Annotated in this window: 67 protein-coding genes and 1 tRNA gene (1 of these 68 only partly in view); 49 read left to right on the top strand and 19 right to left on the bottom strand. The window is 63.3% G+C overall.

Features of this window, described 5'->3' with window-relative positions; genetic code table 11:
- The 4 genes from DPQ64_RS05725 to DPQ64_RS18620 form a co-directional block, all read right to left on the bottom strand.
- Positions 1–330, bottom strand: partial view of a TIGR03557 family F420-dependent LLM class oxidoreductase gene (locus tag DPQ64_RS05725; protein ID WP_115863402.1) — the beginning only. 636 nt of this gene lie to the left of the window's left edge; 330 of the gene's 966 nt are visible here — the first part of the coding sequence; it begins with the start codon at positions 328–330; the stop codon falls past the left edge of the window.
- A gap of 49 nt (positions 331–379) precedes the next feature.
- Entirely contained in the window at positions 380–940 is a 561-nt protein-coding gene (locus DPQ64_RS18625; protein ID WP_157971604.1) for a hypothetical protein, read from the bottom strand.
- 150 nt (positions 941–1,090) lie between these two features.
- Entirely contained in the window at positions 1,091–2,800 is a 1,710-nt protein-coding gene (locus DPQ64_RS05720) for an NADH-quinone oxidoreductase subunit D (RefSeq protein ID WP_115863401.1), read from the bottom strand.
- A 225-nt stretch (positions 2,801–3,025) separates the two neighbouring features.
- Positions 3,026–3,985: a hypothetical protein gene (locus DPQ64_RS18620; protein WP_157971603.1), complete on the bottom strand. Its 960-nt coding sequence runs from the start codon at positions 3,983–3,985 to the stop codon at positions 3,026–3,028.
- Positions 3,986–4,126: 141 nt separating this feature from the next.
- On the opposite strand from DPQ64_RS18620, the gene hisC reads away from it, so the two are divergent.
- The 11 genes from hisC (at position 4,127) to DPQ64_RS05660 (ending at position 13,290) form a co-directional block, all read left to right on the top strand.
- Positions 4,127–5,242, top strand: a complete 1,116-nt coding sequence (gene hisC / locus DPQ64_RS05710; RefSeq protein ID WP_115863399.1) for a histidinol-phosphate transaminase — start codon at positions 4,127–4,129, stop codon at positions 5,240–5,242.
- A complete protein-coding gene (locus tag DPQ64_RS05705) occupies positions 5,239–5,766 on the top strand; it encodes an adenylate kinase family protein (protein WP_115863398.1) in 528 nt (175 codons plus the stop codon). The genes hisC and DPQ64_RS05705 overlap by 4 nt, the downstream gene beginning before the upstream one ends.
- Positions 5,763–6,371: a CDP-alcohol phosphatidyltransferase family protein gene (locus tag DPQ64_RS05700; protein ID WP_115863397.1), complete on the top strand. Its 609-nt coding sequence runs from the start codon at positions 5,763–5,765 to the stop codon at positions 6,369–6,371. The genes DPQ64_RS05705 and DPQ64_RS05700 overlap by 4 nt, the downstream gene beginning before the upstream one ends.
- Before the next feature lie 56 nt (positions 6,372–6,427).
- Positions 6,428–6,691 (top strand): hypothetical protein, encoded by a 264-nt coding sequence (locus DPQ64_RS05695; RefSeq protein WP_115863396.1) that lies wholly within the window; start codon positions 6,428–6,430, stop codon positions 6,689–6,691.
- A gap of 97 nt (positions 6,692–6,788) precedes the next feature.
- Entirely contained in the window at positions 6,789–7,313 is a 525-nt protein-coding gene (locus DPQ64_RS05690; RefSeq protein WP_115863395.1) for a multiprotein bridging factor aMBF1, read from the top strand.
- 323 nt (positions 7,314–7,636) lie between these two features.
- Positions 7,637–8,788: an extracellular solute-binding protein gene (locus tag DPQ64_RS05685; protein ID WP_115863394.1), complete on the top strand. Its 1,152-nt coding sequence runs from the start codon at positions 7,637–7,639 to the stop codon at positions 8,786–8,788.
- Positions 8,789–8,791: 3 nt separating this feature from the next.
- A complete protein-coding gene (locus DPQ64_RS05680) occupies positions 8,792–9,715 on the top strand; it encodes an ABC transporter permease (RefSeq protein WP_115863393.1) in 924 nt (307 codons plus the stop codon).
- Complete coding sequence (locus DPQ64_RS05675; RefSeq protein ID WP_115863392.1) at positions 9,715–10,548, top strand: ABC transporter permease; 834 nt, start codon at positions 9,715–9,717, stop codon at positions 10,546–10,548. The genes DPQ64_RS05680 and DPQ64_RS05675 overlap by 1 nt, the downstream gene beginning before the upstream one ends.
- A gap of 3 nt (positions 10,549–10,551) precedes the next feature.
- Complete coding sequence (locus DPQ64_RS05670; RefSeq protein ID WP_115863391.1) at positions 10,552–11,574, top strand: ABC transporter ATP-binding protein; 1,023 nt, start codon at positions 10,552–10,554, stop codon at positions 11,572–11,574.
- A gap of 22 nt (positions 11,575–11,596) precedes the next feature.
- Positions 11,597–12,424: an HAD-IIA family hydrolase gene (locus tag DPQ64_RS05665; RefSeq protein WP_115863390.1), complete on the top strand. Its 828-nt coding sequence runs from the start codon at positions 11,597–11,599 to the stop codon at positions 12,422–12,424.
- Positions 12,421–13,290, top strand: a complete 870-nt coding sequence (locus DPQ64_RS05660) for a glycerophosphodiester phosphodiesterase (protein ID WP_115863389.1) — start codon at positions 12,421–12,423, stop codon at positions 13,288–13,290. Before DPQ64_RS05665 ends, DPQ64_RS05660 begins: the two co-directional genes overlap by 4 nt.
- Positions 13,291–13,463: 173 nt before the next feature.
- Here DPQ64_RS05660 and guaB read toward each other — a convergent pair whose 3' ends face one another.
- On the bottom strand, positions 13,464–14,957 hold the full coding sequence (gene guaB, locus DPQ64_RS05655; protein WP_115863388.1) for an IMP dehydrogenase: 1,494 nt from the start codon (positions 14,955–14,957) through the stop codon (positions 13,464–13,466).
- A gap of 339 nt (positions 14,958–15,296) precedes the next feature.
- Here guaB and DPQ64_RS05650 point away from each other — a divergent pair, with 339 nt between their 5' ends.
- The 27 genes from DPQ64_RS05650 to DPQ64_RS05535 all read left to right on the top strand — a co-directional run bounded on the left by DPQ64_RS05650 (position 15,297) and on the right by DPQ64_RS05535 (position 29,435).
- Positions 15,297–15,527: a hypothetical protein gene (locus tag DPQ64_RS05650; RefSeq protein WP_115863387.1), complete on the top strand. Its 231-nt coding sequence runs from the start codon at positions 15,297–15,299 to the stop codon at positions 15,525–15,527.
- Positions 15,528–15,532: 5 nt separating this feature from the next.
- On the top strand, positions 15,533–16,378 hold the full coding sequence (locus tag DPQ64_RS05645; RefSeq protein WP_115863386.1) for a DUF5794 domain-containing protein: 846 nt from the start codon (positions 15,533–15,535) through the stop codon (positions 16,376–16,378).
- A 408-nt stretch (positions 16,379–16,786) separates the two neighbouring features.
- Positions 16,787–17,014: a DUF5795 family protein gene (locus DPQ64_RS05640; protein WP_115863385.1), complete on the top strand. Its 228-nt coding sequence runs from the start codon at positions 16,787–16,789 to the stop codon at positions 17,012–17,014.
- Between the two features lie 135 nt (positions 17,015–17,149).
- Positions 17,150–17,329: transfer RNA gene (locus DPQ64_RS18615), tRNA-Trp, on the top strand.
- Positions 17,330–17,652: 323 nt separating this feature from the next.
- Positions 17,653–18,060, top strand: a complete 408-nt coding sequence (locus DPQ64_RS05635) for a hypothetical protein (protein WP_115863384.1) — start codon at positions 17,653–17,655, stop codon at positions 18,058–18,060.
- Between the two features lie 155 nt (positions 18,061–18,215).
- The gene (locus DPQ64_RS05630) at positions 18,216–18,614 is read left to right on the top strand and encodes a hypothetical protein (protein ID WP_157971602.1); all 399 of its coding nucleotides are present in this window, start codon (positions 18,216–18,218) and stop codon (positions 18,612–18,614) included.
- 2 nt (positions 18,615–18,616) lie between these two features.
- A complete protein-coding gene (locus DPQ64_RS19135; RefSeq protein WP_198662021.1) occupies positions 18,617–18,787 on the top strand; it encodes a DUF7563 family protein in 171 nt (56 codons plus the stop codon).
- Positions 18,788–18,881: 94 nt separating this feature from the next.
- On the top strand, positions 18,882–19,076 hold the full coding sequence (locus DPQ64_RS05625; RefSeq protein ID WP_115863382.1) for a hypothetical protein: 195 nt from the start codon (positions 18,882–18,884) through the stop codon (positions 19,074–19,076).
- 84 nt (positions 19,077–19,160) lie between these two features.
- Positions 19,161–20,384, top strand: coding sequence for a prolipoprotein diacylglyceryl transferase (locus DPQ64_RS05620; protein WP_157971601.1), 1,224 nt, complete (start codon positions 19,161–19,163; stop codon positions 20,382–20,384).
- 14 nt (positions 20,385–20,398) lie between these two features.
- Entirely contained in the window at positions 20,399–20,902 is a 504-nt protein-coding gene (locus DPQ64_RS05615; RefSeq protein WP_157971600.1) for a hypothetical protein, read from the top strand.
- Between the two features lie 114 nt (positions 20,903–21,016).
- The gene (locus DPQ64_RS05610) at positions 21,017–21,652 is read left to right on the top strand and encodes a hypothetical protein (RefSeq protein ID WP_115863379.1); all 636 of its coding nucleotides are present in this window, start codon (positions 21,017–21,019) and stop codon (positions 21,650–21,652) included.
- Between the two features lie 92 nt (positions 21,653–21,744).
- On the top strand, positions 21,745–21,894 hold the full coding sequence (locus DPQ64_RS18610; protein ID WP_157971599.1) for a hypothetical protein: 150 nt from the start codon (positions 21,745–21,747) through the stop codon (positions 21,892–21,894).
- Positions 21,894–22,196, top strand: coding sequence for a hypothetical protein (locus DPQ64_RS05605; RefSeq protein WP_115863378.1), 303 nt, complete (start codon positions 21,894–21,896; stop codon positions 22,194–22,196). The genes DPQ64_RS18610 and DPQ64_RS05605 overlap by 1 nt, the downstream gene beginning before the upstream one ends.
- Position 22,197: 1 nt before the next feature.
- Positions 22,198–22,698, top strand: coding sequence for a hypothetical protein (locus DPQ64_RS05600; protein WP_115863377.1), 501 nt, complete (start codon positions 22,198–22,200; stop codon positions 22,696–22,698).
- Between the two features lie 11 nt (positions 22,699–22,709).
- Positions 22,710–23,495, top strand: coding sequence for a hypothetical protein (locus DPQ64_RS05595; protein WP_115863376.1), 786 nt, complete (start codon positions 22,710–22,712; stop codon positions 23,493–23,495).
- 17 nt (positions 23,496–23,512) lie between these two features.
- On the top strand, positions 23,513–23,743 hold the full coding sequence (locus tag DPQ64_RS05590; RefSeq protein WP_115863375.1) for a hypothetical protein: 231 nt from the start codon (positions 23,513–23,515) through the stop codon (positions 23,741–23,743).
- Positions 23,744–24,178 (top strand): hypothetical protein, encoded by a 435-nt coding sequence (locus DPQ64_RS05585; RefSeq protein WP_115863374.1) that lies wholly within the window; start codon positions 23,744–23,746, stop codon positions 24,176–24,178. It begins immediately after the preceding gene.
- The gene (locus DPQ64_RS05580) at positions 24,178–24,540 is read left to right on the top strand and encodes a hypothetical protein (RefSeq protein ID WP_115863373.1); all 363 of its coding nucleotides are present in this window, start codon (positions 24,178–24,180) and stop codon (positions 24,538–24,540) included. The genes DPQ64_RS05585 and DPQ64_RS05580 overlap by 1 nt, the downstream gene beginning before the upstream one ends.
- A 2-nt stretch (positions 24,541–24,542) precedes the next feature.
- Positions 24,543–25,037 (top strand): hypothetical protein, encoded by a 495-nt coding sequence (locus DPQ64_RS05575; protein ID WP_115863372.1) that lies wholly within the window; start codon positions 24,543–24,545, stop codon positions 25,035–25,037.
- Positions 25,037–25,600: a hypothetical protein gene (locus tag DPQ64_RS05570; protein WP_115863371.1), complete on the top strand. Its 564-nt coding sequence runs from the start codon at positions 25,037–25,039 to the stop codon at positions 25,598–25,600. The genes DPQ64_RS05575 and DPQ64_RS05570 overlap by 1 nt, the downstream gene beginning before the upstream one ends.
- Positions 25,597–26,043, top strand: a complete 447-nt coding sequence (locus tag DPQ64_RS05565; protein WP_115863370.1) for a hypothetical protein — start codon at positions 25,597–25,599, stop codon at positions 26,041–26,043. The genes DPQ64_RS05570 and DPQ64_RS05565 overlap by 4 nt, the downstream gene beginning before the upstream one ends.
- A 63-nt stretch (positions 26,044–26,106) precedes the next feature.
- Positions 26,107–26,625 (top strand): hypothetical protein, encoded by a 519-nt coding sequence (locus tag DPQ64_RS05560; protein ID WP_157971598.1) that lies wholly within the window; start codon positions 26,107–26,109, stop codon positions 26,623–26,625.
- A complete protein-coding gene (locus DPQ64_RS05555) occupies positions 26,626–27,801 on the top strand; it encodes a CARDB domain-containing protein (RefSeq protein WP_115863368.1) in 1,176 nt (391 codons plus the stop codon). It abuts the gene before it with no gap.
- A gap of 226 nt (positions 27,802–28,027) precedes the next feature.
- Entirely contained in the window at positions 28,028–28,246 is a 219-nt protein-coding gene (locus tag DPQ64_RS05550) for a hypothetical protein (protein ID WP_115863367.1), read from the top strand.
- Positions 28,247–28,254: 8 nt separating this feature from the next.
- The gene (locus DPQ64_RS05545) at positions 28,255–28,452 is read left to right on the top strand and encodes a hypothetical protein (protein WP_157971597.1); all 198 of its coding nucleotides are present in this window, start codon (positions 28,255–28,257) and stop codon (positions 28,450–28,452) included.
- Positions 28,452–28,841, top strand: a complete 390-nt coding sequence (locus DPQ64_RS05540; protein ID WP_115863365.1) for a hypothetical protein — start codon at positions 28,452–28,454, stop codon at positions 28,839–28,841. Before DPQ64_RS05545 ends, DPQ64_RS05540 begins: the two co-directional genes overlap by 1 nt.
- 78 nt (positions 28,842–28,919) lie before the next feature.
- Positions 28,920–29,435, top strand: coding sequence for a hypothetical protein (locus tag DPQ64_RS05535; RefSeq protein WP_115863364.1), 516 nt, complete (start codon positions 28,920–28,922; stop codon positions 29,433–29,435).
- A gap of 5 nt (positions 29,436–29,440) precedes the next feature.
- Here the strand turns inward: DPQ64_RS05535 and DPQ64_RS05530 are convergent, their stop codons facing one another.
- The 4 genes from DPQ64_RS05530 to DPQ64_RS05520 all read right to left on the bottom strand — a co-directional run bounded on the left by DPQ64_RS05530 (position 29,441) and on the right by DPQ64_RS05520 (position 32,431).
- Positions 29,441–29,716: a hypothetical protein gene (locus DPQ64_RS05530; protein ID WP_232820495.1), complete on the bottom strand. Its 276-nt coding sequence runs from the start codon at positions 29,714–29,716 to the stop codon at positions 29,441–29,443.
- A 262-nt stretch (positions 29,717–29,978) separates the two neighbouring features.
- Positions 29,979–31,478, bottom strand: coding sequence for a hypothetical protein (locus DPQ64_RS18605; RefSeq protein WP_157971596.1), 1,500 nt, complete (start codon positions 31,476–31,478; stop codon positions 29,979–29,981).
- Between the two features lie 243 nt (positions 31,479–31,721).
- Positions 31,722–32,096 carry a hypothetical protein gene (locus DPQ64_RS18600; RefSeq protein WP_157971595.1) on the bottom strand — a complete coding sequence of 125 codons (375 nt, stop codon included), beginning with the start codon at positions 32,094–32,096 and terminating at the stop codon, positions 31,722–31,724.
- A 101-nt stretch (positions 32,097–32,197) separates the two neighbouring features.
- A complete protein-coding gene (locus tag DPQ64_RS05520; RefSeq protein WP_115863361.1) occupies positions 32,198–32,431 on the bottom strand; it encodes a hypothetical protein in 234 nt (77 codons plus the stop codon).
- Between the two features lie 141 nt (positions 32,432–32,572).
- On the opposite strand from DPQ64_RS05520, the gene DPQ64_RS05515 reads away from it, so the two are divergent.
- The 4 genes from DPQ64_RS05515 to DPQ64_RS05500 all read left to right on the top strand — a co-directional run bounded on the left by DPQ64_RS05515 (position 32,573) and on the right by DPQ64_RS05500 (position 34,973).
- Positions 32,573–32,776, top strand: a complete 204-nt coding sequence (locus DPQ64_RS05515) for a ribbon-helix-helix domain-containing protein (protein WP_115863360.1) — start codon at positions 32,573–32,575, stop codon at positions 32,774–32,776.
- Between the two features lie 84 nt (positions 32,777–32,860).
- Positions 32,861–33,757 carry a beta clamp domain-containing protein gene (locus DPQ64_RS05510; RefSeq protein ID WP_115863359.1) on the top strand — a complete coding sequence of 299 codons (897 nt, stop codon included), beginning with the start codon at positions 32,861–32,863 and terminating at the stop codon, positions 33,755–33,757.
- A 2-nt stretch (positions 33,758–33,759) separates the two neighbouring features.
- Positions 33,760–33,963 (top strand): sigma factor-like helix-turn-helix DNA-binding protein, encoded by a 204-nt coding sequence (locus DPQ64_RS05505; RefSeq protein ID WP_115863358.1) that lies wholly within the window; start codon positions 33,760–33,762, stop codon positions 33,961–33,963.
- The gene (locus DPQ64_RS05500) at positions 33,960–34,973 is read left to right on the top strand and encodes a tyrosine-type recombinase/integrase (protein ID WP_115863357.1); all 1,014 of its coding nucleotides are present in this window, start codon (positions 33,960–33,962) and stop codon (positions 34,971–34,973) included. Before DPQ64_RS05505 ends, DPQ64_RS05500 begins: the two co-directional genes overlap by 4 nt.
- Before the next feature lie 344 nt (positions 34,974–35,317).
- Here DPQ64_RS05500 and DPQ64_RS05495 read toward each other — a convergent pair whose 3' ends face one another.
- Positions 35,318–36,007 carry a hypothetical protein gene (locus DPQ64_RS05495; RefSeq protein WP_115863356.1) on the bottom strand — a complete coding sequence of 230 codons (690 nt, stop codon included), beginning with the start codon at positions 36,005–36,007 and terminating at the stop codon, positions 35,318–35,320.
- Positions 36,008–36,204: 197 nt separating this feature from the next.
- On the opposite strand from DPQ64_RS05495, the gene DPQ64_RS05490 reads away from it, so the two are divergent.
- Entirely contained in the window at positions 36,205–36,747 is a 543-nt protein-coding gene (locus DPQ64_RS05490; RefSeq protein ID WP_115863355.1) for a hypothetical protein, read from the top strand.
- Between the two features lie 298 nt (positions 36,748–37,045).
- On the opposite strand, the gene DPQ64_RS05485 is transcribed toward DPQ64_RS05490, so the two are convergent.
- The gene (locus tag DPQ64_RS05485) at positions 37,046–38,173 is read right to left on the bottom strand and encodes a methionine synthase (protein WP_115863354.1); all 1,128 of its coding nucleotides are present in this window, start codon (positions 38,171–38,173) and stop codon (positions 37,046–37,048) included.
- A 173-nt stretch (positions 38,174–38,346) separates the two neighbouring features.
- Between DPQ64_RS05485 and DPQ64_RS05480 the strand changes: the two genes are divergently transcribed.
- The 3 genes from DPQ64_RS05480 (at position 38,347) to DPQ64_RS05470 (ending at position 40,423) form a co-directional block, all read left to right on the top strand.
- On the top strand, positions 38,347–39,435 hold the full coding sequence (locus DPQ64_RS05480) for an amidohydrolase family protein (protein WP_115863353.1): 1,089 nt from the start codon (positions 38,347–38,349) through the stop codon (positions 39,433–39,435).
- A 12-nt stretch (positions 39,436–39,447) separates the two neighbouring features.
- The gene (locus DPQ64_RS05475) at positions 39,448–39,933 is read left to right on the top strand and encodes a Rieske (2Fe-2S) protein (RefSeq protein ID WP_115863352.1); all 486 of its coding nucleotides are present in this window, start codon (positions 39,448–39,450) and stop codon (positions 39,931–39,933) included.
- Between the two features lie 79 nt (positions 39,934–40,012).
- Positions 40,013–40,423, top strand: coding sequence for a hypothetical protein (locus DPQ64_RS05470; RefSeq protein WP_115863351.1), 411 nt, complete (start codon positions 40,013–40,015; stop codon positions 40,421–40,423).
- Positions 40,424–40,808: 385 nt separating this feature from the next.
- Here the strand turns inward: DPQ64_RS05470 and DPQ64_RS18595 are convergent, their stop codons facing one another.
- From DPQ64_RS18595 to DPQ64_RS05450, 4 genes are all read right to left on the bottom strand, one after another.
- Positions 40,809–41,258, bottom strand: a complete 450-nt coding sequence (locus DPQ64_RS18595) for a hypothetical protein (RefSeq protein WP_157971594.1) — start codon at positions 41,256–41,258, stop codon at positions 40,809–40,811.
- Positions 41,259–41,434: 176 nt separating this feature from the next.
- Positions 41,435–42,973 (bottom strand): aldehyde dehydrogenase family protein, encoded by a 1,539-nt coding sequence (locus DPQ64_RS05460; RefSeq protein ID WP_115863349.1) that lies wholly within the window; start codon positions 42,971–42,973, stop codon positions 41,435–41,437.
- 81 nt (positions 42,974–43,054) lie between these two features.
- Positions 43,055–43,864, bottom strand: a complete 810-nt coding sequence (locus tag DPQ64_RS05455) for an RIO1 family regulatory kinase/ATPase domain-containing protein (RefSeq protein ID WP_115863348.1) — start codon at positions 43,862–43,864, stop codon at positions 43,055–43,057.
- A 78-nt stretch (positions 43,865–43,942) separates the two neighbouring features.
- The gene (locus tag DPQ64_RS05450; protein ID WP_157971593.1) at positions 43,943–45,439 is read right to left on the bottom strand and encodes an arylsulfotransferase family protein; all 1,497 of its coding nucleotides are present in this window, start codon (positions 45,437–45,439) and stop codon (positions 43,943–43,945) included.
- 96 nt (positions 45,440–45,535) lie between these two features.
- Here DPQ64_RS05450 and DPQ64_RS05445 point away from each other — a divergent pair, with 96 nt between their 5' ends.
- Positions 45,536–46,678, top strand: a complete 1,143-nt coding sequence (locus DPQ64_RS05445) for an acyl-CoA dehydrogenase family protein (RefSeq protein WP_115863346.1) — start codon at positions 45,536–45,538, stop codon at positions 46,676–46,678.
- Between the two features lie 84 nt (positions 46,679–46,762).
- Here DPQ64_RS05445 and DPQ64_RS05440 read toward each other — a convergent pair whose 3' ends face one another.
- The gene (locus DPQ64_RS05440; RefSeq protein WP_115863345.1) at positions 46,763–47,344 is read right to left on the bottom strand and encodes an archaellin/type IV pilin N-terminal domain-containing protein; all 582 of its coding nucleotides are present in this window, start codon (positions 47,342–47,344) and stop codon (positions 46,763–46,765) included.
- Between the two features lie 276 nt (positions 47,345–47,620).
- On the opposite strand from DPQ64_RS05440, the gene DPQ64_RS05435 reads away from it, so the two are divergent.
- Positions 47,621–48,565 (top strand): ATP-grasp domain-containing protein, encoded by a 945-nt coding sequence (locus DPQ64_RS05435; protein ID WP_115863344.1) that lies wholly within the window; start codon positions 47,621–47,623, stop codon positions 48,563–48,565.
- Positions 48,562–49,551, top strand: coding sequence for a zinc metalloprotease (locus DPQ64_RS05430; protein ID WP_115863343.1), 990 nt, complete (start codon positions 48,562–48,564; stop codon positions 49,549–49,551). The genes DPQ64_RS05435 and DPQ64_RS05430 overlap by 4 nt, the downstream gene beginning before the upstream one ends.
- Before the next feature lie 443 nt (positions 49,552–49,994).
- Here DPQ64_RS05430 and DPQ64_RS05425 read toward each other — a convergent pair whose 3' ends face one another.
- The 3 genes from DPQ64_RS05425 to DPQ64_RS05415 all read right to left on the bottom strand — a co-directional run bounded on the left by DPQ64_RS05425 (position 49,995) and on the right by DPQ64_RS05415 (position 53,426).
- Entirely contained in the window at positions 49,995–51,248 is a 1,254-nt protein-coding gene (locus DPQ64_RS05425) for a Glu/Leu/Phe/Val family dehydrogenase (protein WP_115863342.1), read from the bottom strand.
- Between the two features lie 156 nt (positions 51,249–51,404).
- Entirely contained in the window at positions 51,405–52,301 is an 897-nt protein-coding gene (locus DPQ64_RS05420; protein WP_115863410.1) for an HpcH/HpaI aldolase/citrate lyase family protein, read from the bottom strand.
- Positions 52,302–52,361: 60 nt separating this feature from the next.
- Positions 52,362–53,426: an outer membrane protein assembly factor BamB family protein gene (locus DPQ64_RS05415; protein WP_115863341.1), complete on the bottom strand. Its 1,065-nt coding sequence runs from the start codon at positions 53,424–53,426 to the stop codon at positions 52,362–52,364.
- Positions 53,427–53,506 lie beyond the last annotated feature (80 nt).

The raw sequence follows: 53,506 nt of genomic DNA, 5'->3' as shown, positions 1-53,506 counted from the left end.
CTCGCCGGTGCCCACGCCAAAGTAGAACTGCTGGTCGCTCTCCTCCAGCATCGACGCGACCGTCGCAGTGGCCTGCGCGGCGAGCGCCGGGTGGAATCGCATGATGGGACAGGTCACGCCCACGCCCACGTCCACGTCCTCGGTCGCGCGCGCGACGCCCCCGAGCGTCGACCAGACGAACGGTGCCTCGTCTTGCTCGCTCAACCACGGGTGGAAGTGGTCCGAGATCGAGACGAAGTCGAAGCCGAGCTCCTCGGCGCGGACCGCGTGGTCCACGAGGTCGTTCGGCGGGTGCTCCTCGCTGGAGAGGGTGTATCCGAGTTCGACCATGGAGATGGCACGGTGGTAGTCGGTAAGGGGGTTGTGGCTAGCAAACTGGCTATCCCGATCCGGAACCGACACCAAATATTTTGACGACTGAGAAAACGGATTTCAACACTTGTTCTGCATCCTCTTTGAGTAGTTCCTCTGTAGTTGGAGCCTTCGCCTCCGGTTCTTCACGGATGTTTTCTCTTACCCGGCCTGAGAAAGTGGTTTCGTCTGTTATTGGGCGGAAATGAACAAGTGGATTTCTGAGTTCGTGTAACTCATTCAGCGCTACTCCTTCTACATCGTCAGGAGCAACAATATCGTTCTCCTCAAGGAATTGTACAGCATCGCGATACGATGGCCGGTCACCTTCATCAAATTCGCCAGCACTGTATGCAAGCCCACAGATAGACTGTTCAAGAAATGACTGGCCCATGATTATGGCTCCTGAGAAGACTCCGTCAATATAGCAGAGTTGAGAATCCTCGTAGAGAATCAGAGCTTCCTCACCACCAAACAAAACTGTCCCGCCGGAAAACGTTATTCGATGTTCCGAAATCCATGATGCCCGTTCAATCATCCCTTCTCGGCGTGTTTCAATCAGTCCGTCTACGTACGTTTCCGCATCCATGTCTCTAAAAGATGTCTTTCCACCTATTATAACCGCTCCCAATAAATGTCATATATTTCACTAATTGGGTTCTCCCGATATACAGCAGCAATACAGGCTACAACTGTCTGACTACCATCAGCGTAAGAACGGTAGGACATAACTTAGGAACTACCTATCCACCGACCCGAGCACGATGTCCAGACTCCCGAGCGCCGCGACCAGGTCCGGCACGTACTCGCCCTCCGCCATCGCCTCCAGCGAGTGAAGGTTGTTGAAACACGGGCTCCGGATCTTGAACCGGGCGGGCTGGGAGGTGCCGTCGGCCCGGATGTACACGCCCATCTCCCCTTTGGCGGCCTCGACCGCCCGGTAGATCTCGGTGTCGTCCTCGGGCTTGAGCGTCCGGGGCACGTTGCTCTGAATCGTCCGCTCGTCTTCCGGCCAGTCCTCCAGCAGGTCGAGACACTGCTGGATGATCTTCGCGGACTCCTCGACCTCGCGCAGGCGGACCATCAGGCGCGAGAAGTTGTCACCGTACGGTTCGGTGACCACGTTCCAGTCGAGTTGCTCGTAGTAGCCGTACGGGTCGTCCCGGCGCAGGTCCATGTCGACGCCCGACCCGCGCGCGACCGGGCCGGTGCAGCCGTACGCCTTCGCCTGCTCCTCGGAGATGATGCCCGTGTCGACCGTCCGCATCTGGAAGAGTTCGTTGTCGGTCAGCAGGTCGTGGTACTCCGCGACGTGGCGCGGGATCTGGTCGAGGAACTCCCGGATCTTGTCGAACCAGTCCTCGCGGGGTTCCGGAACGTCCCACACCACCCCGCCGAGCCGGAAGTAGTTGAACATCATGCGCTGGCCCGTCAGATCTTCGAGGATGTTCTGGACGATCTCCCGGTCGCGGATGGAGTACATGAACGTCGCCGTGAAGTCGCCGTAGACGTCGAGCGCGAACGTCCCCACCGCGAGCATGTGGCCCATGATGCGGCCGAACTCCACCGACATCGTCCGGAGGATCTGGGCGTACTCCGGCACGTCGATGTCGTTCAGGTCCTCCGCGGCACGGGCGTACGCCCACTCGTTCGGGAGGTTCGCGGTGTAGTCCCACCGGTCGGGGTACGGCATGATCTGGTAACGGTAGTTCTTCGTCTGGCACATCTGCTCTTCGCAGCGGTGGAGGTAGCCGATGTCGGGCTCGACGTCGGAGACCTGTTCGCCGCTGAGCACCGTCTTGAGATGGAGCACGCCGTGGGTCGCGGGGTGATGGGGCCCGATGTTGAGGAACATCGTGTCCGACCCGGAGTCCGAGTCGGCGTCCTCCCCCGACTGGGACTCGGTCTCGCGCTGGGTCTCGGTGAGCGGATTGACGTGTTCCTTCAGCGCGACCACCTGGGGCTTGTCCTGATCGTAATCGCGGGCCAGCGGGTGGCCCTGCCACGTCTCGGGCAGCAGGATGCGCCGCAGGTCCGGGTGGCCCTCGTACGCGATGCCGACGAGGTCGTACGCCTCGCGCTCGTGCCACTCCGCGGTTTTGTACACCGGCGCGGCGCTCTCGTTCCGGGGGTCGTCCCTGCCGGACGGGACAACCACGCTGACCTCCTGTGACGGGTCGTCGTACTTCTTGAGGTGGTAGATGCTCTCGTAGCGGTCCTCGTACTCCTGTGCGGTAAGCAGCGAGAGGTGGTCGAACCCGGCTTCGCGCTTGAGCCTTCCGAGCACCTCCTGTACGTCGCCGGGCCGTATCACGAACCCCTCGGCGTTGAGATGGCTCTCCCGTCGGATGACGCGGTCGCCGAGCAGGTCCTCCAGCGCGTCGTAGTCGACGACGCCGGGTTGCTCGACGGTTTCGACGCCGGGGTCGCTCTCAGAGGCGTCGCTCATCGGCTATCACCGACCTTCCCTGCCGACGGCCACCAGCCCTGGTCGGTTTCGTTTCTCCGCGGGCTCCCCATTCCCATAGTGGTTCGAATGAGCGTCGAACGACAAAAGGGCTAACGGCTGCTCGGGTCGGCACCGTCGGCGAAAGAAAGCGAGTTCGGACGGCTCAGTACGAAGTCGGCCGACTCCAGTACGAAGTCGGCCGACTCCAGTACGAAGTCGAGCGACTCAGTATCGGCGCTCGGACTGGTGGCCTTGGCCCTGCGACGTCTGACTTCCCCGGCCCCGCTCCTCGTCGCTCTGGCGACCCTGTTGCTGGTCCTCGCCGCGCATCATCGTCTGCTGGAGTGGACTGAACCCGCTCTCGGAGCTTCCGCCGTACTGGTTCTGGCCCTGCTCGCGGTGGCCGTGCTCTCCGCGGCCCTGCTGACTGCGTCCGCCGCGTTGGCTGGACTGCTCGTGCTGGCCCCGTTGGCCGTGCTGGCTGGACCGACCCTGCTGGCCGTGCTGACTCTGTTGGCCGTGCTGGTCGGACTGGCCACCCTGCTCGTGACCGGTGTACTGGCCGCCGCGGCCGCCGTGCTGGCTCAGGCTGTGGACGCCGCTCTCACCGTGGGACTGTTGGCTGCGGCCCTGATTCTGGCCGACGTCGTGGCGCTGGCTCGACTGGTGACCCGACTGGCCCTGCTGGCCGCCCCGGCTGCCTTCTTGCGAGCCGAACCGGCGGCTTCTACCGCGGCTCTGCTGGTCGCGTTGGCTCTGCTGTCTGCCGCCGTGCTGGCTCTGCTGGCCGTGTCGTCCCTGCTGTCCATGTTGGCTCTGCTGGCCCTGCTGGCCACGTGTCAGATGTCGGCCCTGCTCCTGAATGTCGCGGCTGCCCATCTGGTCTCGCCCAGTCTGGTGCTGTCCCGTCTGCTCGTGGCCGCCGGTCTGCTGGGAGCCCTGCCGACCCTGTTGACCGTGCTGACTCTGTCGGCCGCCCCGGCGCTGTTGGCCGTATCGACTCTGCTGGCCGTGCTGACTGCCTCCGCGCTGGGTCTGCTGGCCGTGCTGGCTCTGCCGACCGCGCTGTTCTCCCCTTCGTCGATCGCGGCCGCCTGAGGAGTATCGGCCCTGCGACTCCGCGTCGCTCTGCTGGCCGCGTTCCTGTCGATTCGTCCCCCAATCGCTGCGATTTTCTCGTGCCATAATTAAATCCCCCGTGGAGTTTCAGCACGGGACTGTCCTTATGCGTATCGGGCGGATTCTGACAATCAATTTGCCGACGTGAGCCGGAGAACGCTGGCGCAGGTGGGCACGCTTAAGGCGAGCCGTCCATACCTCTCGAACATGCAACCACGGGACCTCTCCGGACACGCCGTGTATCAGGCCGGACGGGGCGTCGAGGAGGTCGCTCGGGAACTCGGACTCGACCCAGACGACCTCGTCAAGCTCGCGTCGAACGAGAACCCATTCGGCCCGAGCCCCGTCGCGGTCGAGGCCATCCGGGAGGCCGCCGGGTCGGCGAACTCCTACCCGAAGGCCTCCCACGCCGACCTCGCCGAGAAGCTGGCCGACCGCTGGGACGTCGCGTCCGAGCAGGTGTGGCTGGCCAACGGCGGGGACGGCGTGCTCGACTATCTCTCGCGGGCGATGCTCGCGCCCGACGACCGGGTGCTCGTGCCCGACCCCGGCTTCGCCTACTACGGCATGAGCGCCCGGTACCACCACGGCGACGTCCGCGAGTACACCGTCTCGAAGGCCGACGACTTCGCGCTCACCGCCGACGCGGTGCTCGACGACTACGACGGCGAGCGGGTGGTGTACCTCACGAGCCCGCACAACCCCACCGGCGGTCGGTTCGACCTCGACGCGGTCGAGACCATCGCCACCGAGACCGACGAGCAGACCCTCGTCGTGGTCGACGAGGCGTACGGCGAGTTCGCCGACGCGCCGAGCGCGGTGGACCTCCTCGACGAGCGCGACGACGTGGCGGTGGTCCGGACGTTCTCGAAGGTGTACGGGCTGGCGGGCGTGCGCCTCGGCTACGGCGTCGTCCCCGCGGAGTGGGCCGACGCCTACGCCCGGGTCAACACCCCGTTCGCCGCGAGCGAGATCGCCTGCCGGGCCGGGCTCGCCGCGCTGGACGACGACGAGCACGCCGAAAAGACGGTCGAGACCGCCGCGTGGGCGCGAGAGTACATCTCGAAACACCTCGAAGCGCGAACGTGGGAGAGCCACGCCAACTTCGTGCTCGTGGAGGTCGGCGACGCTAGCGCGGTCGCCGAGGAACTCCAGCACCGGGGCGTCATCGTCCGGGACTGCACGAGCTTCGGCCTCCCGGAATGCGTCCGAGTCACCTGCGGAACCGAGGCCGAGACCGAGCGAGCCGTCTCCGAACTCGCCGAAGTGCTCGCGGACCGCGAGGAGGAGCGAACCGACCACGAGGAGGAGGTGTCGGGATGAGGGTCGCGGTCACCGGGACGCCCGGTACGGGCAAGACCAGCGCGGTCGAGGCGCTGGAGACCGAGTCGGCGTCCGCGGAGTTCGACCTCGACGTTGTCCACCTCAACGAGCTCATCCGCGAGGAGGGCCTGTGGGACGAGCGCGACGAGGACCGCGACAGCCTCGTGGCCGATCTCGACGCCGTGGCTGAGCGACTCGCGGACCGCGAGGACCTGCTCGTAGAGTCGCACCTCGCTCACCACCTCGACGTGGACAAGGTGGTCGTTCTGCGGTGTCATCCCGAGGAACTGGAGCGACGGCTCACCGAGCGCGGCGAGTCCGATGCGAAGGCTGAGGAGAACGCCGAGAGCGAGGCCCTCGACGTCATCCTCTCGGAGGCGGTGAGCGAGCACGGCGTCGAGAACGTGTACGAGCTCGAGACGACCGAGCGCGACCCCGACGCGGTCGCCGACGAGATACGGTCCGTCCTCGCGGGCGAGCGCGACCCGAGCGCTGGGGAGGTGGACTACCTCGACTACCTATGACGCTCGATCAGTTCCGCTCGGTCGCCGACCGCGTGCTCGGCCCGTTCGTCTCGCTGTCGACCAGACTCGGGCTGACCCCCGACACGGTGAGCGTGGTCGCCTTCGTGCTGGCTGGCGGCGCGGGCGCGGCGTTCTACCTCGGCGGGAGCGACCCGGTCTGGTACCTCGTGGCGGCCCTGCTTGTGTTCCTCAACGGCTGGCTCGACCTGCTCGACGGCGCGCTGGCCCGGGAGCTCGGCACCGACTCGAAGGCCGGCGACCTGCTCGACCACGTGCTCGACCGGTACGCGGACATCGTCATCATCGTCGGGCTGGCCGCGGGCGTCGGCCGATTCGCACTCGGGCTGGCCGCCGTTACCGGCGTGCTAATGACCTCTTACCTCGGGACGCAGGCCCAAGCAGTCGACCTCGACCGGGTGTACGGCGGACTGCTCGGCCGGGCCGACAGGCTCGCGCTGATGGGCGCGACGGGCGTGCTCGCGGCGTTCGTCTCCGCCGAGGTGGCCGGGCTGTCGCCGGTCGGCTGGCTGCTCGTCGTCTTCGCGGTCGTGGGCCATCTCACGGCGCTCCAGCGGTTCTACTACGCGTGGCTGGAGTTGTCGTAGGTCGATTCAGTTAACTTTTTAAACCTTCTTGCAGTTGAAAACAATTGTGCGGCTGCATGAGTGACGAGCGACCAGGAGAACTCGGAATCAACGTCGACTTAGACGACATTCTGCCGGCGAACAGCCACATAACCATGGAGGAGTTCCTCGAGACCGCCGAAGAGGTCGACTCGCTGTTCGAGCTGACCCGCGAGACGCGGCTCTCCCGCGAGAAATGCCGCCGCATCCTGAAGTACTTCGAGCGCGACGACGAGGTGAAACAGGGCTTCGGATTCCTCAGGGACAGCGAGTCCGACGACGAAGACGACGACCTGCGGTAGCCCGTGATCGTCGCGGTTGCGAACGGGCCGTCTCACGACTCCGGCGGGGACCACCAGCGGCGTGGAATTTAAGAGTGGTCGAGAACTACCTGCGGGTATGGTTCAGTGTGAGATGTGCGGTGCAGAGACGGGGGCCCCGAAGACCGTCAAGGTCGAGGGGGCCGAGTTGGAGGTCTGTGACAACTGCTCGGACTTCGGTACCGAGGTCAAGACCCAGGAGACGAGTTCCACGTCCACCAAGTACTCGACCTCGTCGTCGGGGAGTTCCTCGTCGTCGTCCTCTTCGGGCGGGTCGTCGAGTTCCTCCCAGACCCGGCGCTCGGACATGTTCGACGACATGGACGAGCTCGCGCAGGACTACGACGAGCGCATCCGGAGCGCCCGGGAGAGCGCCGGCTTGAGTCAGGAGGACCTCGCCGGCGACCTGAACGAGAAGGCCAGCCTCATCCGCAAGTTAGAGCGGGGCGACGTGCTCCCGAGCGACGAGGTCCAGACGAAGCTCGAGCGCAAGTTCGACTTCTCGCTGACCGCCGGTAGCTCGGCCGACGAGGACGAGGAGTGGAGCGGCGGCAGTTCCACCGGCGAGTACACCCTCGGCGACGTGGTCAAGCGCAAGGACTGACGGTTGCGACCGGCGGTGCGGTGGTTCGCGAAACGGCCCTCCGCGTGAATCCTCGAAACGCGTTCGCGAGGCCGGCGCACGCGTGCGCCGGCCTCGCGAACGCAGAGTCCCGGACTTCTTCGAATGCTGCTCGGTCGACCCGAACAGCGATTGTCGCGGTTGCTCGACAGTAATTACCCCACCGCCGAGAACCAATCTACATAGTGGTACGTGGGGATCGATACTCACACTGACGGAAACGACGGCAACGGACACGTCAGTCGAGTATATATAACGTGAACGAAGGGTTTATGCCGGGTCTCCCGGATGCACAACCTGTTGCAATGAGAGATACAAAACTCACTCGGCGGAAGCTCCTCGCGGGCTCGGCAACGGCGGTCGGTGCAAGTGCTGCAGGTTGTATCGGCGACCTCACCGGCGGTTCGGGCGACGATGGCGGCGACGGCGAAGAGTACGACGTCGGCTACGGCGAGTTCGAGACCACGGTCAACTCCTCGACGTTCCCGACCGAGGAGAAGCTGTACATCTACTGCGTCCAGTCCGGGTGGATGAACTGGCCGTCGGTGATGGAGGCGTTCGACGAGAACTACGGCGTCCAGCTCAACGACGACGATCGCTCGTCTGGCGAGGCGCTTCAGGACGCCCGCTCGGTCGCCCAGAACCCGACCCACTCCGGGTTCAACGGCGGCTACACCTACAACATCCAGGCCCAGAAGGACGGCCTGACCCAAGCGTACAAGCCGGCCAACTGGGACAAGGTGCCCGACGACGCCAAGACCGAGGACGGTCACGTCACCGGGACCCGAAAGGTGACCACGGCGCTCACCTACCGCAAGGACATCTACGAGGAGCGGGGCCTCGACGAGCCCGAGACGTGGGAGGATCTGCTCCACCCCGACATCATGCAGGACCTCGCGCTCCAGACCCCGCAGGCCGCGGTCGGCCTCGCGGCGGCGCTGTCGGTCAACAACGCCCGGGGCGGCTCGCTCGACGACGTGCAGCCGGTCATCGACTACTACAACGAGATCCAGGAGGGTGGCGCGGAGTACACCGACAACTTCCTCGCGCAGTTCACCCGGGGCGAGTACGCCTCGTTCGTCCGGTACGACTACTCCGGGCTCGACCTGAAGTACAACAACGACGACGTGCCCGAAGAGAACGTCGGCGTCGCGCTGCTCGGCGGCGAGAACGGCAACAAAGGCGCGTTCAACGCACTGTACGGTTACGCCCTGCTCGCGGATGCGCCCAACCCCGAGGCAGCCAAGCTGTTCATGGACTACGTGCTCTCCATCGAGGGCCAGCAGCACTTCCTCGACGCGTACGCCCGGCCGATCCGGGCCTCGGAGATGGACATGCCCGACGAGTTCCCCGACCAGAGCCGGTACGACGAGACCGAGTTCACGGTCGACCAGCAGGAACTCATCGACAAGCAGGAGGACATCATTCAGGAGATCACCCGGGGCGCTGGGCTGTAAACGATGGGCGCAGACGCAGACGTCGCGGGGCGGGGAGTCCTCGCGCGAATCGGTGGGACGCTGTCGTCGCTGGTCTTCCCGGTGTCGGAGCGACAGCGCGAGCGGCGTCGAATCGTCGTCCTCTGTCTGCCTTTTCTCGCGCTGTTGGCGTTCTCGGGCGTCTTCCCGCTGACAGAGATGTTCCGCATCAGCTTCTCGGAGGCGCGGCTGACCACCGAGGGGTTCACGCTGGAGTACTACCGACAGCTCGTGGTCGATCCGTACTACCGGACCATCGCCGTCAACACGCTCTGGTTCGCGGCCGCGACGACCGTGGCGTCTATCGCGGTCGCCGTGCCGGTCGCCCACTCGCTGGAGAAGTACGACCTGCCCGGGAAGTCGGTGATGCTCACCGTGCTGTCGTTCCCGAACAGCCTGCCGGGCATCGTGGCAGCGTTCATGATCATCGTGCTGTTCGGTAACACCGGCATCATCACCAACTTCATCGCGGCGCTGTCCGGGCAATCGCCCATCGACCTCGCGATAGCGACCAGCGTCCTCGGGCTGTTCTTCGCGTACCTCTACTCGATGATTCCGCGGGCGCTACTCCTGCTTCGGGGGACGTACGCCGAGGTCAACACGGACGCCGAGGAGGCCGCGCGTAGCCTCGGCGCATCGCCGCTGAAGACGTTCTGGTACGTGACGCTGCCCCAGATCAAGCCCGGGCTCATCGGCGCGTTCGTGCTCGTGTTCCGGACCGCGCTCGCCATCTTCGGCACCATCCTCATCCTGAAGAGCCTGCTCGTATGGACCCTCCAGATCGACCGCGAGATCGCCCAAGGGTTCAACATCGCGCAGGCGTCGGCGATGGCAACGGTGTGGTTCGTGTTCGTGTTCGCCTTCACGCTGCTCGCGCTCAAGTACACCAGCGCGGAGGTGAGCATCTGATGGGCTCGCGCTTCGAGTCCGGCAGCCTCTCGGCGCGCTACGGCCGCCAGTTCGTGACGCTCGTGCTGGCAGCCACGCTCGTCTTCCTCGCGCTCCCGGTCGTCCTGACGTTCGTGAGTTCGTTCGCGGGCGAGTGGGTCGGCGCGCTCCCGAGCGGCTTCGTGACCCTGGAGAACTGGAACGACGTGATCGTCGGCACCGGCGTCGGCGCGGACGCGTCGGTGGGCTCGTCGCTGGCGTACAGCGCGGGCCTCGCGCTCGCGGGCGTGCTCATCAACCTGATCGTCGGCGTGCCCATCGCGTACGCCGTGGCGCGCTACGAGTTCTGGGGTCGCGACTGGGTCAACGTGTTCGCCATCCTGCCGCTCGCGCCCGGCATCATCCTCGGCATCGCGTTCCTCCGGACGTACCCGGACCTCTCGACCTCTGGCATCGCGCTGGTCATCGGCTACTCGCTGCTGAAAGCGCCGTACATGGTGATGGCGGTCCAGTCGAGCTTCCAGTCGATGGACCTCCAGCAGATCGAGGAGAGCGCGCGGTCGCTCGGCGCGTCGTGGCCACGCACGTTCCTCACGGTCATCGTGCCGAACGCGAAGGCCGGGATCATCGCGGGCTCGATCATCTCGTGGACGCTGGCCGCGGCGGAGTTCAACTTCTCGTACATCGTCTACTCGCGGGGGACGCCGCCGCTGTCGATCTTTTTGTTCAACAACATCACGAACGCGTCGTTCCTGAACGCCGCAGCGGCCGTGTCGGTGTTCTTCCTACTCATCGCGCTCGTGACCATCTCGCTCCAGATCGTCGGCAACCGCGGTGCGGTCAGGAGGCTGTAAGCTATGTCGGATGTGAAACTTCAGAACGTTACGAAACGGTTCGACTCGACGCTCGCCGTCGACGACGTCTCTCTCGAGATCGGGGACGGCGAAGTACTTGGTATCGTTGGGCCCTCGGGCTGTGGCAAGACGACCAGCCTGCGACTCGTCGCGGGGTTCGAGACCGCGACCGACGGTTCGATCCTGTACGACGGCGAGGACGTGACCCACGTCCCGCCGGAGAACCGGAACGTCGGCCTCGTGTTCCAGTCGTACGCGCTGTTCAACAACATGACGGTGCTGGGCAACGTCACGTTCGGCCCGAAGATGCAGGGCGTGGGCAAAGCGGAGCGCCGCGAGCGCGCCCAGGAACTGCTCGACCTGCTCGACATCGGCGAACTGGCCGACCGCGACCCCCAGACGCTCTCGGGCGGCCAGCAGCGCCGTGTCGGACTCGCGCGAGCGCTGGCCATCGAGCCGCGCATCCTGCTGCTCGACGAGCCCATGACCGGTCTCGACGCCAAGCTCAAGCAGACTCTGCGACAGGAACTCGGCGACCTGCTCGACGAGCTGGGCGTGACCACGCTGTACGTCACCCACGACCAGGAGCAGGCGATGTCGATGTGCGACCGCATCGCGGTGATGAACGAGGGCGTCGTCGAGCAGGTCGGCACCCCCAGCGAGGTGTACGAGTCGCCCGAAAACGAGTTCGTCGCCAACTTCGTGGGCACCTCGAACCTGCTCCAAGGCACGATTCGCGACGGTCGCGTGGACTTCGGGTTCACGGAACTCGACGCCGAGGGGCTTCCCGAGCGTGACGACGCGACCATCGCGGTCCGGCCGGACGACTTTACGGTCGGCGAGGGGCCGATAACCGCCGAGGTGCAGAACCTGTTCTACCTCGGCGAGAAGGTCCAGGCGCTCGCGACGCTCGACGACGGGACCGAGCTGACGCTCGAACTCGACCGCCACCGCGACAGCGTCTCGGTCGGCGACGCGCTCGCACTCGACATCGACGCCACCCACCTCCACGTGATACGGCAATGAACGCGGACTCGGGGGTACGGCAATGAGTTCGGGCCGAGAAACGATTCAGACCAGCGTCGAGGGAGCCGTCGTCGACCTCGACGGGACGTTCTACCGCGGCGACGCGCTGATCGACGGGGCTGACGACGGCGTAGCCGCGCTCCGCGACCGCGGCGCGTCCGTACTGTTCGTCACCAACAAGGCCATCGACCGGCGGGCGCGCTACCGCGAGAAGCTGGTCGACCTCGGCGTCCCCTGTACGCTGGAGGACCTGCTCACGTCAGCGACCATCACAGCGGACTTCCTCGCGCGCGAGCATCCGGACCGAGCGGTGTTCGTCGTCGGAGAGGAGCCGCTCCGCGAGGAACTCCGCGCGGAGGACCTCGCCGTGACGAGCGACCCGGAAGAAGCCGGCGTGGTCGTCGCGTCGATGGACCGGGAGTTCGACTACGCCACCCTCTCGGACGCGCTGGCCGCGCTCGACGACGACACGCCGTTCGTCGCCACCAACCCGGATCGGACCTGCCCGGTGGCCGACGGCGAGATCCCCGACGCCGCGGGGATGATCGGCGCTATCGAGGGCGTCACCGGCAGGGAGCTCGACCGGGTGCTTGGCAAGCCGAGCGCGACCACCATCGAGGCCGCGATGGGTCGCGTCTCCGACGCCACTGGCCACGACCGTGCCGACCCCGCTAACTGCGTGATGGTGGGCGACCGGCTGGAGACCGACATCGCCATGGGCGACCGAGCGGGCATGACGACCGTGCTCGTGCTCTCGGGCGTGACCGACCGCGGCGACCTCGACGACGCCTCGGTCGAGCCAGACCACGTGATCGAGTCGCTGGCCGAGATCGAAGAGGTGTTGCCGTGACCGATTCGGTTCCAGCTGCGCCAACCGCCGACGAGGACGCGCGCCCGAGACTCATCGCCCACCGCGGATTCGCGGGCACGGCCCCGGAGAACACCGTCGCCGCGGCGGAGCGGGCGGCGACCGGCCCCGGCCGCGCGGCGATGATCGAGGTCGACGTGATGCCGACCGGCGACGGCACCGTGGTCTGTTTCCACGACGACCACCTCCACGACGCTGGGGGAAGCCGCGGGATCACGGACGCCCAAGGCACGGTCTGGGAAACGTCCGACGCCGTTGTGCTCGACGCCGAAGTTCTCGACAGCGGCGAGACGGTCCCGCGACTCGCCGACGTGTTCGAGGTCCTGCCGGACGAGGTGGGCGTGAACGTCGAGCTGAAGAACCCGGGAAGCGACGCGGTGCGGTTCGGCGAGGCGCTGGACGCCGACGCGCTCGCCGACCAGCGAGAGCTCTGGAACCCGTTCGTCGCGGACGTGCTCGCGGTGGTCGAGCGCTACGACAACGACGTGCTGTTCTCGTCGTTCTGCGAGGCCGCGCTCGCGGCGGTCCGCGACGCAGCACCTTCCATCCCGGTCGGCGTGCTCGCCGGAACCTCGCTCGCGGACGCGCTCGCGGTGGCGGACCGCTACGACGCCGAGGCGGTCCATCCGCCGTGGGACCTCGTCCGGGGCACCCCGTTCGCCGGCCGCGCCGAGCACCTCGACGACCCGCCGGAGGTCGATGTCGTAGCCGAAGCACACGACGCCGGACGGGCGGTCAACGTCTGGACGGTCGACACGTGGTATCGCGCCGACCAACTCCGCCGCGCGGGCGTCGACGGCCTCATCGCGGACTATCCGGGGCTGTTGGACTTCGGGAACGAGGCGTAGTTGGACTGTCGGAACTCGTTTTTTGAGAAGATCCTGGCCGGAGCCTGTGCTCGATTAGCGTCAGGCGTACGCGGGAAGAAAAAGACGACCAGCACGCACGAAGCCAATCAGCAATCGTGAAAAGAAAACTCGGGCGCTTCCGACCGAACGACCGGCCGAACCGTTCGTTTCGGTTACTGCTGCGGGCTGTAGTTCGGCGCTTCGTCGGTGATCATCACGTCGTGTGGGTGGCCCTCGGTCTGGCCCGCTGACGAGACGCGGACGAACTCGCTGCGTTCCTTGAAGCTCGGGATGGTCTCCGCGCCGACGTAGCCCATGCCCGACTGCATCCCGCCGACGAGCTGGTGAAGCTCCGATTCGAGGCTCCCCTTGTACGGCTCGGCGGCCTCGACGCCCTCGGGCACGTACTCTTCGTCGTCCTCGGGGTCGTCCTTGAGGTAGCGGTCGCCGTCTCCCGATTGCATCGCGCCGACCGATCCCATCCCACGGTACTGCTTGTACTTCTTGCCGTCGATGGTGATGACCCGGCCGGGCGCTTCGTCGGTCCCAGCGAAATAGGAGCCGAGCATCACCGCGTCCGCGCCCGCCGCGATGGCCTTGATGGCGTCGCCGGAGTACCGGATGCCGCCGTCTGCGATGACCGGCACGTCGTGCTGGCTCGCCACGTCTGCGACCTCCGCGACGGCGGTGATCTGGGGCATCCCCGCGCCCGAGACGACCCGCGTCGTGCAGATCGAGCCCGGGCCGATGCCGACCTTGATGCCGTCGGCGAAGTCGACCACGTCCTCGGCGGCCTCGCGCGTGCCGACGTTGCCGACCACCACGTCCGCGGCGACCGACTCGCCGATCTCGCGCGCGCCGTCGACGACGTTCAGGTTGTGAGCGTGCGCACAATCGATGAAGAGCACGTCCGCGCCGGCCTCGTCGGCGGCGACGGCGCGGTCGGTCTCGAAGGGGCCGACGGCCGCGCCCACGAGCAGGTGGCCGTCGTCGTCGCGGGCGGCGTCGCCGTACTCGCGGCGCTGGAGGATGCCCTGCATCGTCACGAGGCCCGTCAGGTGGTCCTCGTCGTCCACGATGGGGACGCGCTCGATCTTGTGCTCGTACATGAGTTCGAGCGCCTCGCGAGCGGTCACGTCCTCGCCGGCCGTGACGACCTCGTCGGTCATGGCTTCGCGGACCTCGTCGCGGTCGCCGACCTCCAGATACGGTCGGATGTCGGTGCCCGAGATGATGCCCAGAACGGTCCCGTCCTCGTCGGTGACCGGCGCGCCAGAGACGCCCTTCCGATCCATCATGGCGTCGACCTCCCGGACGGTCTGGTCGGGGTCGGCGGTCACCACGTCGCGGATGACGAGTTCGTCCGCGCGCTTGACGCGCTCGATCTCGGCGACGGCCTCTTCGGCGTCCATGCTCCGGTGGAGCACGCCGAGGCCGCCCTGTCGCGCCATCGCGATTGCGAGGTCGCTCTCGGTCACGGTGTCCATCGCGGCCGAGAGGACGGGCACGTTGATCTCGACGTTGGTCGACACCCGGGTCGAGACGTCGGCTTCGTCGGGTTCGACGCGGCTCTCCTTGGGTCGGAGCAGTACGTCGTCGAACGTCAGTGCCTCGGGGACGCGGAGCTTGTCGGTGAACTGTCCCGTTCGGCCAGAATTACTCTCCATGTAAGCCGAAGGTAGCCCCGGGTCAAAAACGTTGCGAGATAGTGGAACGCCAGCCCTTCTCTCCGTGCGTGATGTACACAGTCGTGCATTCTGTTCGTGTCTCGTCTCTCGTCTCTCATCTCTCGTCTCTCGTCCCGAGTTGTCGCGCGGTTTGGAGTCCGCTCCGTCGTGATCGGGGTAGATCAGAACGCATCAGAAAGCCGACTTCAGGAACTCGTGATTTTTTGGTGCGTAAAATTAGGATCTCTCGGCTCTTATTTATGCCGAACCGCGTCATTTCTGTTGATTGGGGTTCTCTCACACGCAACGTTTATGCTCGAAACCCGTTTTGGAACGTGTATGGACTCTACCAGTCCCATCGCCCACGGCATTGCCGGCCAGCCGAACGCCGACTCCGGCAGCGCGTTTAAATCCTTCTTCGGGATGGGCTTTCTTACACTGGTAGACAACTGCTTCGTGGGACGGCGGCGGCGTTGCTGGCTCCAGCGGGACGCGAGCGACCCGACGCGCCACCGTAGGTACCACGAGCATCATCACCGTTCGGCCGATGGTCACGGCCGGGCCAGCTAGTCGGGATGAGCAGTTCACAGCATCCGGTCGCGCTCCGCCTGGAGCGACAGGTGGGCGGCGCGACCAAGCTCCTCGCGACGGTCATGTGCCTGCCGCTGATCGACGGCATCTTCCCCGCACTCGTGCTCGCGGGCGAACTCAAGGACCCCGTCGGCATCCTGCAGGTCGGCCTGCTTGTCTTCGGCGGGAGCGCCACGGTCGCGGTCATCCTCGCGGAGATGGACGGCACGCCCCGCGAACAGGCCAAGACGGTGCTCGCGGTCGGCGTCGTCCTCATTTCGGTCGCCGCGGTCGAAGCTGCGTTCGCGCCGACCATCGAGAGCGGCCTCGACCTGATCATCTTCGAGCGCTTCGCCGCGCTCGTGATGGCCGCCATCGCGGCCAAGACCGCCAGCGCTCGCATCGGCGAGTACCTGCCGGGTCCCTCAGTCGTCGTCGGCCTCGGCCTCGTCGCCAGCCTCGACCCCTCCGGGTTCGAGGTGGTGATGGTCCCCGACTACGGCCTGATCCTCAGAGCGGTCGCGGCGGCCGGCTCCGGCGTCGCGTTCGCGCTCGGGGTCGCGCTGACCGCGCCGTACCTCCGTGAGGTCGTCGACATCGACCGCTTCCGATTCGGCAGCGCGGTCGCGCTGGGCGTTCTCCCGCTGAGCATCCTCGGACTCGCGCCCGAGAACGCCCCGCTGGCGGTCCTCGTGGTCACCAGCCTGCTCGCGTACGACCCCGGTCCCGTCGAGGACGCGGCGGGTGAGGCCCCGAACGATGCAGTCGCCACGGACGGCTCCGGCGACGACGACGAGGAGTCGGTCATCGACTTCCCGGCGTCCGAGGACGAGCGCGAACCGTGGCTCTGACTTCCTGACGTTTCTCACGGAATATCGACCTTCTCCCCATTTCGGCTGGTCGACTAACCATCCCTGTTTCGGCTGATCGACCAGCCACCTCCCTGGCGGACTGAAAGGGCGAGGCGCGGTCGCGGGCCGCAGGCCCGTGGTCGTCTCTGCGGGCAACTATCTGGCCGGGCGTTGCGGAGAGGCCAGATATCCCGCAGAGCGACCGCGAACGCGCCGAGGGCTTTCGAAGACAAAGTTGCGGTTATTCTGCAGTCGAGTGTCCTGACGACTTTCGAGGATACGTCACCCGATGGATTCGCAGATTCGCACTCCATGACTCGCACTGGTTCTAAGACTCAAAAATCATCGTCTCTGTAGACCTCGTATCGGACGGGAAAGCTTACCCGACCGGACCGCCTTCGTCCCGGCATGGCCGACAATCGCGTCGTGCAGGGTCGCATGGTGACGCCCGAGAGCCTCGCCGAGTTGATCGAGGGCGAGGACGTGATGGACGCCGAGTCCATCGCTGACGCCGACCGCGAGTGCCCCGACTGCGGCGGGGACGTGCTCGAAGTGGGCTACATGCCGAGCGTGACCGAGTTCGTCACGGGCTGGAAGTGCCAGGACTGCGACTGGGCCGAGACGGACCGCGAGTGAGTTCGAGAGCCGAATACTGACCGAGATATCAGCTGGTGAGGTGTTCAAATCCCACCGACACCACTTCTTTCGACAATGCCGGGGACCCCGCAAAATCGAAATCCCTTTACGGAGCATGGACCAACAATTTCCTGCGGGGTCGTGGCCAAGCCAGGGATGGCGACTGACTCCAGAGGCCACGCGCCCGGGACGAGACTCCAGCTGATATACCGAGCGGCCGACTGATCATCGGCTCGCGACGACGACCCTCTGGAGTTCCGAGGCGCACACACCGGAGATATCAGTCGATCGGGGGTTCAAATCCCTCCGACCCCATACTATATAAAAGTAAACCGGCATTCCTTGCCGGTTTTACGTCGTCACTCACCGAGAGAAACATCGCCGTCCTCCCATCGGGGTGGTCCGCGTGAGTATCGAACCCGCCGCAGACGCCGATCTCTCGGTGTGCAACTTCTGCGGGGAGTACATCGATAGGCCCGCCAAAGACTGTCCTGCGCTCGACGACGGGAGGTGCCAGCCGTGAGACGATTCTGCCCCACCTGCGGTGGGCGGATATACGTCGATCGGAGCCGTGGCGGAATCACCCGACGCGTCTGCGAGAACGGCCCACACTCGGCCGAGGAGGTGACTGGTAGCCCATGAGTGTCGACCGGGCTCGCAACTCAGCACTGAACCGCATCGGTGAACCACCAAAACTCCGGTTCCCCGACGACTGGACTCTCAGCACGAGCTGGAAACGCGCTCAGGCCGCACCCGCCGAGTGTGGCCCTGCCAATCCGTCCGAGTACGACGTACTCATGGGGTACACCAACTCGGACGACCTCGCGCATCACCGCGTGCTGTTCGCACTTCTCGACGGATCGCTCCGGGCCGAATGTCCCTGCAAGGGATACACGCATCGCGGCTTCTGCGCTCATGTCGCCTATCTCTGGTGGCGCTGGGTGCGCTCCGACCTCGCGGTTACCGACCTCGATACCGGCGAGACGCATCTCTCTCCACCGTGGTGGCTGTCGATTCCCGACCGAGAGGCAGGTGATTCACGGTGACGGCAACGCACGCGGGGACGCGCGCGAAGCCCCTTTTCGCAACCCACACAGGGGCGTCCTACATACTGTCTCTCCCCCATCGGTTCACCTCGCTATCCCTCGATTTCACCGCGTCATGCGAAACCGGTTCACGTCATACAGGAGGTGACTGGTAGATGCCTCAAATGGAGAGCGACGAGAGCAACACGAAGCGAATCACGATCCGCGCCCCGAAGAGTCTCGTCGAGGACTACGACGACGTACTCGACGACCACGACACCGACCGAAGCAAGGACATCCGCCAGCACATGCGGCGAACCGTGAACAAGCCCCAGACCGACGGTGGTCGACAACCCCCGACCGACGACGAGGCGCTGGCGAAGGGCTACGAGGCACTCCGTAAGGCAACGGCCGGCAGTTCACTCCCTATGCGGGAAGCGAAGAGCATCATCGCATCGCAGACGAACATCCCGAAGGGTAACGTCTCACGCCGCGTTCTCAAGCCGCTCCGAGAACGCGGCTACCTGTCGCGGCAGGGTGACCCCATCCAAGACCCTTGGATCGAGGTGCGTTGACGATGGCGAACTGTGAGAACTGCGGTGTGTTCGTAACCGAGCAGTTCGCTCAAACGTTCGGAGACAACGCGGGGACCGTCCACGCCTGTCCCGAGTGCAAGGGCATGACGGCGGTGAAGCGAGGAGCCGGAGCGAACCCCGACTACGAGCCACGGTCGGCCAACGTCAGGTAGAATCTACCGATAGAAGCCTTCTTTAGGTTGCTAAGTAAATTATTACTGGTTTTAGTTGCGAGGATTTAACTATCCGTAGATTGTCGTCGACAGTATGGAATCTATCGACGTATCGGTTCCATCCGTCCTGAAATCCAGAGTCGAGAACGCGTACGGCCCCCTCGGTTACTGCAACCGAAGCGAGTTCGCCCGAGCGGCCATGCGTGAGAAACTGGCCCGCGAAGAAGGCCGCCTACCCCCAGAAGCTACCGTGACCGCAACCGCCGACGCCGTCCCCGCTGACGCGTAACCCTCCTGCTGTCCGCCCACAGTCGGACGCTACCCCGACGAATTCGACTTTTTAGCACGTCTGTCGGGTAAACTCGGGTGCATCATGACCCAACTACGGTGCCCCGAGACACCCGAAGAATGCGGACGAATCGGGTCTCGGGGGATGTGGTCTCACCTTCACAACAAGCACGGGTGGGACAAGGACGAAGCGACTCAGTGGGTTCGCCGCCAGACGGGTGGCAGTGACGACGACGAACCTGATTCGGGTGTAGCTGCAGCCCCCGACGACGAACCCGAGAATAGGAGCGAAACACCCGACAGTCCACCGAATCAGGGTGATAGCGAGTTTGAATTCAACAACGAACCGGAAGACCCCGAGAGAAGTCCAGAGCGCGACGAAGACGACGGTTCAGGCCCCGAAGAGGATGCGGTCGTAGTTCAGGAAGAGGGGTCCGAGAAGCTATCTCCCGACGGATTCGACTCTCGGAATCGCCCCGAAATGTCCCCACCGGAGGACGCCGATCTTCCCGAAGACGTTACCCCCGACGACTTCGAGCCGGAGGAGTCCGGCTCACCCGAACCGAAACGCCCAGCTCCGGAGCAAGAAGACGACGACGCCGACGAATCTGGAGGTGTCCTCAGCAAGCTCAGGAACCGAGGGAGTGACGACGAAGACGGCGCCGAGACGGAATCGCAGTCCCGTCCGGAGGAGATCGTCGACGAGGCGGACGAACCGGAGGAACGTGAACGTCGGCAGAGAGTATTGGATGCGCTAAACAACGAGAGCGACGAGGGGACCAGGGACGAGACACCCGAGCAACAGCCGAATCAACCCGAAAAGACCGCTTCCGACCAGACGACCGACCTGTCCCCGAAGCCCGCACAGATGCAGAACGGTATGGTCGTCGACGAGAAGCTGTTAGAGACGCTTTTCGGTGTTCCGTTCGACCAAGCCGCCAATCTCACGGGATGGGACGGATGGCGACTTTCACCCGAGGAGAAAGAGGCGAACGCCCGTCTGTTGCGGGCGTGGGCCGACGAGCAGGACATCGATCTCGGACCGGGCGTGATGTTCGCCATGTCCCTCAGTTCGACTCTCGGAACCCGAGCACTCGGGTACCGCCAGTACCGAAAACAGGAGAGTCCAGACGAACCCACCCCACCGAGTGACGACGAGCGACAGGCCGAGGAGCGCCAGCCCGACCCCGCCCACGACGCCACGGACTCGGCCCCCGTGAGCGAGACTACTCAGACTCAGCAGACAGAACAGTCCGAAGATCAGTTCGACTTCGACCAGCCAATCGGCCAGCAATCGGCCGGAGCCTAACAATGATGCAGCTCATGGAACTCATCGAGACCCTGCAGAACAGCGCCAACGAAACAGACGAGGAACGAGCCGACCGACTCGCCGTACTCGCCGACGAACAGGACGTTTCCCCCGAAACCCTCTATCACATCGAGGAAGAGTTAGACACCCTCTTCACCGATGGAGCGACGGAAACCGACCTCGACCCCGACGCGTGGATAGCGGACCTCGCGGAAACGTTCGCTCCGCTTCTACTCGGACAGGACGTGGAGGGAGAGCAGCTACTCGCTATGTTTGGAGGGTACGAGACCCTCCAGCCTCTTGCGGTGCAAGGTCTCGTCGGAGCGTCGGCCGAGACCGCTGCAGCCGCCAAGTACCTCTACGACCTCTACCGAGCCGAAGGCTACTACGAGGATGCAGGTATCGATCCGGAAGCCAACTGGGCCGAATCTGACGAACCCATTCAGGTCGTCGGTGAACACGTCCGGAACTCCGCTATTCTCGACTCGGACGATCTCCCCGGTACAGGAGGCGCATAGGATGTGCGAACCCGGCACCCACCAGATGCGGTGGGACGACCACGCCGGGCAGGAGCGGTGCGCTCGGTGTGGAACGCTCGACGAGGACACCGCGACCGGGGAGGTGGTTGGCCCGTGAACATCGACTACGGCGAGGTGACCGCCATCATCGGGCAGAAGAACAGCGGCAAGTCGGTCCTCACCGAGTACCTGCTTACCCAGATGGACCGGTTTGTCGCAATCGATCCGAACTACGAACACGGTCCGCCCGGCTCGACCGCCGTCGAAGACTACAGCGACGTCTGGCGACAGTGGATGAACGGTAACACCCGGCAGGTCGTCAGGGACAACCGCGGGGCCATCACCGAAGAGCGCATGGCCGAGTACGTCCGTGCGGTCGGCCAACTCCAGAACGGGTACCTGTTCCTCGACGAGATGCACAACTACACGTCTGCGAACTCCTGCCCCGACCCCATCAAGAAACTGGCGAGCTACACCGTCAGCCACCAGAACATCGGGTTCGTCTTCGCCGTCCACATGGCGAAGGACATCCCGAACAAGGTCTGGTCTCAGATAGACAACTACATCATCTTCTCGTATGGCGATTCGTGGGACAAGAAGATGCGAGAGGCGAACATCCCCGGAAAGCGAAAAGTCCGGAAAGGCGGCGAGATAAACCCGACCTCCTACCAGTTCCTCACGTACGAGAACAAACTCGGCGGCGATTCCGAAGTTCGCGGTCCGGTTCCGGTTCCCGACCACCTCTCGTAATCCGCCCACCGGCCGCCTCTCGGCATTCCTCAGTCCGGCGCTTATCCGACAAATTCGACTTTCAAGGCTCAATGCGCCAGATTATCGAACGCATGGCGTCGCAAAACCCCAACGATTCGAGCGGGTCGACCTCGTCTGACCTGCTCGCCCGACTGAAAGGACTCATGACAGACAAGATCGGCATCGCGCTCGTGCTGGCCCTCGTGGCCGCCGGTGCCGTCGGCTACGTGGTGATTCTCTGATGACGCTCACCAGCAAAGAGACCACCGCGCTGGTCTCGTCGTTCGTCGCGGCCGGCCTTCCGACCACGTTCCAGCTCGCCGATGGGGGTAACCTCGCGGCCTCGTTCGCCAACGCGGTCTTCGAGGGTGACCGCGACGCGGCTCGCATCTGGGGCGGTGCGCTGTTCGCGCTCGCCGCGCTCATGCTCGGTGGCGCGGCCGTCATCGGCCCGCTGAACGGGACCTACGGCCAACTCTCGCTGGCTGGCGGCGTGGCATCGCTGATGCTGGGTATCATCGTCGTCGTGGAGGGGGGACAGTAAGATGCCCCAGCAGGATGAACTCTCGTCGTCGTCCAAGCACGTGGAGGCGGCACAGAACGACCGCACGCTCGACACACCCTCGCCGGTCCAAATCTGGACTGTTCCAGAAGCTCAGCAGTGGATGATCGAAGAGGGAGACTCGGCGGTCATGGAGGCTGAAACGACCGCCGACAACAGCGGTCCGGCCGGTGCAAACGACGACCCCGCGCTCGGGTCGCAGTTCGGGCTGGCCTACCGCGAGAAGGACGCTCCGATGAACCAGTGGCAGGTGTTCGCCATCTGGACCATCGACGCCTTCAACCAGCTGTCCATCGCCAAGCAGCAGGACGGCCGGGCGTCAGACCGCCGCCTCATCGAGTTCGACGACCGCGCCATCGACGAAGGCGTCGACACTCTCACCTTCGACCCCGACGACCAGATCGGGCTCGTCACCAACTGTGACGACGAGATCGACGCCGACGCGACGTACTTCAACTACGACATGACCGTCTACCGGAACTGAGGTGAGAGAGCATGGCCTACCCTGAAACTCTCACCGAATCCGATTTCGACTGGACCGCGAACCGAGCGGGCGAGGAGACCGCGGTCGCCACCCACACGGTCGACGACGACCGGGTGTTGATGTGCGACCTCCGGAAGCCCCTCATCCTCGCGCTCACCGTCAAGCAGACGGTCACCGTCGCGGCCGACAGTACCGAGACCAAGTCGCTCGATCCGGAAGCGCCGCGCGTGCCCTATCTCCCGGACCCGACCACCGGCGAGTACAACCGTCAGGCCTACCTCGTCGGGTTCTACGACGAATCGGGCGACGGGAACAAGGACACGCTCGTCACCGATTCGACCACCGTCCACTACGACGGATTCGGTGACGACGACGATTTCGTTCGGGAGGTCACTCTCACCGAGACCGGCGGAAGCCAGACCGAGGTAGACCTCTACACGGTCGTTCGCGCCGGGTTCGCGCGTATCCGACGCCGGAGCGCCGAGCGAGACTCGTCGAGCGATCAGCTCCACCGTGAAGACGCGATTCGGTGGGCGTTCACCAACCCCGACGAGCCCGAGGGCAACCGCGAGATCGACTGGAACAACAGCAACTCCGGTCTCAACGGCGTCATCGGTCCGGAGCAGCACGTCGACATCATGTTCTACGACGACCACGAAGTCCTCACAGTCCCCGGTGACGACGACCCGGACCCGACGAATCTCCGGGTCGCGCTTCCGTTCCAGAAGCGCGAGCTCCGCGAGGGTGAGACGCCCGCACAGGTCCGCGAACGGGTCCGGCAGAGCATGGCGGACTAACCCCTTTCCCTCCTACCATGTTTACTGGCAAACCCAAAATCGACGGCGAACAGCCCAGCGTGACCGACAGCGGTGGCGAGACGCCCGACAGTCCCGAGAGCGACGGGGGTAATAACGACACGTCGACCATCTCGGGACTCATCGCAACCGCACGCACCCTCTCGGAGATCGTCTCTCCGTTCGCGGGCCTCGCAACCGCTATCGTCCACGCCATCACCGCGTACAAGTTCTTCAGCGAGGTGGCCTGAATGGAGCGAAAAGCGTACCTCAGTCTGTTCGAGGACGTGCCCGCGCTCGACCCCGACGCCGAGGACGACGAGCAGAATGTGGTCGAAGCGTCGATGGAGATGGAGCAGGACGGGACGATAGAGCAGATCTGGGCGCGGAACTACATCGGCCACGACTTCGACCTCCGGTATCAGTTCCTCGTCAAGCACGACGGCAACGAGCGGTCGCTCATCGACCATCTCGGCAAGGAGTTCCTCACTGGCGACGACGACACCCACGATCCCGACCTCCGGGAAGAGGTGCAGGAAGGCGACGAGATAATCATCCGAGTCGAGAACACCGAGACGGAGTACCTCTATCACGCGAACGCGGCCGTCTCGGTCGACTACGAGGCCGGCCTCATGGGCTTCATCGAGACCGTGCTGGATGCCCTGCCGTTCGGAGGTGAGAACTGATGGGGTACAGGGAGAACAGCCGCACCATCCGCGGGACGAATGGCATCGTCGCCACGTCCACGACCGGTGTCATCCAGACGAACAACTACGACGTCGGTGGGTCGTTCGCGGTCAACCCCAACGAGGGCGACACCTACCCGACGACCTTCGACCCCGCGGGCTTCACCATTCAGTTCCTGAAGGTGCTCGAAACTGGCACCGCCATCCGGATGGACATCACGACCAAGACCGGTGACCAGATCGAGGACGTGCAGCTGCGCGGCGCGGCCTTCGAGGAGGAGTCCATCGAGATGGATTCGGTCACCTTCAAGGACCCCGACGGAACGGGCGCACCGACCTTCGGCTACTACTCGGGTGAATAGCGATGGGCAACGTCGACACCACCAAGCGAGAAGTCGAAGGCCACGAAGCGAAGGCCAACCCGCACTCCGACTCGGCGGCCGCCTCGGACCTCTACACCGACGACGACGCCCGTGCCGCGACCGACGGCCAGATCGACGCCGAGACCGTCGACGGCCTTCACGCGACCGAAATCACGTCGAGCGTCAACTACGTCTCGACCACCGAACCCTCCAATCCCAGCGAGGGAGAAGAGTGGTTTGACCCGGACGCCGATGCGGTGTACATCTGGGACGGCAACGCGTGGCTGGAGGAGACGATATCCGACCACCGCAAGCTCTCGTCGGTCCAGCCCGGCCAGCACCGGAGCGATTCGAACATCCGGAACGTCATTGCGTCAGGCAATGCAATCCCGTTCCCCGTATACGCGACCGAGGGCGATCTCCCGAGTGGGCTGTCGGAGGGTAGTGTTGCCTACGTCAGTAGCACCGGCGAGCTGTACGTGGAGGACGGTACCTAATGGTCTGGAATCGCGTCGATGAAGCGGCGATTACGGTGCAGAGCGACGCCGACGGTTACAGCGAGGGCGTGACGGTTGTGGATGGCGATTCTGTCCACGTCGATACGCATGCGACCGCCTCTGCGTCTGCTTCTCCTAGCGTGATCGTGCTGGAGTATGGACCGTTCGAGATGTATCTCGATGATGCCGTCAGTTCGGCCAATCTCGAAAACCGCCGTTTGCGGCTGGATGAGATGATTAATCGCAACACTGACGAAACCTTCGTCCAGCAAAGTTGGGTTCCACAGGGGCATACAATAACGGCTGAGGTGACTGTGGAGAACGGGACTGCTGGGGACCAAGTAGAGGTTGACTTTGATGGGAATGTCGTTGGTGGAGATGGAAATGGGACATATACTGTCCCGTTCACCGTCTCCGCCGAAATGGATGACCTCGTGGGTTTCGAGGTGCAGTCAGTGTTCGGGAACTCCGAGACTTACGCTGACGTGACGTTCCGGCTCAAGAAGAACGTCTCGGCGAGTATCGACAGTACGGGCGTCGTGACGGAGGATATCCACAAATGACGTTCCCGTACGAATCCATCCCGGACAGCGCCGTGTTCGCCCCCCATCACTTCCATTACGCCGTGCTGGCGGCGCTCGTCGTCGCGGCTGTCGTCTGGGACAACTTCCCCCGGCGCGAACCCGTCACCGTCGTCAGCGGCCTGCTGGCGTCCGAGTTCGCCTTCTCGCTCATGTGGCCGTGGTACCCTGTCGTCGGCGCGGCCCTCTCGCTGCTCGGGCTGGCCGTTGCCACGCTCTCGGTCACGCACGCGGTCGCGGTCCTCACCGTGAACCGCCTCGGGTGCGACTGGCCGCGGCCCTACTGGGCGATCTTCCCGCTGAAGGCCGTCGTCGTCCTCGCGCTGCTGCTGGTCGCGTGGGACGATCTCGCCAACCACGCCTTCGGCGTCGCGACTCCGCTGGATAGCATCTGGAACGAACACATCTACCCGCACATGGCCTAAGACACATGAATTCGACAGCTTCACGGACGGCAGACGCACAGAACGGAGGTGGTCGACGTGGCGATGAGTGACCCGTCGCTCGTCGCGGTCGACATCCCCGACGAAGCCCCTCCGAACAACACCATTCAGGTCGACGTGACGGTCAAGCAGGGCGGTCCCGACCCGTGGGCCAGCCACGGATCGTGCCCGACGAAGAAGCTCGACATCGCCGGGTGGAAGACCCCGGTCCGGCTCAAGGTCGACGGCGAGCAGGTGGACGAACGCGAGCTGTGTCTCGCCAGCGGCAACAAGCGCACGGTCGCGCTCAGCACGTCCATCGGCGAGACCGGAAACCACCGCATTACTGTCGAAGCGGTCGCTGTGGGCGGCAACGCCTACGATTTGCAGGGCCGCAAGGAGCAGGTCAACGACGACATCGCCGACCAGATCGCCATCGAATCCGACGCCAGCGACCCCAGCAAGCCGAGTCCCGTCGATTCGCTCAAACGGATGCTTCAGCAGGTCGCCGACGAACTCGGCGCGACGACGACGACGCTCGGCGCGGGAATCGGTATCGGCGTCCTCCTGTTGGTGGTGGTCTAAATGGTGATGACAGGTCCGCCCCGATTCGACAACGGCGGTGGCGGTGGCGACTCGCCGGACGCCGGAGAGCCCGGCAGTGGGTCGGACGGCCCCGGCGGTGGCCCTGCGCCCGGCCCGATTGACGACGACGATGGCGGTGGCGGCGGAGGCGGCGGCGGTGGGAACGAGACCCCGACCGGAGGCGGCGGGAGCGACCCCTACGTCCCACCCGACGACCGGTCCGATCCGCCCGACGATGACCCGCCGGACGTGGATCCCGCACCCGTCCCGGCCGACCCGACCATCGAATCGGTCTCGGCCCCGAGTCGCGTCAGCAACTCCGGGTCGGCCACGATTGAGGCGACCATCGAAAACCGCGGCGACGAGACCGCCGCCGACGTGGATGTGAGCTTCGACGTTGGCGGCCAGACGGTCCTGAACGTCACCAAGACCATCGGGTCGCGCTCCACGAAAACCGTCCGAACGACCGTCACGCACCCCGACCTCCTGAGCTACGGTCTCGGGGGCGAATCGGTGGACGTGTCGGTCCACGTCGCGGGCGGTCCGGACTGGGGCTCCCGGACCGAGAGCGCCGGCTCCATGTCCGTCGACGGTGGCCGCTCCGGCGGCGGCGCTGGCGGCGGTGGCGCGCCCGGTTCGGGTGACGGTCCAATCCCCGACGACGGCTCGGAAGATGGCAGTCCGGGCGGCGGTGGCGGTGGCAACGGAGGCGGTGATTCCGGCGGCCCGGTTCCGGTCCTTCAGGGCGTCGGATTCACGAACGTCAACATCAACAAGGACGGCGAGACGACGATTCGCTCTCGCGTGAACAACATCGGCGAGAGGGCCGCGAACAACGTCGAAGTCCGGTGGTCCGTGGGCAGTACAACCATCGGGCGGGACAGCGTGAACCTCTCGGCGGGCGAGGAGAAGGCTCTGTCGACGACGGTCAACTGGGAAGACCTCGCGGCGGTCGGCGCGGGCGGGTCGACGACGATCCGCGCGTCGCTGGTTGCGGCCGCGTGGGACCAGCAGACCGCCACGGGAAGCGTGAGTGTCGAGAGAACCGACGAGAACAACGCACCGGGCGGCGAGATGGGCGTGCCCATGCTCCCGGCGCTGGGTGGCCTCTCTCGGACGCAGACCAATCTCGCGGCCGCTGGCGCGGTCGTCCTCCTGCTGGGGGTGGCACGATGAACCCAGCACGTGCGCTCGGCCAGCTCGTCGGTGGGCTGGTCGGCACCGGCGGTGGTCCGCTACTCGCGGGCGTCGTCGCGCTCCTGCTCGTCGTCGTGGGGGTGCTACTGTAGATGTGCGTCGAGTGCAAGGTTCTCTCGGTGGCCGACTGGCTGGCAGGAAAACCGGTTCTCGCGGGTGGACTGGCGGCCCTCGCGCTCGTCGTCGTGGGGGTGTTGGTCCGGCGATGAGCGAGTTCACCGATCTCGTCATCCGAGCACTGGATGGGAACGTGATTCTCTCCCTGCTCATCCTCGGCCTCGGAGGAATCGACGTGCTGCAGACCAAGTACATCGGCTCCCGGTTCGACCGGCAGGCCGAGCGCATCGGGCGGCTCGAGGCGGCCCACATCGAGACCGACGGCGGACGTACCGAGCGACCGACCAACTCGAACGAAAGCGACTGACAGACACCATGAGCATGGAAATCCCGACCATCGCACCCGAGACCATCGTGGCATTGCTAATCGGCCTTGCCGTGGATTACGACTTCGCCATGCGGCGGATTCGCGGCTACGGCCGGTACTGGCTCGCAAAGCTCCCCCAGTACGAAGAATCGCCGACCGACACGCCGACGCGCACCGACACGGCCCGGCCGGAGGACGGTCGCTGATGCCCTCGGCGGCGGCCCGGCGGCAGGGCATGAGCGCCGAAGCGTCGGCGGCCACGAAGTACGACTGCCGGGTCGTCGGCGAATCCAGGGAGTACGTCGATCTCATCTCCGAGCAGAACGGGACCTACTACCAGTGCAAGAGCGCAGTGTACGAGAAGGCGAACGGACGGCCGGGCGTCGTGCGGGTGAACCTCCATCATCTCCGGTCGCTCCGGCGCGAGAGCCACCAGTGCGGCGTCGTTGTCGTGCTGTATCCGTCCGTGGGGTCGGACGGGTGGAGTCCGCTGAAGATTACGCGTGTGTCGGTCTCGGAGGTACTGGACATTGTGGATGGGCGGTGGTATCCCGAGACCGACGAGTACGAGATTCCGTGGAGTGTCCTACTTTAAAACCAACTCTACAAACTGTTCAGGCGTATCTTTTTACAAAACAATTTTAACAGTCTGCTCTTATGATTGGATGGGAAGATGAGCAAACGAATTAAAGACATGCCTGACGGTGAAGAGATGGTTGATGAGCATCTAAACGAGTTGTGGAATGAAGAGGAACCTGAGCCCTCCGATAAAGAAAAGATTCTTGAGTTCTTTCGAGAGAACGACTCTAGACCCTATAAACAGGGAATTGTCGAAAGTCGGGTTCTCGGCATTGCCCAAATAACCATTGATGATTTCAATGATATGCCAGAATCTATTCCTTCTCTGCCAGACCACGTTGAAGAGAGCTTAGACGAAGAGAAACGTGAGAAGTACATGATCACCGAGATGGCAGAATTCCAAGCAAACAGAGCCCGAGTAAGAAATCTTCTGGAGGATTTAGTTTACGAAGGTAAGTTAGAAAAGAGAGAGCTTCCGCAGACTGGCATTTACGGTGGTCTCTTAGACAAAATGAACGCATCTGTTGATTCTTCAGATGAGATCGACGAGGTTGAAACGGAAAACCAACAAACAGAAACGTTCTATAAATATTCTGGAGAGGCAGAATAGATAATTTACTCGCTACCAACCGACCACGCTAACTCCGCTTCAACAGGCAACTCCTCGGTATCCAGAATCTCGGCGATCTCCTCGGACGTGACGCTCCCCTGCCTCTCAGCGGTCGCCATCAGCTCGACGAACGCGCCGTTCGGCATCGCCACGTTGTCCCCGGCCATCTTGATGTAGAAGTCGGCCGCTCGATCTATCGCCTTGCTCTTGGTGTTCTCGCCCGTGGCTTCGAGGAGGGCGTCCATCCGTCGTTCGCGGGAGTCGTTCATCCGGAGGCGCATATTATTGCACACACCACCCAGAATCCTAGTTTTTTCGGGTGACTGAAACGGCGGTCGTATATAAAGGGGGCCGCGTAGCGGGTAGATCGACGACGACGAACTGGGGAGCAGGTGGTCGCGGGGAGTTCGATTTGCACACGGTGGGTGCGCCAGATGTGTGCAATTTCGGGGAATCGTTTCTGTGTTCTTGCAACCCCGTGGTTTCATCGATATCCGCCAATTGTCTCAAGAAGCTTGCTGATACTGTTAGTCAATTAGCTGTCTATTCCGCATTTAATGCGCGATTATCCAATTCTTTATTTATTTCCGTTATGCTCGGTTGTCCATCATCCAAACGGTCCATATAAGCAAGTAGTGTTTTAGCATAGACTACTCTGGCTCGCTTTACGAACTCTCTGGGGCTAAGACCATCTTGATTTTTAAACCTGCCATGATTTATTATATCATCTATTTTCTTATCCTTATGTACTATCTCTCCGCGAACAAAATAAAAGTTTTTGAAAAACTTCCAGATTTCATCTTTGGTTAAAGGGAGTCGGTTCTCAAGCAGGAATCCAGATCGAAGTTTCATCCTAAAGGTGTAAGAAGACTGTTTACCCAGTCCCCTCAAAAGGGTCCCTTCAAACCCGATAGCACAGTCAACCAATCTATCCTCTGGATAGATATCCGAGTACATCTCATCAAATCTCCTAAGAGGGCTTGAAATCTTTGTATCACGCTCGCCATTGAGAAAGTCTGAGTATTTATTCCAAAATTCTTTGAATTCTTCTACCTCTTCGTCTGCGATTGTGTACTCTCCTTGTTCTCCAAATTCGAACGTCTCAGTCATATAGCCGGTTTCTGGGTTTAATTCAGAAGGGCCACACCCAGTAATATCTGGCACATTTTTCCTCTTTTCCAGATATGCAGATTCTAATTTGTATGTTGGGCCACCGTAGACAGATGTAGCCTTAGGTTTAAACAATCTAAGCCCCCGACACAACGATTTTATCACTTGTCGGGACAGGACTCCCTTTGCTCCTCCCTCTATCTCAAGCTCTAATTTGTGGCTGACCGTGGACCTTTCCGCGTCAGCAAAACCCCTCAAATTTTCCCCGTTTTCGTATGTAAAGACTCCGGCCCAATCCTTTGGAGTCATCCTTGTTATTTTCAATTCGTTAATCTCAACTTTATGTGGGGAGTTCACAAATGTGAACTCTATAGGGAAGTCAATCCTGTCCTGTTCTGTTGAGAAGTTTGCTAATGGGCAAATGTATTTTTGTGTCCGAGGTTGCCACTTCTTTACATTCTCATACCTCTCGAAAACCCTCTCAAATTCTTCCTCAGAAAATGAAAAGCTACCTTGATAATTGGCTATAGCACCAGCAATCCCAATCACCGCTTTCTTGTATGATTCTATCCGTTGGTCTTGTGATGGGTTTTCGACCCTTTCGATGATAACCTCCCCGTCCTCTTTTTCCATTTTTAAGAGTGCAGACGATTTATCATCCTCCAATTCTTCATCAAGGCTTTTCGCAGCCTCGTAAAGTGGGTCGCCTTCAAACTCCCAACCTTCCATTACTTTAGATGGTGTGGAGATGGTTTCTCTCCGAACACCCACGTTTCTAATTACCGTATTTTGATACTCAGGTGCGGTGATTTCCTCTTCGTCTTCCGGATCCGGAACATAGATACTTTCTACTGGAATATCTCCTTCGTGGCGTTCTCCAGCTTCTTCAATTACGAACTTCACACCCTTTCTGACGTCGTCTTTACTTTCCATATTTTAATCGTAATATTCGGCTTTGTTATTTAGCTTTCTTCCTATTTCTCCCTCAACCTCGGTTTCCTTCGTTCTTTCTCGGTGGGTTCCAGGTTGGCATTTTACTTGCCATTTTCCCACTTCATCTCGTCCACCTTCTCGCGGACGGCTTTCTCAACAAGCTCCAGTCGCTCTTCGCGCTAGTAGGACTCGTAGACTTCATCAAAAATTGGATCGATGTGCTGGCGCGGGCAACCAGTATCGCTACCAGTTGATACCGGCAGCAGCGAGTTCCCGACGTGCATCTTTGATGGTCTTCCGAGTATGGAACATCACGAAGAGAGTGCCAATGACCCCGAAGTTAAGAGTCAATGCGCTTATGAGCGCCCACCATGGCTTTTTGACGAGAAGGTAGCCGAGCGGGGCGATTAGCGAGGCGACCATCGTGACTGGGATACTACGACCAGCAATCTTCTGAAGCCTGTAACGCTCTTCTTCAGGGATTTCGATTTTGCTATTCCCCGATGATGTTGTTTTCCTTGGACCTGCTGCACGGCCAGCTTGCCGTGCCACCGATTTGTCGCTCGACAGTACATAGGCAATTGGTGCGCCGACGATGGCCAGAAGCAGAAGTACCATAATCTCCATTCCTCCGGGAACTGGCCCGAACAGTGGTATGAACATCGTTATTTGAACCCTTATTCCCTACACCGGAGGATGTTCTTAAAAAATTAACTGACTCACTTGCCATTTTCGTGCTTCATCTCGTCCACCTTCTCGCGGACAGCCTTCTCGACAAGTTCCAGTCGCTCTTCACGCTGGTAGGACTCGTACACTTCATCGAGAATCGGATCGACGTGCTGTCGCATCCGGATGGAGTGACGTATCCATTCGCTTTTATTATCCCCGTAAGATAGTTCGTTTTCTATCGCTTCATTCATCTCGTCCGGAAGACTGAGGCTGGTTTTGGCCATTGTCGTTGGTCGTAGTTACTACGTTAATTACTTAATACTCATGGAGGTGAGCGGGTAGCAAGTACTACTAGAATACCAGATTATAGACTACCTACTACAATAGTAAGTACTAAGTAATCTACGAATATAGGGGTTGTTGCAATGGCGCTGAAAACAAGCCTGTCGTTCTCCGTCCCAATCCCTTGGGTCGGGGACATCAAAGATCGAGCCGAGGAGAAAGGATTCGGCAGTGTCTCGGAGTACATCCGGTCACTTGTCCGTAAAGACATCGAACAAGACGACGAGACGAAGATTGCTCTCGCCAAAGACGGGAACGGTGACCTGAACGAAAAGGGGGCCGCCTAACATGTCCAGTGCCCGGCTGGCCCCCGAATCGGGAGAGGGAGCGAGCGACCAAGAAACCACCGACAGTGAGGCAGGTGAGGGTCCATGAGCGGTGCCGTGAAGGCAGGACCGTCTGGCGTTCCCGAGGACTCGCGCGACGACGAACTCGCGCCCGAGACCGACGACGACGCGGCGGTCTCGATCCTCACCTACGGCGACCCCATTCGGTCGCTGGCGCGGCTCATGAAGCCCATCGCCGACGAGTACCGCATCCACTTCGACGACGACGGTCTCACCGCCCGCGCGGTGGACCCGGCGAACGTGGGCATGGTCGACCTCCACGCGCCCGCCGAAGGCTTCGACCAGTACGAGCTGCGCGACGGCCACACCTTCGGGCTGAATCTCGACCGGTTCCGCGACGCGGTCGGGTGGGCGCGCAAGCGCGGCGGTGACGGCGACCCGGTGGCTATCGACGTGTTCCGCGACCCAGCGCGGATGCGCGTGACCGTAGTGCGCGAGGACCAGCAGATGAAGCGAGAGACCGAGTGGTTCGGCATTACTCCGAGCGATATCCGCGACGAGCCGACCATCCCGGACCTCGATCTTCCGCTCACCGCGCGGCCCGGCGTCGCGCCGCTCCGCGAGGCGGTGAAAGCCATCAGGTCTACCGAGGAGATGGCCTACGTCACCTGCGACGACGACACCTTCCTGCTCGCCAGCACGGAGGATGGACGCGTCGAGCTGGCCGAGGACGACGACGAGAACGCGGCACAGACGATCTCGTTCCCGAACGCGGTCACCAGCGACGACACCGACGCCCGCTCGTCGGCGTTCTCGTTGGACTACCTCGACGACATCACGCTGGCACTCGACAAGGCGAAAGCCGACCGCGTGACCGTCCGGTGGTCCGAGGAGTTCCCGACCCGGCTCAAGTTCGAACACGACGACTGGGGCTTCGAGGGCGAGTACATGCTCGCGCCGCGCATCCAATCGGAGGACTGAGGATGGCGGGCCAATCGGATTTCACGCAGTTCACCAGAGACCTCACCGGCCTCTCTCGGGCCGAGCGACAGGCGTACCTCGCCTGTGCTGAAGGCGAGACGGGCGTCCGCGAGTTCGCCCGCGAGACCGGTCGGTCGCCCGGCACCGTGGGCAACCTGCTCGGCCGAGCGCGGGACAAGCTCGACGACGCGGGGGGTCAGACGTGAACCCCAGCGAACTCTCGCCTCGCGACGCCTGGAATCGGTACGTCGACCGGCGTCGCCCGGAGACGACCGAGCATAGTGCTCAGTCGTTCTACTACCGGCTCAAGCAGTTCATCGAGTTCTGCGAGGAGGAAGAGATCGAGCAGGTCGGCGAGTTCAACGGCTGGATCTTCGAGACCTACGAGACCAAGCGCTCCGGTGACGACATCGCTACGATCACGCTCCGGGGCGAGATGCAGGACCTCAAGCTGTTCGTCGAGTATCTGGAGCGCATCGAGGCGGTCGACGACGGCCTGAGCGAGAAGGTCCACGTCCCGAACGTCACGGCCGAGCAGGAGAGCTCGGACAAGAAGCTACCGACCAGTGCGGCGAGTAGCGTTCTCCAGTACCTTCGTCGGCACGAGCCCGCGTCTCGCCGACGCGCTTTGCTGGAAGTGCTGTGGGACACAGGCTGTCGTCTCGGCGCTGTTCGCGGGCTCGACGTCCGCGACTACCACCCGGAAGAGGAGTTCATCGAGTTCCGCCATCGTCCGAGTTCGACGCCGCTGAAGAACAAGAGCGACGGGGAGCGCCCGGTCGCGCTCTCGAAGCACGTCGTCTCGGCGCTGGACAAGTATCTCGCCAGTAGCGACCGGTGGGAGAAGCACGACGAAGACGGCCGGAAGCCGCTGCTTACGAGTCGGCAGGGGCGGCCGAGTCAGAACACCGTCCGCTGCTGGACCTACCAAGTGACGCTCCCCTGCATCCACTCGGAGTGTCCGCACGACCGCGACCCCGAGGACTGCCAGTGGACGAAGCGTAACCACGCGAGCAAGTGCCCGTCGTCGCGGTCGCCTCATCAAATCCGAACGGGATCGATTACGTGGCAGCTCGACTGCGGGATACCGCCGGAAGTGGTCGCGGTTCGGGCGAACGCGAGCGTGAAGACGATCAAGAAACACTACGACAAGGCGACGCCCCGAGAGCGGATGGAACGGCGTCGTCGTCGATACATCGAGAGGCTCAATCTATGAGCAGCAACAGCACCCCCGAGAAGCAGGCGCATCGGCACGGTAGTTGGGCGGCGGAGTCGGGTATTTCATACCCCTCCGACCCCACTTTTGGCGGTTCATTACACGGCAAGTTTCTACTCTGTTACTCTCTCCCCATCACCTCCGGTCGCTCCGTTGTGAGGGCCATCAGTGAGGCGTCGTTGTCGTGCTGTATCCCTCTGTAGGTTCTGAGGGGTGGAGTCCGCTGAAGATTACGTGAGTGTCGGTCTCGGAGGTGGTGGACGGGCAGTGGTATCCCAAGACCGACGAGTGCGAGATTCCGTGGCCGTCAATCATTCACTACCTTAACGGCTCTCCTGCCTTCTTCAGAGTTTATCGGATAGTTTTTCTGCGGTATTTAATCCTCTTTCTACGTCGTTGTATCCCATCTCTTCATCTAAGAACATACGATTCATTAAATCGTGGAGTACCATGTTCCTTAACGACCTAATTCTCGACATTTCGCTTGTTAACCCGTTTTCAATAACTCCTGTTCTCAGGAGTAGTTGCTCTCTTTGTTCTTGATTCATTCTTCTTTCAAGAAGTCTATCGGTTTGATTACTATCTTGGTATTCTTCCTCAATTAGCTCCTTCTTCAGCAGTTCTATACTAATCTCTTCAACCATAGCTGATAAGAGGGAAAAGAAAAGAACATATTCGTCAGAGAGGAATCGTATTGTGGCCAATTGAATCATAAAATCATATCTCTCAGTACTAGGAGTCATGCCACGGCTTTCACTCCACTCTTTGATTTCCTGATGAGTTTCTTCTATGTCCGAGGCTAAATCTTTCAATGCAATCATACCTGATACCTTCCCGACCTCTTTCTTGAGCAATTCGCTGTTTTCTGTATTTATTATCCCTGAGAAAGCTAGTTCGGCTTCTTTAGAATTCAGATTTATATTTAAATTCTCTAAATCTTCCTCTTCTATTTGTTCAACGGCCTTCTCTAATTTCGTTGTGGTCTTTTCCATAGAGTCCATCCAGTCATCGTATTTTTCGTATTTCTCCGTCATGCGTTATAGCCAGACAGAATAGACTTATAACAATATTGCTCAACGAAGTTAGTCTATCTGTGGGTGTCAAATGTTCGTTTTTCTTAGTAGAAACGTTCATTGAAGCAGCCTATCCGGACTTCTTCATCAGGGATTATTGATCACCCCAAGTTGCCACAACATCCACTACCCTCCAACCCTTCCACACAACACCGAAAATGACACCACAGACCCTCGCCGCGTGGCTCGCCAAACACAGCAACGCGCCGAAGACAGCCCTCAAGCCCATCGCCACCAGACTCGGCGTGCCGACGAACTACCTCGGCGCGGCGCTGTTCGCGGGCCAACTCGTCTACGAGAATCAGGACCGAATCGTCGAGTACACCAGCAAGGGCACCGTTTCGATGGGCGAGTTCCTCCACGCGCAGGCCCGCCAGCGCTACGGTGAGGACCATCCGCTGACCAAGCACCTCGGGGAGAACGTCGACGCGATCAGCGAGGCGTTCGAGGGGACCGAGGCGGAAGCCCGCACTTTCGCCGAGTTCTACCGCCAGTACAGCACCGTCGAGCGCGAGCATCGCCTCCGCGACCAAGTCGACCGGGAGGCGGTCGGTCGCGGCGTCGAATCCCTCGCGGACCGACTGCCCGGTCGCGATACGATTCCAGACTTCCCTGGACCCTTCGGTTCCAATGCCGGCGATGCCGACGCAGACGACGAGGCCGACGAACCAGTCGAGATCCCGGTCATAGACGCGAAGTGAGCGTTCAGAGATTGATTTTTCGGAGGTTTCACGCGCGACGCCGAAACTCGTGGCGGGTTTTCGAAAGCCCGCGGCGCGCTCGACGACTCCGACACTGACAACGGGGCCTCGAAAGCCCTCGGCGCGCTCGCGGTCGCTGTCGGGATATCCAGCGCGCGCAGAACTGCGCGCGCTGGATAGTGGCCACACACAGACGACCAAGTAGAACGCGAGCCCGCCTCGCCCTTTCATCCGCCAGGACGGTGGTTGATTCACCGAGCGACGCCGGAATCTATCCGTCCTCGTCTGAACCTTACTCCTACTCCAACCGCTCGGACGCCAGTTCTGCACCCTCCGACAGCGCCGCCAACTTCTTCCACGCGATTTCGGGGTGGACGAAGTCCGCGCCCAGCACTGTCTCGAACCCGCAGTCCGCACCGGCCAGAATCCGCGAGGGGTCGCCCACGACCTCGGCGAAGCGCTCGATCTGGTTCGCGATGCCGGCCGGGTCCTCGACGATGTTGGTCTTCACGTCGATGACGCCCGGGACGATAGTCCAGCCGTCCGGAAGCGGATACTCCTCGAACGTCTCGAATTCGTGGCGGTGCCGGGGGTTGGCCGCCTCGACGATGAGGCCGCTCACGTCCGCCTCGTAGAACAGGTCGACCACCTCGTCTAGCGCCACGTCGTGGTGGTGCGGCCCAGGGTAGTTCCCCCAGCAGGCGTGCATCCGGACCTGCTCGCTCGGCACGCCGTCGAGCGCGCGGTTGATGGCCTCGACGTAGGTCCGGACGTGTTCGCGGAACTCCCCGACCGAGGCGTCCTCGAACGTGATGGTGAACGCCGCGAGCAGTTCTGGCGCGTCGATCTGGAGGGTGGCCCCGCTGTCGGCGATGAGCCGGTACTCGGTGTTGAGCGCGTCCGCGAGGTCGAACAGGTAGTCCTCGGTGGTGTCGTGGTACTCCGAGTCGGTAAAGCGCAGGACCGCCCCCGGCGACGGCGCGGTGTGGAACCGGTTCGCGAAGGAGACGCCCTCGCTCGCGATGGCCTCGTCAAGCCGGTCCAGCTCGCGCCGGAGTTGTTCCTCGCCGACGTACTCGATAGGCCCCGTCAAGATGGGCCCGCCGATGTGCTCCTTGTCGCCGAACAGCTGTTCGGCGAAGTCCGGGAAGTCAGCGAGGTCGGCGGGCAGGTCGCGCTCGGCGAACTCGTCGCCGTAGCCGGTGAGCCGCTCGGTCACGCCCACGGAGTAGGCCAGCCGGCCCTGCTCACCGTTGTTCGCGACGTCGATGCCGGCGTCGGCCTGCCGGCGGACGACTTCCCGGACGGCGTCGGTGACCGCGGAGTCGAACGCCTCGTCGTCCACCGACTCGGGGTCGCTCAACAGCTTCTGAAGCCCGGCCGGTCGCGGCAGGCTCCCCACGTGCGTGGTCTGGATGTCGGTCATCTACTTCGACAGTTGCACGACGGGTGTGTAATATCTGACGTAGTGGCAAAACTCACTCGCACTCGACGGTGAGTCCCCGAGTTCACGGGTGCCTTCGCGCTTCAACGCCGTTCACCACGCTCTGGTTGTAAACAGAGGCTTTTTCGGCCGGTCCGGAACAGTGTCATGATACCATGGCACAGGGAGCGGGAGAGCGAACGCCGTCCGACCCGGGCGAAGCGCCGACGCTGATCGACTGCGACGTCCACCAAAGCTGGGCGTCCGACGAGGAGATCCGCCGGCACCTCCCGCTGGAGTTCGACCGGTACGGGGTGAACCTCCCGAACCTGCTGTACAACAACCCCGGCGGCGTCATGCGGGAGGACGCCGCACCCGCCGAGGGCGAACTGCCGGGGACGACGCCCGAGAACGTCGCCGCGGAGCACCTAGACCCGTACGGGATCGACTACGCCGTTCTGACGGGTCACGCGACCAACCTCGCGCTCCTGCCGAACCGGAGATACGCCGCCGCGCTCGCGCGGGCGTACAATGCGTGGGTGCAGGAAGACTGGCTCCCGGCGGACGACAGACTGCTGGGTTCGATTCTGGTCCCGCCACAGGCCCCGGAGGCGGCGGCCGACCTGATCCGCGAGTTCGGCGAGGACGACCGGTTCGTGCAGGTGTTGATGAACACCGCCTCCCCGCGGCCGTACGGCCAGTCGTTCTACTGGCCCATCTACGAGGCCGCCGCGGAGATGGACCTCCCGGTCGCGATGCACCCCCACCACGACGGTCTCGGCATCAGCAACCCGCCGTCGGGCGCGGGCTACCCGGGGTCGTACTTCGAGTGGCACAACATCCTTCCCGCGGTTGTGATGGGCCAACTCAACAGCCTCGTGACGGAGGGCGTCTTCGTGGAGTACCCGGACCTCGACGTGGTCTGCATCGAGGGCGGCTTCGGCTGGGTGCCCCACCTGCTGTGGCGCATGGACAAGAACTGGAAGGGGCTGCGCTCTCAGACCCCGTGGCTCGAACGCCCGCCGAGCGAGTACGTCATCGAGCACGTCCGGTTCACCAGCCAGCCCATCGAGGAGCCCGAGCGGCCGGAACACCTCCGCCAGATCTTCGAGATGATGCACGCCGAGGAGACCCTGCTGTTCTCCAGCGATTTCCCCCACTGGGACGGCGACTCGCCCGACCACGGGCTCCCGCCGCTCGACGACGACCTCGAATCGCGCATCTTCGCCGAGAACGCCCGCGAACTCTACGACCTCCCACGGTAATCAGAGTCGAGCATGAGCAGACACGTCATCTGTCCGTCGTCGGAACTCGAATCGGGCGAGCGACGAATCGTGGAGGTCGAGGGCCTGTCCATCGGCGTGTTCAACGTCGACGGCGAGTACCACGCGCTCAACAACGCCTGTCCGCACCAGCTTGCGCCGCTCTGCGAGGGCACTATCTCGGGAACCACCGAGTCCGACGGCGTCGGCGAGGTCGACTGGGTCCGGGACGGCGAGATCGTCCGGTGTCCGTGGCACAACTGGGAGTTCGACCTCACCACGGGCGAGTCGGTGTTCAACCCCCACGAGGTCAGAGCCGGTACCTTCGAGGTGGACGTGGAAGCGCCAGCGGACGCCGGAGCGCCCGACGAAGCGTGTGCCTGCGACGCCGAGTCGTACGGCACGGAACTGGCGGGCGACGAACCGCCGGTCGAGACTTACGACGTGGACGTCGAGGACGAAGCCGAGTTTGGAGAGGAGATGGTGGTGCTGCGGGTGTAGCGCGCTACGCGAGTGATTCCTTGTCCGTGTCGCTCGCGACACCGTAACTTTCTCCCGTCGCCGACCGAATTTCCCGTCGATGAAGTCGCCCGAACACGCCGCGCTGGGCGCGCTCGCGTCCGGTGGGCTGGTCCTCGCGCTCCCCGTCTCGGTCCCGCTCGAAGCCGCCGGGTTGGTCGCGTACGGCCTCCTCCTGTCGGTCTTCGTCGACCTCGACCACTTCGTCGTCGCGCGATACCACGCGGGCAACTGGTCGCACCTCCGGCGGTGCGTGACCGACCCGGTGTTTGCGTTCACCGAGCAGGGGCAGGTGTTCGACGGCATGGACACGCGGACGCTCGAAGTCCACCGCCTGCTGAGTCACTTGTTGATCGGTGGGCTGCTGGTCGGTGGACTCGCGCTGGTTCGACCGGTGTACGCGGTTTTTACGGCTTGCGTGCTCTACGTCCACGTCGTCGCGGACCTTCTCAGAGACGGGGAGATAGTCTGATTTTCGGATGTTGTGGAGGCTCGATTCGGGATTCTGGGAACAAGAGAACGTGAATCATAGACGACCGGCACGCGCGAGCAACGCGCGTGAGGGACGAGTGAACGAGCGTAGCGAGTGAACGAGGAGGCTGGGGAGGTGTGAGGCTGCGGCTCTCATGTGTAGAGGCAGTCGCTAGCTTCACCAACTAGAAAGCGAGAGTGAAGAGTACAGCGAAGCTAGCTACTCCCGAGGCATTGGAGAGACCGCACCGCAACCGCAGCGCACCTTCCCCAGCCGCCTACAGTCCTCGCTTCGTTGCGGTCCTCAGCGCTCGCGCGATTTGGCGCGACATAAACCGCGCCAGCGCGCGCCGAGGTGGAATCAGAAGCGTCGTTTAGAGTGTCGTTTACTTCAGTTTTGGAAATTTAATAGAGACGTCGATATTTGTGAAGGAATCCATTACTTGGCGGGTAATATTTGTCAAAAAGTTTGCTCTGCGTTGCTCATGTTCCAGCTTCCGTCGTCCCCTTGCTTGCTTGAAATTCATCCGTATCTGTTCGGCCTCGTCAGTAATCTCCTGCCGAACCTTTCGGAATTCCTGTTGTGTGAATGGTTCCTTGCCATCTATTTGGGCAAAAGTGGGATTTATCAATTGGCCCGGGCGATATTCAGTCTTCAGAGCTTCAACCTTATTTCGAAACTCTAATTCAGCTGTTCTGATATCTGAAATTGCAAGTTCCTGAAGCATATCAACTGAATATGTTTCGTGCCATCTCTCAAACTTGTCCTCTACCCTTGGTGGAGGGATATCCGGCTTTTCCTCAAGCCATGATTCTGGAATATCTCTTTTGACCATACTGCCCTTTAACATTGACACATAAAAAGAATTTGCGGGAATTCAGGGACTCTGCTCTAAGTGAGCATTTGGATTTCAATGATGGTGGATAAACGTACTCAGTAAGGAAAATCCCGTCGTTTAATTTCCAAAACAAGCGGGGTTCAGATTGCGTTTGACCTTACGGGTTACGCAGTTCAGTCGTCGCTCTCGATCTTGATGTCCGCCGAGAGGCCCTGGGCCATCTCGATGTCCTTCGAGTTGTTCAGGGTCCACGCCGTGCGCTCGGTGACGGCCTCGATGGCCTCGCGGGCGCTCGGGTAGCCGTTGCCGGACTTCTTCACGCCGCCGAACGGCAGCTGGACCTCAGCGCCGATGCAGGGCAGGTTGGCGTACGCCAGCCCGATCTCGGCCTCGTCGCGGAACTGGTTGATCTGGCGGTAGTCCTCCGAGACGACCGCGCCGGCCAGCCCGTACGGCGTGTCGTTGTGGAGCTCCATCGCACGGTCCATGTCGCCCGAGTACTCGACGAGCGCGACGTGGGGTCCGAAGACCTCCTCCTTGAGACAGCGCAGGTCCGGGTCGTAGTCGACCTCGTAGACGAACGGGCCGACCCAGTAGCCGTCCTCGTGGCCCTCCGGAATCTCGTCGTCGTCCAGCTCCGCGCGGTCGACGAGCACGTTGGCGCCCTCCTCACGGGCGAGGTCGTTGTACTTGTGGAACTTCTCGACCTGCTGTTCGTTGACGACCGGACCCATGAAGGTGTCCTCCTCGAGCGGGTCGCCGACCGACACCTGCTCGGCGAGTTCGACGTAGCGCTCCTTGAACTCGTCGTACACGTCCTCGTGGACGATGAGGCGCTCGCTGGAGACGCAGCGCTGGCCCGTGGTCTTGAACGAGGACATCACCGCCGAGTGGACCGCAACGTCGAGGTCAGCGTTCTCCGTGATGACGATACCGTTCTTGCCACCCATCTCGCAGGCCGCGAGCTTGCCGGGTTCGCCGCCGACCTGGCTGGCGATCTGCTGGCCGACCTCGCTACTGCCGGTGAACAGCACCGTGTCCACGCGGTCGTCCTCGACGATGGCGTTGCCGGCGTCACCGAACCCTTGGACCATGTTGAACACGCCCTCGGGGATACCGGCGTCGACCATCATCTCGGCGATGATCTGGCCGCACCACGGCGTCTGCTCGGCCGGCTTCCAGACGACCGTGTTGCCCTCGACCAGTGCGATGGCCATGTGCCAGAACGGGATGGCGACCGGGAAGTTCCACGGCGTGACACAGCCCACGACGCCGCGGGGTTTCCGGCGCATGTAGGCGTCCTTGCTCGGAATCTCCGAGGGGACCACGTCGCCGTGCGGGTGACGGGCGTTGCCTGCGGCCCACTCGACCATGTGTGCGGCCTCGACCACGTCGGCCTTCCCCTCGGAGATCTCCTTGCCGCACTCCTTGGTGACGACCTCGCCGAGTTCGTCCGTGCGGTCCTTGAGTTCGTGGTAGACGTCCCAGAGGTACTCCGCGCGGTCGATGTACGAGAGGTTTCGCCACTTCTCCTCGGCGGCCTCGGCGGCCGCGAGCGCTTCGTCGACGTCCGTCTCGGTTCCACGGTGGAACTCGCCGAGTACCTCCTGATTCGAGGGGTCGACGCTCTCGAACGTCTCGTCGCCGGTGCCGTCCGTCCACTCGCCGCCGATGTAGTGGCCGTACGTCTGCTCGCTGGCTTGTTGGCTCATGTTCGGCCAAATTTTCGGGCCGCCAAAGTAAAAAGGCACCCAATTCGAGTCAATCGAGCGGAGATGTCACGTCTGCGGAAATCACGCCCGCTCGGCCTCGGCCACCTTCTCGACCTCGCCCTTCACGCTGGCGGCGTCGAAGTCGTGGTCCGGTCGGATGTTCACGAAGTCCAGGAACTCCCGGGCCGCGAGCAGTTCCGGCGGCGAGTAGTGTTCGAGCGCGGCCGACACCGCCGCGCGAGTGCCGATGCGCGGTTCGAGCGCGGCGAGCGCGCACGCCAGATCGTACGACCGGGCCTCCTCGATGGCGTCCTCGCGGACGCTGGTCGCGTCGATGAAGTACACCTCGCCGTTCTGGACCAGCACGTTCTCGCCACGGAGGTCCCCGTGCGCGAGCTGGTTGTCGTGCATCATCGCCAGCGCCCCGAACAGGTCGGGAGCGACCGACTCGGCCTCCGCGTCCGACAGCCCCTCCAGCGTCCGGAACTCGGGCAGGTACTCCATCACGAGTACGCCCATCCCGTCGACCTCGAACGCCTCGACCGGCGCGGGGACGTTCACGCCGATCTCGCGCATCCGGCGGGTGGCTTCGAGTTCGTGTTCACACATCTCCAGCGGGTCGTCGAAGTGCTCGAAGAACCCCTCCGTGCCCGAGGAGAACGCCCCGAGGTTGCGCGCCCCGGTGAACAGCGCGTGGACCAGCGAGTTCTGGTCGGTCACGATCTTCACGAACCACCGCTCGTCGACCACGCAGGGTGTCGACAGCCAGTTGTCGGCGTCGAGGAACTCCACGCGGAGCTTCGGCTGGTCGTACCTGCGGGCCATCTCCGCGAACACCGCTTCGAGGCGGTCCCACTCGATGGTGCCCCGAACCAGCCGCCGGATGCTCATCACTGGCGAGTAGGCGACGGGCCGACAAAAAGCCACTTGCCCTGATAGCTACGCGGGGCCGTCCACGCGACCGGCGATTCAGAGCAACGACAGGACGACCGACCCGAGGTAGCCGACGCTGGCGAGCGCGGACAACACGAGCGCCGCGACGACGAGTGCCGTCCGGGCCGACGGCCGGGCATCGGTCTCGACCTGTCGCCGGAGCCTGTCAGGCACCGACGACCACCATAGCTCCAGCCCGCCCCAGACGAGGCCGACGCCGACCAGCGCGAAGGTCGCCAGCACGTGGTAGAAGTCCATCCACCACGGGAAGAAGTAGCCGAGCAGGCCGTTCTGCACTTGGATGGGGACCGCCGAGCGGACCCACTCCTCGAATCGCTCCGCGGGACCGGTCGGCGGCTCGACCTGCCGCGATTCGAGGTCGGCGGCCGCGGCGCTCGGGCCGCCTGCGCTCTCGTCGCCAGTGCCGAGGCGCTCGGCCTCGTAGGCCCGGTCGACCGGCACGCTCCAGACGATCTCGCCCGTCTCGTTCACCTCGAACACGCGGTCGCCGATGGTGTCGGTGATGAGCGTGTTGCCGTTCGGCAGTCGGTCGGCGTCGCGCGACCACTGCATCTCGTCGTCGGACCAGACCCACGACCGCTCCCACTCGGCGTCCGCGCCGTCGCCACCGTCGCCGTCGCTCCCGTTCACCCGCTGGTACTCCACCACTCTGTCGTTCTCGGAGTCGGCGACGACCACCGCCGGACCGCCGCGCTCCTCGGGGATGTAGTCGGGGTTGTGCTGCTCGCGGAGTACGTCGTAGTCGTCTTCGCTTCCGAGGGTCCAGTTCTCCTCGATGCCGGTCGAGCGATTCACGAACGCGACCTGATCCTGGTTGCGCAGGTCGACCATCACCCGGCCGTCGTCGAGCAGTTCCACGTCGTTGAGGTGGACCCAGTCGCCGTCGTACGCGCCGCCGCCCGTGATGGGCAGGTCGCTCTCGGCGGTCCACGTCCACTCCCGGACGCCCGAGTACGTGTTCACGACGAATGCCGCCTCGTTGCCGATGTCGCCGACGAGCAGGTGGCTGTCGTTTATCACGTCCACGTCGTGCCACCGACCGTCCTCCATCCGGTGGCTGTACAACCGGGTCTGCTCGCCGGTCGACATGTTGAGACGCTCGACCACGTTGCGACGACAGTCGCCGCGGTCGGCCAGTAGCGGCCCCTCACCACACACCGATTCGTTCAGCCACTCGGTCGCGATGTAGGTGACGGTGTGGGAACCCTGCGGGCTCGGGTCCACATCCCAGTAGGTACTGTACCGCTCGGAGTGGTAGAGGACGCTTCCGTTCGGGTGGAACGCCACGATCCCGCCCGGGGCGTCGCGCATGTCGCCCTTCTGGACCGTGACGACCGTGACGCCGCCCGTCGGTTCGGCGATCTGCTCCTGTTCGGCCGCGGGCACTCCCGCCGACCGGTCGTATCGCTCGTTGGGCGACTGCCCGGAGGTCACGAGTCCGGCCGTCAGTCCGAGTACCAGTCCGAGGACGACCACGGCGAGGACCACTCGAATCGGGGTGCGACGAGTCACGACTCGCGGGTTCGTCCGTGGGTATTAACAGCGTTTCGACATACCTTCGGCCCCGGTTGCGGAGACTTTTTACCACCGCTTGCGCAAGATTTGCGTATGGATTTCGGCCTCCCCGACGAGCATCGGATGATTCGGGACACGGTACGGGAGTTCTGCGACGAGGAGATCGAACCCGTCGCCCAGGAGATCGAAGACGAACACCGCTTCCCCGAGGATATCTTCGACCAACTCGCGGACCTCGACGTGATGGGCGTCCCCGTGAGCGAGGAGTACGGCGGTCTCGGCGGCGACCAGCTAATGTACGCTCTCGTGACGGAGGAACTCGGCCGCGTCTCGGGGTCGGTCGGCCTCTCGTACGCCGCGCACGTCTCGCTGGCGAGCAAGCCCATCGAGCTGTTCGGCACCGACGAGCAGAAGGAACGCTGGCTCCGCCCGCTCGCCGAGGGCGAGTATCTCGGTTCGTGGGCGCTCACCGAGCCCGGCTCCGGGTCGGACGCCAGCGACATGGACACCACCGCGGAAAAGGACGGCGATGAATGGGTGCTCAATGGTACCAAGCAGTTCATCACCAACGCGAACGTCGCGGGGAGCGTCCTCGTGAAGGCGGTCACCGACCCCGGCGCGGGCTACGACGGCATCTCGACGTTCATCGTCGACCCCGACGAGGACGACGGCTTCGAGGTCACGACCGTCTGGGACAAGATGGGGCTGAACGCCTCGCCGACCTGCGAGATCAAGCTCGACGACGTCCGGCTTCCCGAGGACCGCCTGCTCGGCGAGGAGGGCGACGGCTGGGACCAGACCAAGAAGACCCTCGACGGCGGCCGCATCTCCATCGCGGCGCTGTCGACCGGGCTCGCACAGGGCGCGTACGACGCCGCCCGGGAGTACAGCACCGAGCGCGAGCAGTTCGGCAAGCCCATCTCGAAGTTCGACGCCATCCGGAACAAGGTGGTCTCGATGGACCGGAAGGTCGAGCGCGCACGCCTGCTGACCCACAGGGCGGCCTGGAAGTACGACCAGGGCGAGTCGGTCAGCCACGAGAGCGCGCTCGCCAAACTCGACGCCAGCGAGGCCGCCCGCGAGGTGGCCGAAGAGGCGGTCCAGACGCTCGGCGGCTACGGCTACACCGAGGACTTCGCGCCACAGCGGTTCTTCCGCGACGCGAAGCTGATGGAGATCGGCGAGGGGACGAGCGAGATCCAGCACCTCGTCATCGGGCGCGAGATCGGACTGTAGAACGGTTCGGCCGAAACGATTGCTACGAGACTTCCGAGTGTACGACGTTTTCGGGAACTTCTGAGGACAGTCGCGTCTCGACCTTCAGAGCTCCACCGCCTTCTGGTCGGTCAGCGTCGGGGGCACCTTGTGGTGGTAGGTGACCGCGCCGGCAGAAGTGATGACCTTGATCGTGAAGTCCTCGCTCTCCTTGAGACCGTGCGAGTCGTCGGTCAGCGCCGCCGCGTCGAGCGTGATTCGGAACCGGTCTTCCTGATTGACGAGCACCGGCTTCGTGTCGTCAATGTCTTTGATCGTACTGACGGTGAACGCCGAGTCAGTTGCGCTGTCGCCCGCCGTGAGGATGGTCCCGTCGTCGGGGCCGAGCCACTCCACGGTCGCGGTCGAGAGATTGATGTCGCCCGCGCCGGAACTCTTCATCACGGTCAGGTTCACGAGGTGGACCGAGTCGTCGTTGCCCACGACGCCCACCGTACTCGCCACGCGCACGCGGTCGGTCACTTGCGCGCTGGACTCCTGACCGGTCTGCTCGGACTTGCTCTGGAGGAAGCCCGCGGTGTTGATGAGCACGCCCGCGGCGATGGCGGCCACCAGCACCATCGCGATGAACACGATGAGCGTGCCGATCCCCACCTGACCGCGGTCGGTCGATTCCGTGTCGAACATGGTCGATAGGAATTATTTTCCGAGCCTCAGATGATAAAACCCCGATACCGTTATCACAGATGAGAAATAGGGCGAGATAACCGAACATCTGGCGTCTTAATGGCTGTGAGGACGATATACGAAACCCACTGACAACAGATTGATCTATCCGCTACCTCGAAAGAAAACGTGGTCGACCGGCACGGCTCGGCGAAGCACCGCGACGCTCGCGGCGGGACGAGGATGCAGTGCAAAATCAGGTTATTTTTTCACTGGTCGTGGACAACGTAATCGATAATGACCGTCGTACTCGTCGGCATGGAGATACTGAGGGAGATCGAGCTACTGGCCGAGGCCGTCAGGGAGCGAGGAGTCGAACCAGTCGTCACCGACGTGCGGGACTGGCCGGGCGAAACACCGCTGACGTTCACTCCTTCCGACGGTGAGGCTACCCTCGGGACGCCGTTCGAGTTGGACGACGTCGAGGGTGCGTACGTCCACGTTCACGCCCTGTTCCACCAGAACGACGTGGCGGTTCGGGAGGAGTTCCGGGAGGCGGAGGAGATACAGCCGATACTCAATCAGTGGCGCGAACACCGCAGTCTCTTCGAGAGCCTCTGTCGGGAACTCGAATCCGAGGGCGTCGACGTGCTTCCGAAGCTCCGCAACCACTACCTCCAACAGCGCAAGCCGTGGCAACTCGCCCGGTTCGAGGCTGCGGGGCTACCGGTCCCCGACACCCTGTTCACGAACGACCCCGACGAGGTCCGTGCGTTCGCCGACCGCCACGACCGGGTCGTTTACAAGCCGGTCGCCAACGGTGCCCCTCCCGCGGAGCTCACGGCGGAGGGACTGACCGACGACCGACTCGCACGGCTCTCGACCGCTCCGGTGCAGTTCCAGGAGTTCGTCGAGGGTGAGGACCTTCGCGTGTACGTGCTCGACGGCGAGGTCGTGGGTGCGATCCGCTACGAGAGCGAGAACTTCTCGTTCAAACTCGACCAGACGGAGGGCGAGGAGGTCGAAATTGCGCCAGCCACCGTCTCCGGGGCCGTCGAGGACACTGCGGTGCGGGCGGCCGAGGCCGTCGACCTGACGTTCGGCGCAGCCGACGTGCGCCGAGGCCTGAACGACGAGCACGCGATACTGGAACTGAACGAGGCCCCGGCGTTCGCTGCCGCCGACGTGGAGGCCGACCAGCGGGTGACCGAAGCACTCGCCGACTACCTGACCGACACATGAACGTGGAGAGCCAGCGACGCGACGCACAAGTCGGGTACACGTGGGGGCAGGCGGAGGGGACGTACTTCCTCCGGAACTCCGACGGAGACCTTCAGGGCGTCTCCGAGAACGCGATTCGACTGCTGGAGGACATGGCGGACGGCGACGTTACGAGGGAGGATCTCGACGGCGGTGCCTTGAACCTTCTCGACGGACTGGTCGACGACGGGTTCGTCCGGCTGGACGGGTCCCGCGTCGGACGGGTCGTTCGGCCCGAGGACGTCCGGCTGTGGCCGCGGGTCCTCGCGTTTCTCGCGCTGTTCGGAGCGATACTGGCGTTCCACGCGGATCAGGCACCCACGGTCGAAGAGTTGCGGAGCTTGTTGACGCCGATCCGGGTGACGATCCTCGTCGGGCTGACGATAGCGTCGATAGTCGTCCACGAAGCCGGACACTACCTCGAGAGTCGACGCCACTTCGACCCGACGATACGACTCGGGTGGATCAACGCTGTCATCCCGGTCGTCGTCACGGAGACGAACGGTGCGTGGACGCTGCCGAAGAACCGACGGCGATGGATAAGCCTCGCCGGTCCGTTCACCGAACTGGCGTGGGTCGGAATGCTCGTGGGCGTGTACCACGCGCTGTTTCCGGAGAGTCTCGCGCTGAACGTCTTCATTTTCAGCAGCCTCCTGAGTATCGCCTTCAGTATCAACCCGCTGGTTCACGGCGACGGGTACTGGCTGCTGGTCGACACGTTCGACCTCGTGAATCTCCGAAAGCGGGGCATCCGGCATCTCCGCAACCTGCAACCGTCGCTGGCTGCGGCGTACGCCGTGGTGTCGTACACGTTCACCGTGATCATGTTCTTCGTCTCGGTCGGCGTCATGTACTTCCTGTACGGGCTCGTTGGCATCGCGTGGCCCACCGTGGTCCTCGTCTTCGTTCTCTTCGGTCGCTTGGGGCTCTGGGATGCGGTCGTTCCAACTCGGCTGCGGAGTTCGTAATGACGGGGAGCGTTCCGGAACTCGTAGGACGGGGAGTTTTAGGACTCGTAGTGATGGGGAGTGTTCTAGGACCCGTAGTGATGGGGAGCGTTCCGGGATTCGTCGGACGGTGCTGCTCCGCTACTTGTAACTCGACCTGCGAAAATAATACGCCACTGCGGTTCGGTTCTTAGACGAAGATGTCGCCGTTGGGTCCGGTCTTGTACAGCGCGTTGGTTCGTTCTTCGAGGTCGATCTCGTCACTCTCGTCGAGAGCTTCGATGTAGTGCTTGGACATGAGTCCGTTAAACGATAACACGGACCGAAAGATAAAGATTACGATTCCAAGTCTAAAAATAAACCTAAGCATTAGAATACTTTCAATATATTTTTCACTCATAGAAAACGGTCGTAAACTCGGGACGGAGCGGAGAAAGTACCAATCCGCGACGAATACCGCGAGTTTAGGGCCAGTTGCCGCCTTCCTCGTAGGCGTCGACCACGCGCTCGATGGCGACCGCGTACGCGGCGGTGCGCATGTTGGACGCACCCGTCTCCTCGTAGGTCTCGACCAGATTGTCGAACGCGTCGGTGATGACGCGCTCGAGTTCCTCGTTGACTCGCTCCTCTGTCCAGTAGAACCGCTGGCGGTTCTGGACCCACTCGAAGTACGAGACGGTCACGCCGCCCGCGTTCGCGAGGATGTCGGGGAAGACGTACGTGTCCGACTCGGCCAGCACGTCGTCGGCCTCGGGCGTGAGCGGGCCGTTCGCGGCCTCGGCGATCACGTCCGCCGACACGTCCTGCGCGAGGTCGCCATCGATGGCGTTCTCCAGCGCGGCGGGGACCAGCAGGTCCACGTCGAGCGTGAGCAGGTCCTCGTTGGAGAACTCGTCTTCGGCCTCGGGATAGCCGACGACGCTGCCGGTCTCGTTCTTGTGGTTCTTCACGTCGACCGGGTTGAAGCCGACTTCGCGGTAGATGGCTCCACTGGAGTCGGAGACGGCGACCACGTTCGCGCCGAGTTCGTGGAGGAGTTTCGCCGTGATCCAGCCGGCGTTGCCGTACCCCTGGACCGCCACGTCAGCGCCCGCGAGATCCTTGTCGAGGTAGTCGAACGCCTCGCGAGCGGTGAGCATGGTCGAGCGTCCGGTGGCCTCGACGCGGCCCTCGCTGCCGCCGCTGCTGGGGGACTTGCCCGTGATGACGCCCGGCTCGGTGGTGTTCTCCAGCGTCTCGTAGGTGTCTTTGATCCAGTTCATCTCGCGCCGGCCGGTGTTCACGTCGGGCGCGGGGATGTCCCTGTCCTCGCCGATGAACGGCCGGAGTTCCGTCGCAAACGACCGCGTGAGCCGTTCGAGTTCGGACTCGCTGAAGTCGGCAGGATCGATTACGATGCCGCCCTTCCCGCCGCCGTACGGGATGTCGACCACCGCGCACTTGTACGCCATCCAGCCCGACAGCGCCTTGACCTCGTCGCGGGTGACGCCCGGGTGGTAGCGGATGCCGCCCTTGTACGGGCCGCGGTCGCCGTTGAACTGCGACCGGAACGCCTTGATCACCTCGACCGAGCCGTCGTCCATCTCGACCGAGAGGTTCGTCTCCAGCACGCGCTCCGGGTGTTTGAGACGGTTCAGCACGTCCTCACCCGCGTCTACATACGACGCGGCGTCGTCGATCTGCTCCTGCAGGCTTTCGAAGGGGTTCGCTTCGGACATCTTCGTACTCAACTCCCGCGTTCCCGTGAATAAGGGTGGCGGAATTATCCACTATACCCCTTTAGCTCATATAAATGTGTTTAAGGTCGGGGTTATGAGTTTAATTTGTTCGCCGACGGCGGGATTTCCCCGTCGAACGGTCAATTCTCCTTCGAGCTAACGATTCTCTCCGGCCGCCTCGGCGTACGCCAGCACGCGCTCGGCCTGCGAGATCAGCGGCGCGTCGACCATCTCGCCGTCGACCCGGAAGACGCCCCGGCCCTCAGCGTCGGCTTCCGCCTTGGCCGCGAGTACGCGCTCGGCCCACTCGACGCGCTCTGGGTCGGGCGTGAACGCCCCGTTTATGGGGTCGACCTGCGCGGGGTGGATGGCCATCTTGCCGTCGTACCCCAGCTTGATGGCGAACTCGGTCTCTTCGCGTACCCCTTCCACGTCCTCGATGTCGGTGTAGACGGTGTCGATGGCGTCCACGCTCGCCGCGCTCGCGGCGAGCACGACGTGCTCGCGCGCGTGGAGGACTTCTGTTCCCCCCTCGGTTCGGGTCGCGCCGAGGTCGGCCGCCAGATCCTCCGCGCCGAAGACCAGCGCGTCGACCGCCGGCACGGCCGCGATCTCCTCACTGGCGAGCACCCCGGCGGCGGTCTCGACCAGCGCGAGGACGGGGACCTCGGCGTCGCGCTCGTCGAGCAGGTCGGCCAGCGTCTCGGCGTCCCTCGCGGACTCGACCTTCGGAGCCATCACGGCGTCGAGGGTCGCGCGGACTCGGTCGGCGTCGCCTCCGCCATCGGAAATTTCGCTCGCGTCGCCGAGCACGCCCTGCAGGTCGTCGTCGGCAGCGATGCCGGTCGGATTCACGCGGACGCAGACCTCGGCGTCGGGGTCGAACTCGGGGTCGGCGAGCACGTTTCGGACCGCCCCCCGCGCCTCGGCCTTCCGTTCGGGAGCCACCGCGTCTTCGAGGTCGAAGACGAGAACGTCGGCTCCCGCTCCGGGCGCTTTGCGCATCATCTCCGGGCGGTCGCCCGGCGTGAACAGCACGCTTCGACGTGGCATACTCCCGAGTTCGAGGACGCGGACTTTCAACCCCGCGGAACGACGTGGATCGGCCGCTGGTCAGCGCTCCCGACAGCCCTCAGGAAGCGAGCGACAGCCCTCGGGCAACGAGAGCGCGGTGACAGTCCCGCCGCAGTCGGCCACGAACGCGGCCCCCTCCGCGACGGTCACCGGACCCACTATCGGCGCGGTCGCCCGGTACTGCCACAGCACGGTCCCGTCCGTCCGGTCGAGGGCCGACACTCGCCCGGCGTCGTCTGCGACGAGCAGCGCCTTCCCGGTCGTCGTCGGGGACGCCCAGACGCCGCCATTCAGGTCGGTGCGCCAGTCCGTCGTCCCGTCCGCGGCGTCGAGCGCCCAGACCGATCCGTCGGTGCTCGCGACAAAGACGGTTCCCTCACCGACAGCCGGTGCGGCCCACGCGCTCGCACCGAGGTCGGCCCGCCAGCGCTCGCGGCCCGTGTTCGCCGAGATGGCGCACACCCGGCCGCCGTCGACCGTTCCGACGTACGCGGCGTCGTCGGCGATGGCGGGCGCGCTCCGGACGGCGGCCGCGGGGTCGAACCGCCAGCGCTCGCGCCCGTCGGTCCGGTCGTGGGCGAACGCGCCGCCGTCGAGGCTGGCGACGAGCAGGCGCTCGTCGTCCACCGCGAGCGAGCAGAGCGCCGTCGAGGCGTTCCGGAAGGTTCGGAGCCGGGAGCCGTCCGCGGCGTGGAGCGCGGTCACGCGCCCGTCCGCGGCCGCGACGAACACCGTTCCGTCGTCGACTCGCGGGGCGGCCTGCACGCTCGCGGTCGCAGAGAACTCCCATCGCGACTCGCCCGTCTCGGCGTCGACCGCGAGAATCCTGCCTGCGTCGGTTCCGGCGTAGACGACGTCCCCCGCGGCTGCGGGCGTTGGCGCTGTGGTCCGACCCTCGGTCCGGGTCGACCAGCGTCGCCGTCCGTCCGCGGCGTCGAGGGCGTGGATCGAGCCGTTCGCGCAGCCGAGGTACGCAGTGCCGTCCCGTACGACCGGTGGAGTCTCGACTCGACTGGCGACTCGAACCCGAAAGCGAACGCGAGGCGAGTCCCCGGCTCGGCCGATTTCTGCGGAGGGAGACCGTGTGACTGACTCGTCGCGCACCGTAGCAGAGACGTTCCCGGCGGACGGTCGCGGGGGGGGGGGGGGGGGGGGCGGCGGGGCCCAGTCGCGAGCGGCCGCGC

The sequence above is a fragment of the Halorussus litoreus genome, from assembly GCF_003382685.1.
In the GTDB taxonomy this organism is placed as follows: Archaea; Halobacteriota; Halobacteria; order Halobacteriales; family Haladaptataceae; genus Halorussus; species Halorussus litoreus.
The sequence above is the reverse complement of the archived record's forward strand: the minus strand, read 5'-3'. Positions and strand labels throughout refer to the sequence as shown.

Coding starts and splice junctions, on each gene's coding strand:
- DPQ64_RS18625 (WP_157971604.1), bottom strand. CDS start 940: ATGGATGCGGAAACGTACGTAGACGGACTGATTGAAACACGCCGAGAA.
- DPQ64_RS05720 (WP_115863401.1), bottom strand. CDS start 2,800: ATGAGCGACGCCTCTGAGAGCGACCCCGGCGTCGAAACCGTCGAGCAA.
- DPQ64_RS18620 (WP_157971603.1), bottom strand. CDS start 3,985: ATGGCACGAGAAAATCGCAGCGATTGGGGGACGAATCGACAGGAACGC.
- hisC (WP_115863399.1), top strand. CDS start 4,127: ATGCAACCACGGGACCTCTCCGGACACGCCGTGTATCAGGCCGGACGG.
- DPQ64_RS05705 (WP_115863398.1), top strand. CDS start 5,239: ATGAGGGTCGCGGTCACCGGGACGCCCGGTACGGGCAAGACCAGCGCG.
- DPQ64_RS05700 (WP_115863397.1), top strand. CDS start 5,763: ATGACGCTCGATCAGTTCCGCTCGGTCGCCGACCGCGTGCTCGGCCCG.
- DPQ64_RS05695 (WP_115863396.1), top strand. CDS start 6,428: ATGAGTGACGAGCGACCAGGAGAACTCGGAATCAACGTCGACTTAGAC.
- DPQ64_RS05690 (WP_115863395.1), top strand. CDS start 6,789: ATGGTTCAGTGTGAGATGTGCGGTGCAGAGACGGGGGCCCCGAAGACC.
- DPQ64_RS05685 (WP_115863394.1), top strand. CDS start 7,637: ATGAGAGATACAAAACTCACTCGGCGGAAGCTCCTCGCGGGCTCGGCA.
- DPQ64_RS05680 (WP_115863393.1), top strand. CDS start 8,792: ATGGGCGCAGACGCAGACGTCGCGGGGCGGGGAGTCCTCGCGCGAATC.
- DPQ64_RS05675 (WP_115863392.1), top strand. CDS start 9,715: ATGGGCTCGCGCTTCGAGTCCGGCAGCCTCTCGGCGCGCTACGGCCGC.
- DPQ64_RS05670 (WP_115863391.1), top strand. CDS start 10,552: ATGTCGGATGTGAAACTTCAGAACGTTACGAAACGGTTCGACTCGACG.
- DPQ64_RS05665 (WP_115863390.1), top strand. CDS start 11,597: ATGAGTTCGGGCCGAGAAACGATTCAGACCAGCGTCGAGGGAGCCGTC.
- guaB (WP_115863388.1), bottom strand. CDS start 14,957: ATGGAGAGTAATTCTGGCCGAACGGGACAGTTCACCGACAAGCTCCGC.
- DPQ64_RS05650 (WP_115863387.1), top strand. CDS start 15,297: ATGGACTCTACCAGTCCCATCGCCCACGGCATTGCCGGCCAGCCGAAC.
- DPQ64_RS05645 (WP_115863386.1), top strand. CDS start 15,533: ATGAGCAGTTCACAGCATCCGGTCGCGCTCCGCCTGGAGCGACAGGTG.
- DPQ64_RS05640 (WP_115863385.1), top strand. CDS start 16,787: ATGGCCGACAATCGCGTCGTGCAGGGTCGCATGGTGACGCCCGAGAGC.
- DPQ64_RS05635 (WP_115863384.1), top strand. CDS start 17,653: ATGAGTGTCGACCGGGCTCGCAACTCAGCACTGAACCGCATCGGTGAA.
- DPQ64_RS05630 (WP_157971602.1), top strand. CDS start 18,216: ATGCCTCAAATGGAGAGCGACGAGAGCAACACGAAGCGAATCACGATC.
- DPQ64_RS19135 (WP_198662021.1), top strand. CDS start 18,617: ATGGCGAACTGTGAGAACTGCGGTGTGTTCGTAACCGAGCAGTTCGCT.
- DPQ64_RS05625 (WP_115863382.1), top strand. CDS start 18,882: ATGGAATCTATCGACGTATCGGTTCCATCCGTCCTGAAATCCAGAGTC.
- DPQ64_RS05620 (WP_157971601.1), top strand. CDS start 19,161: ATGACCCAACTACGGTGCCCCGAGACACCCGAAGAATGCGGACGAATC.
- DPQ64_RS05615 (WP_157971600.1), top strand. CDS start 20,399: ATGGAACTCATCGAGACCCTGCAGAACAGCGCCAACGAAACAGACGAG.
- DPQ64_RS18610 (WP_157971599.1), top strand. CDS start 21,745: ATGGCGTCGCAAAACCCCAACGATTCGAGCGGGTCGACCTCGTCTGAC.
- DPQ64_RS05605 (WP_115863378.1), top strand. CDS start 21,894: ATGACGCTCACCAGCAAAGAGACCACCGCGCTGGTCTCGTCGTTCGTC.
- DPQ64_RS05600 (WP_115863377.1), top strand. CDS start 22,198: ATGCCCCAGCAGGATGAACTCTCGTCGTCGTCCAAGCACGTGGAGGCG.
- DPQ64_RS05595 (WP_115863376.1), top strand. CDS start 22,710: ATGGCCTACCCTGAAACTCTCACCGAATCCGATTTCGACTGGACCGCG.
- DPQ64_RS05590 (WP_115863375.1), top strand. CDS start 23,513: ATGTTTACTGGCAAACCCAAAATCGACGGCGAACAGCCCAGCGTGACC.
- DPQ64_RS05585 (WP_115863374.1), top strand. CDS start 23,744: ATGGAGCGAAAAGCGTACCTCAGTCTGTTCGAGGACGTGCCCGCGCTC.
- DPQ64_RS05580 (WP_115863373.1), top strand. CDS start 24,178: ATGGGGTACAGGGAGAACAGCCGCACCATCCGCGGGACGAATGGCATC.
- DPQ64_RS05575 (WP_115863372.1), top strand. CDS start 24,543: ATGGGCAACGTCGACACCACCAAGCGAGAAGTCGAAGGCCACGAAGCG.
- DPQ64_RS05570 (WP_115863371.1), top strand. CDS start 25,037: ATGGTCTGGAATCGCGTCGATGAAGCGGCGATTACGGTGCAGAGCGAC.
- DPQ64_RS05565 (WP_115863370.1), top strand. CDS start 25,597: ATGACGTTCCCGTACGAATCCATCCCGGACAGCGCCGTGTTCGCCCCC.
- DPQ64_RS05560 (WP_157971598.1), top strand. CDS start 26,107: ATGAGTGACCCGTCGCTCGTCGCGGTCGACATCCCCGACGAAGCCCCT.
- DPQ64_RS05555 (WP_115863368.1), top strand. CDS start 26,626: ATGGTGATGACAGGTCCGCCCCGATTCGACAACGGCGGTGGCGGTGGC.
- DPQ64_RS05550 (WP_115863367.1), top strand. CDS start 28,028: ATGAGCGAGTTCACCGATCTCGTCATCCGAGCACTGGATGGGAACGTG.
- DPQ64_RS05545 (WP_157971597.1), top strand. CDS start 28,255: ATGAGCATGGAAATCCCGACCATCGCACCCGAGACCATCGTGGCATTG.
- DPQ64_RS05540 (WP_115863365.1), top strand. CDS start 28,452: ATGCCCTCGGCGGCGGCCCGGCGGCAGGGCATGAGCGCCGAAGCGTCG.
- DPQ64_RS05535 (WP_115863364.1), top strand. CDS start 28,920: ATGAGCAAACGAATTAAAGACATGCCTGACGGTGAAGAGATGGTTGAT.
- DPQ64_RS05530 (WP_232820495.1), bottom strand. CDS start 29,716: ATGCGCCTCCGGATGAACGACTCCCGCGAACGACGGATGGACGCCCTC.
- DPQ64_RS18605 (WP_157971596.1), bottom strand. CDS start 31,478: ATGGAAAGTAAAGACGACGTCAGAAAGGGTGTGAAGTTCGTAATTGAA.
- DPQ64_RS18600 (WP_157971595.1), bottom strand. CDS start 32,096: ATGGTACTTCTGCTTCTGGCCATCGTCGGCGCACCAATTGCCTATGTA.
- DPQ64_RS05520 (WP_115863361.1), bottom strand. CDS start 32,431: ATGGCCAAAACCAGCCTCAGTCTTCCGGACGAGATGAATGAAGCGATA.
- DPQ64_RS05515 (WP_115863360.1), top strand. CDS start 32,573: ATGGCGCTGAAAACAAGCCTGTCGTTCTCCGTCCCAATCCCTTGGGTC.
- DPQ64_RS05510 (WP_115863359.1), top strand. CDS start 32,861: ATGAGCGGTGCCGTGAAGGCAGGACCGTCTGGCGTTCCCGAGGACTCG.
- DPQ64_RS05505 (WP_115863358.1), top strand. CDS start 33,760: ATGGCGGGCCAATCGGATTTCACGCAGTTCACCAGAGACCTCACCGGC.
- DPQ64_RS05495 (WP_115863356.1), bottom strand. CDS start 36,007: ATGACGGAGAAATACGAAAAATACGATGACTGGATGGACTCTATGGAA.
- DPQ64_RS05490 (WP_115863355.1), top strand. CDS start 36,205: ATGACACCACAGACCCTCGCCGCGTGGCTCGCCAAACACAGCAACGCG.
- DPQ64_RS05485 (WP_115863354.1), bottom strand. CDS start 38,173: ATGACCGACATCCAGACCACGCACGTGGGGAGCCTGCCGCGACCGGCC.
- DPQ64_RS05480 (WP_115863353.1), top strand. CDS start 38,347: ATGGCACAGGGAGCGGGAGAGCGAACGCCGTCCGACCCGGGCGAAGCG.
- DPQ64_RS05475 (WP_115863352.1), top strand. CDS start 39,448: ATGAGCAGACACGTCATCTGTCCGTCGTCGGAACTCGAATCGGGCGAG.
- DPQ64_RS05470 (WP_115863351.1), top strand. CDS start 40,013: ATGAAGTCGCCCGAACACGCCGCGCTGGGCGCGCTCGCGTCCGGTGGG.
- DPQ64_RS18595 (WP_157971594.1), bottom strand. CDS start 41,258: ATGGTCAAAAGAGATATTCCAGAATCATGGCTTGAGGAAAAGCCGGAT.
- DPQ64_RS05460 (WP_115863349.1), bottom strand. CDS start 42,973: ATGAGCCAACAAGCCAGCGAGCAGACGTACGGCCACTACATCGGCGGC.
- DPQ64_RS05455 (WP_115863348.1), bottom strand. CDS start 43,864: ATGAGCATCCGGCGGCTGGTTCGGGGCACCATCGAGTGGGACCGCCTC.
- DPQ64_RS05445 (WP_115863346.1), top strand. CDS start 45,536: ATGGATTTCGGCCTCCCCGACGAGCATCGGATGATTCGGGACACGGTA.
- DPQ64_RS05440 (WP_115863345.1), bottom strand. CDS start 47,344: ATGTTCGACACGGAATCGACCGACCGCGGTCAGGTGGGGATCGGCACG.
- DPQ64_RS05435 (WP_115863344.1), top strand. CDS start 47,621: ATGACCGTCGTACTCGTCGGCATGGAGATACTGAGGGAGATCGAGCTA.
- DPQ64_RS05430 (WP_115863343.1), top strand. CDS start 48,562: ATGAACGTGGAGAGCCAGCGACGCGACGCACAAGTCGGGTACACGTGG.
- DPQ64_RS05425 (WP_115863342.1), bottom strand. CDS start 51,248: ATGTCCGAAGCGAACCCCTTCGAAAGCCTGCAGGAGCAGATCGACGAC.
- DPQ64_RS05420 (WP_115863410.1), bottom strand. CDS start 52,301: ATGCCACGTCGAAGCGTGCTGTTCACGCCGGGCGACCGCCCGGAGATG.